45 protein-coding genes and 1 pseudogene are annotated in these 42,600 nt (G+C 66.5%); 22 read left to right on the plus strand and 24 right to left on the minus strand.

Annotated features, from left to right (window positions below):
* Positions 1-81: 81 nt before the first annotated feature.
* Both rplT and rpmI read right to left on the minus strand, forming a co-directional pair.
* A complete protein-coding gene (gene rplT, locus VHB27_RS00330; protein ID WP_325596503.1) occupies positions 82-435 on the minus strand; it encodes a 50S ribosomal protein L20 in 354 nt (117 codons plus the stop codon).
* A gap of 15 nt (positions 436-450) precedes the next feature.
* Positions 451-654, minus strand: a complete 204-nt coding sequence (gene rpmI, locus VHB27_RS00335; protein ID WP_325596505.1) for a 50S ribosomal protein L35 — start codon at positions 652-654, stop codon at positions 451-453.
* 856 nt (positions 655-1,510) lie between these two features.
* Here rpmI and VHB27_RS00340 point away from each other — a divergent pair.
* Together VHB27_RS00340 and VHB27_RS00345 are read left to right on the plus strand one after the other, a co-directional pair.
* Positions 1,511-1,870 carry a MarR family winged helix-turn-helix transcriptional regulator gene (locus tag VHB27_RS00340; RefSeq protein WP_325596508.1) on the plus strand — a complete coding sequence of 120 codons (360 nt, stop codon included), beginning with the start codon at positions 1,511-1,513 and terminating at the stop codon, positions 1,868-1,870.
* Positions 1,871-2,046: 176 nt separating this feature from the next.
* Positions 2,047-2,754 (plus strand): ribonuclease activity regulator RraA, encoded by a 708-nt coding sequence (locus tag VHB27_RS00345; RefSeq protein ID WP_325596510.1) that lies wholly within the window; start codon positions 2,047-2,049, stop codon positions 2,752-2,754.
* A 123-nt stretch (positions 2,755-2,877) separates the two neighbouring features.
* Here VHB27_RS00345 and VHB27_RS00350 read toward each other — a convergent pair whose 3' ends face one another.
* Positions 2,878-4,653: an aminopeptidase P family protein gene (locus VHB27_RS00350; RefSeq protein WP_325596512.1), complete on the minus strand. Its 1,776-nt coding sequence runs from the start codon at positions 4,651-4,653 to the stop codon at positions 2,878-2,880.
* A 197-nt stretch (positions 4,654-4,850) separates the two neighbouring features.
* On the opposite strand from VHB27_RS00350, the gene VHB27_RS00355 reads away from it, so the two are divergent.
* The gene (locus VHB27_RS00355; protein WP_325596514.1) at positions 4,851-5,162 is read left to right on the plus strand and encodes a DUF1127 domain-containing protein; all 312 of its coding nucleotides are present in this window, start codon (positions 4,851-4,853) and stop codon (positions 5,160-5,162) included.
* Positions 5,163-5,223: 61 nt separating this feature from the next.
* On the opposite strand, the gene VHB27_RS00360 is transcribed toward VHB27_RS00355, so the two are convergent.
* Positions 5,224-5,388, minus strand: coding sequence for a hypothetical protein (locus VHB27_RS00360; RefSeq protein ID WP_325596516.1), 165 nt, complete (start codon positions 5,386-5,388; stop codon positions 5,224-5,226).
* Between the two features lie 232 nt (positions 5,389-5,620).
* Here VHB27_RS00360 and VHB27_RS00365 point away from each other — a divergent pair, with 232 nt between their 5' ends.
* Positions 5,621-6,205, plus strand: a complete 585-nt coding sequence (locus VHB27_RS00365) for a DUF1194 domain-containing protein (protein WP_325596593.1) — start codon at positions 5,621-5,623, stop codon at positions 6,203-6,205.
* Between the two features lie 67 nt (positions 6,206-6,272).
* On the plus strand, positions 6,273-7,490 hold the full coding sequence (locus VHB27_RS00370; protein WP_325596518.1) for an AI-2E family transporter: 1,218 nt from the start codon (positions 6,273-6,275) through the stop codon (positions 7,488-7,490).
* Positions 7,491-7,559: 69 nt separating this feature from the next.
* Here VHB27_RS00370 and VHB27_RS00375 read toward each other — a convergent pair whose 3' ends face one another.
* From VHB27_RS00375 to VHB27_RS00385, 3 genes are all read right to left on the minus strand, one after another.
* Positions 7,560-7,826 (minus strand): acyl carrier protein, encoded by a 267-nt coding sequence (locus VHB27_RS00375; RefSeq protein ID WP_325596520.1) that lies wholly within the window; start codon positions 7,824-7,826, stop codon positions 7,560-7,562.
* A complete protein-coding gene (locus tag VHB27_RS00380; RefSeq protein ID WP_325596522.1) occupies positions 7,810-9,696 on the minus strand; it encodes an HAD-IIIC family phosphatase in 1,887 nt (628 codons plus the stop codon). Before VHB27_RS00380 ends, VHB27_RS00375 begins: the two co-directional genes overlap by 17 nt.
* 157 nt (positions 9,697-9,853) lie before the next feature.
* The gene (locus VHB27_RS00385; RefSeq protein WP_325596524.1) at positions 9,854-10,747 is read right to left on the minus strand and encodes a YihY/virulence factor BrkB family protein; all 894 of its coding nucleotides are present in this window, start codon (positions 10,745-10,747) and stop codon (positions 9,854-9,856) included.
* Between the two features lie 255 nt (positions 10,748-11,002).
* Here VHB27_RS00385 and VHB27_RS00390 point away from each other — a divergent pair, with 255 nt between their 5' ends.
* On the plus strand, positions 11,003-12,133 hold the full coding sequence (locus VHB27_RS00390; RefSeq protein ID WP_325596526.1) for a type III PLP-dependent enzyme: 1,131 nt from the start codon (positions 11,003-11,005) through the stop codon (positions 12,131-12,133).
* 196 nt (positions 12,134-12,329) lie between these two features.
* Here the strand turns inward: VHB27_RS00390 and VHB27_RS00395 are convergent, their stop codons facing one another.
* Both VHB27_RS00395 and thiS read right to left on the minus strand, forming a co-directional pair.
* On the minus strand, positions 12,330-13,133 hold the full coding sequence (locus VHB27_RS00395; RefSeq protein ID WP_325596528.1) for a thiazole synthase: 804 nt from the start codon (positions 13,131-13,133) through the stop codon (positions 12,330-12,332).
* 1 nt (position 13,134) lies between these two features.
* Positions 13,135-13,359 carry a sulfur carrier protein ThiS gene (gene thiS / locus VHB27_RS00400; RefSeq protein WP_325596531.1) on the minus strand — a complete coding sequence of 75 codons (225 nt, stop codon included), beginning with the start codon at positions 13,357-13,359 and terminating at the stop codon, positions 13,135-13,137.
* A gap of 140 nt (positions 13,360-13,499) precedes the next feature.
* Between thiS and accB the strand changes: the two genes are divergently transcribed.
* Genes accB through VHB27_RS00415 form a run of 3 tightly spaced genes read left to right on the plus strand, consistent with a single transcriptional unit; the run spans position 13,500 to position 15,863 of the window.
* Positions 13,500-13,970 carry an acetyl-CoA carboxylase biotin carboxyl carrier protein gene (gene accB / locus VHB27_RS00405; protein WP_325596533.1) on the plus strand — a complete coding sequence of 157 codons (471 nt, stop codon included), beginning with the start codon at positions 13,500-13,502 and terminating at the stop codon, positions 13,968-13,970.
* A gap of 4 nt (positions 13,971-13,974) precedes the next feature.
* Positions 13,975-15,327: an acetyl-CoA carboxylase biotin carboxylase subunit gene (accC, locus tag VHB27_RS00410; protein ID WP_325596535.1), complete on the plus strand. Its 1,353-nt coding sequence runs from the start codon at positions 13,975-13,977 to the stop codon at positions 15,325-15,327.
* Between the two features lie 17 nt (positions 15,328-15,344).
* The gene (locus VHB27_RS00415; protein ID WP_325596537.1) at positions 15,345-15,863 is read left to right on the plus strand and encodes a cupin domain-containing protein; all 519 of its coding nucleotides are present in this window, start codon (positions 15,345-15,347) and stop codon (positions 15,861-15,863) included.
* 54 nt (positions 15,864-15,917) lie between these two features.
* Here the strand turns inward: VHB27_RS00415 and VHB27_RS00420 are convergent, their stop codons facing one another.
* Together VHB27_RS00420 and VHB27_RS00425 are read right to left on the minus strand one after the other, a co-directional pair.
* Complete coding sequence (locus tag VHB27_RS00420) at positions 15,918-16,400, minus strand: DUF6362 family protein (protein ID WP_325596539.1); 483 nt, start codon at positions 16,398-16,400, stop codon at positions 15,918-15,920.
* Positions 16,401-16,419: 19 nt separating this feature from the next.
* The gene (locus VHB27_RS00425; RefSeq protein WP_325596541.1) at positions 16,420-16,713 is read right to left on the minus strand and encodes an AsnC family protein; all 294 of its coding nucleotides are present in this window, start codon (positions 16,711-16,713) and stop codon (positions 16,420-16,422) included.
* Between the two features lie 383 nt (positions 16,714-17,096).
* Between VHB27_RS00425 and VHB27_RS00430 the strand changes: the two genes are divergently transcribed.
* A complete protein-coding gene (locus tag VHB27_RS00430) occupies positions 17,097-17,429 on the plus strand; it encodes a helix-turn-helix domain-containing protein (RefSeq protein WP_325596543.1) in 333 nt (110 codons plus the stop codon).
* A 1-nt stretch (position 17,430) separates the two neighbouring features.
* On the opposite strand, the gene VHB27_RS00435 is transcribed toward VHB27_RS00430, so the two are convergent.
* Entirely contained in the window at positions 17,431-18,444 is a 1,014-nt protein-coding gene (locus tag VHB27_RS00435; RefSeq protein WP_325596595.1) for an L-threonylcarbamoyladenylate synthase, read from the minus strand.
* A gap of 213 nt (positions 18,445-18,657) precedes the next feature.
* On the opposite strand from VHB27_RS00435, the gene VHB27_RS00440 reads away from it, so the two are divergent.
* A complete protein-coding gene (locus VHB27_RS00440) occupies positions 18,658-20,145 on the plus strand; it encodes a leucyl aminopeptidase (RefSeq protein WP_325596545.1) in 1,488 nt (495 codons plus the stop codon).
* Positions 20,142-20,582 (plus strand): DNA polymerase III subunit chi, encoded by a 441-nt coding sequence (locus VHB27_RS00445; RefSeq protein WP_325596547.1) that lies wholly within the window; start codon positions 20,142-20,144, stop codon positions 20,580-20,582. The genes VHB27_RS00440 and VHB27_RS00445 overlap by 4 nt, the downstream gene beginning before the upstream one ends.
* A gap of 113 nt (positions 20,583-20,695) precedes the next feature.
* Here VHB27_RS00445 and VHB27_RS00450 read toward each other — a convergent pair whose 3' ends face one another.
* Entirely contained in the window at positions 20,696-21,472 is a 777-nt protein-coding gene (locus tag VHB27_RS00450) for a hypothetical protein (RefSeq protein ID WP_325596549.1), read from the minus strand.
* A gap of 479 nt (positions 21,473-21,951) precedes the next feature.
* Between VHB27_RS00450 and VHB27_RS00455 the strand changes: the two genes are divergently transcribed.
* Positions 21,952-22,326 carry a response regulator gene (locus VHB27_RS00455; RefSeq protein ID WP_325596551.1) on the plus strand — a complete coding sequence of 125 codons (375 nt, stop codon included), beginning with the start codon at positions 21,952-21,954 and terminating at the stop codon, positions 22,324-22,326.
* Between the two features lie 247 nt (positions 22,327-22,573).
* On the opposite strand, the gene VHB27_RS00460 is transcribed toward VHB27_RS00455, so the two are convergent.
* Positions 22,574-24,436, minus strand: coding sequence for an ABC-F family ATP-binding cassette domain-containing protein (locus tag VHB27_RS00460; RefSeq protein ID WP_325596553.1), 1,863 nt, complete (start codon positions 24,434-24,436; stop codon positions 22,574-22,576).
* A gap of 90 nt (positions 24,437-24,526) precedes the next feature.
* Here VHB27_RS00460 and VHB27_RS00465 point away from each other — a divergent pair, with 90 nt between their 5' ends.
* Positions 24,527-24,826 (plus strand): type II toxin-antitoxin system Phd/YefM family antitoxin, encoded by a 300-nt coding sequence (locus tag VHB27_RS00465; protein WP_325596555.1) that lies wholly within the window; start codon positions 24,527-24,529, stop codon positions 24,824-24,826.
* The gene (locus VHB27_RS00470; protein ID WP_325596557.1) at positions 24,826-25,260 is read left to right on the plus strand and encodes a type II toxin-antitoxin system VapC family toxin; all 435 of its coding nucleotides are present in this window, start codon (positions 24,826-24,828) and stop codon (positions 25,258-25,260) included. Before VHB27_RS00465 ends, VHB27_RS00470 begins: the two co-directional genes overlap by 1 nt.
* Positions 25,261-25,282: 22 nt before the next feature.
* Here the strand turns inward: VHB27_RS00470 and VHB27_RS00475 are convergent, their stop codons facing one another.
* Positions 25,283-26,500, minus strand: coding sequence for a polyhydroxyalkanoate depolymerase (locus VHB27_RS00475; protein ID WP_325596559.1), 1,218 nt, complete (start codon positions 26,498-26,500; stop codon positions 25,283-25,285).
* A gap of 303 nt (positions 26,501-26,803) precedes the next feature.
* On the opposite strand from VHB27_RS00475, the gene VHB27_RS00480 reads away from it, so the two are divergent.
* Complete coding sequence (locus VHB27_RS00480; RefSeq protein ID WP_325596561.1) at positions 26,804-27,460, plus strand: glutathione S-transferase family protein; 657 nt, start codon at positions 26,804-26,806, stop codon at positions 27,458-27,460.
* Positions 27,461-27,595: 135 nt separating this feature from the next.
* Here the strand turns inward: VHB27_RS00480 and VHB27_RS00485 are convergent, their stop codons facing one another.
* Entirely contained in the window at positions 27,596-28,645 is a 1,050-nt protein-coding gene (locus VHB27_RS00485; RefSeq protein WP_325596563.1) for an LLM class flavin-dependent oxidoreductase, read from the minus strand.
* A gap of 142 nt (positions 28,646-28,787) precedes the next feature.
* On the opposite strand from VHB27_RS00485, the gene VHB27_RS00490 reads away from it, so the two are divergent.
* On the plus strand, positions 28,788-30,284 hold the full coding sequence (locus VHB27_RS00490) for a CoA-acylating methylmalonate-semialdehyde dehydrogenase (protein WP_325596565.1): 1,497 nt from the start codon (positions 28,788-28,790) through the stop codon (positions 30,282-30,284).
* A gap of 120 nt (positions 30,285-30,404) precedes the next feature.
* On the opposite strand, the gene VHB27_RS00495 is transcribed toward VHB27_RS00490, so the two are convergent.
* The 6 genes from VHB27_RS00495 to VHB27_RS00520 form a co-directional block, all read right to left on the minus strand.
* A complete protein-coding gene (locus VHB27_RS00495) occupies positions 30,405-30,830 on the minus strand; it encodes a GFA family protein (RefSeq protein ID WP_325596567.1) in 426 nt (141 codons plus the stop codon).
* 71 nt (positions 30,831-30,901) lie between these two features.
* Positions 30,902-31,891: an ABC transporter ATP-binding protein gene (locus tag VHB27_RS00500; RefSeq protein ID WP_325596569.1), complete on the minus strand. Its 990-nt coding sequence runs from the start codon at positions 31,889-31,891 to the stop codon at positions 30,902-30,904.
* Positions 31,892-31,893: 2 nt separating this feature from the next.
* Complete coding sequence (locus tag VHB27_RS00505) at positions 31,894-32,730, minus strand: ABC transporter permease (RefSeq protein WP_325596571.1); 837 nt, start codon at positions 32,728-32,730, stop codon at positions 31,894-31,896.
* A 2-nt stretch (positions 32,731-32,732) separates the two neighbouring features.
* Positions 32,733-33,665, minus strand: coding sequence for an ABC transporter permease (locus tag VHB27_RS00510; RefSeq protein ID WP_325596573.1), 933 nt, complete (start codon positions 33,663-33,665; stop codon positions 32,733-32,735).
* The gene (gene rutA, locus VHB27_RS00515) at positions 33,662-34,744 is read right to left on the minus strand and encodes a pyrimidine utilization protein A (protein ID WP_325596577.1); all 1,083 of its coding nucleotides are present in this window, start codon (positions 34,742-34,744) and stop codon (positions 33,662-33,664) included. Before rutA ends, VHB27_RS00510 begins: the two co-directional genes overlap by 4 nt.
* A 22-nt stretch (positions 34,745-34,766) precedes the next feature.
* Positions 34,767-36,071 (minus strand): ABC transporter substrate-binding protein, encoded by a 1,305-nt coding sequence (locus tag VHB27_RS00520; RefSeq protein ID WP_325596579.1) that lies wholly within the window; start codon positions 36,069-36,071, stop codon positions 34,767-34,769.
* Positions 36,072-36,575: 504 nt separating this feature from the next.
* Between VHB27_RS00520 and VHB27_RS00525 the strand changes: the two genes are divergently transcribed.
* Positions 36,576-37,046 carry a hypothetical protein gene (locus VHB27_RS00525; protein ID WP_325596581.1) on the plus strand — a complete coding sequence of 157 codons (471 nt, stop codon included), beginning with the start codon at positions 36,576-36,578 and terminating at the stop codon, positions 37,044-37,046.
* Here the strand turns inward: VHB27_RS00525 and VHB27_RS00530 are convergent.
* Positions 36,994-37,881 (minus strand): NAD(P)-dependent oxidoreductase, encoded by an 888-nt coding sequence (locus VHB27_RS00530; RefSeq protein ID WP_325596583.1) that lies wholly within the window; start codon positions 37,879-37,881, stop codon positions 36,994-36,996. The two genes, VHB27_RS00525 and VHB27_RS00530, sit on opposite strands and share 53 nt — an antisense overlap.
* A gap of 99 nt (positions 37,882-37,980) precedes the next feature.
* Between VHB27_RS00530 and VHB27_RS00535 the strand changes: the two genes are divergently transcribed.
* Both VHB27_RS00535 and VHB27_RS00540 read left to right on the plus strand, forming a co-directional pair.
* Positions 37,981-38,886 (plus strand): SDR family NAD(P)-dependent oxidoreductase, encoded by a 906-nt coding sequence (locus VHB27_RS00535; protein ID WP_325596585.1) that lies wholly within the window; start codon positions 37,981-37,983, stop codon positions 38,884-38,886.
* Positions 38,887-39,150: 264 nt separating this feature from the next.
* Positions 39,151-40,776, plus strand: coding sequence for a thiamine pyrophosphate-binding protein (locus VHB27_RS00540; protein WP_325596587.1), 1,626 nt, complete (start codon positions 39,151-39,153; stop codon positions 40,774-40,776).
* A 32-nt stretch (positions 40,777-40,808) separates the two neighbouring features.
* On the opposite strand, the gene VHB27_RS00545 is transcribed toward VHB27_RS00540, so the two are convergent.
* A complete protein-coding gene (locus VHB27_RS00545; protein WP_325596589.1) occupies positions 40,809-41,372 on the minus strand; it encodes a hypothetical protein in 564 nt (187 codons plus the stop codon).
* 455 nt (positions 41,373-41,827) lie between these two features.
* Between VHB27_RS00545 and VHB27_RS00550 the strand changes: the two genes are divergently transcribed.
* Together VHB27_RS00550 and VHB27_RS00555 are read left to right on the plus strand one after the other, a co-directional pair.
* On the plus strand, positions 41,828-42,367 hold the full coding sequence (locus VHB27_RS00550) for an SspB family protein (protein ID WP_325596591.1): 540 nt from the start codon (positions 41,828-41,830) through the stop codon (positions 42,365-42,367).
* 12 nt (positions 42,368-42,379) lie between these two features.
* Positions 42,380-42,600, plus strand: a pseudogene (locus VHB27_RS00555) (fumarate hydratase); the annotation flags it as partial.

The raw sequence follows: 42,600 nt of genomic DNA on the forward strand, positions 1-42,600 counted from the left end.
GACTTGCTCGGGCATATACGGGAAGTCGTGGATGGCCGGAACGAGGCCGGCCATGACACATGGATAGAGGCCGGTCGCGCCTTAGAGCGCGGCCTGGACCTGCTTGACGATGGCCGCGAAGGTCTCGGCGTCGTCGTAGGCGATGGCGGCCAGGACCTTGCGGTCCATCTCGATCCCCGCCTTCTTCAGGCCGTCGATGAATCGGCTGTAGGTCAGCCCGTGCTCGCGGACCGCGGCGTTGATGCGCTGGATCCACAGGCCGCGGAACTCGCGCTTCTTCACCCGCCGGTCGCGGTAGGCGTATTGCAGCGACTTCTCCAGCCGCTCCCGCGCGATGCGGTAATTGGTGGAGGAACGGCCGACGAAACCCTTCGACTGCTCCAGTACCTTCTTATGACGGGCGTGGGTGGTGGTGCCCCGTTTGACGCGTGCCATGGTGCGCTTCCTTCCTTAATCCAGGCCGTAGGGGGCCCACTGCTTGACGGTCAGGCCGTCGGCGTGGGTCAGGGTCTGGCTGCCGCGGTTGGTGCGCTTCATCTTCTGGCTGCGGTTGATCAGGCCGTGGCGCTTGTTGCCGGGCCCCGCGAGCACCTTGCCGGTCGCGGTGATCTTGAACCGCTTCTTGACCGACGACTTGGTCTTCATTTTGGGCATTTCGATCTCCTTCGTATGATGCCTGGCCGAAAACGCACAGGCTGCCGCGGCCGGGCATGCCCTTCCAGGCCCGGCGCGCAAACAGGGGCGGGGATATAACGGCGCTTGGCCGGCTGTGCAAGCACCTTTCGGCGGGGGCCCCGTCCGGCAAAGGCCCCGTCCGGCAAAGGCATCGTCCGGCGAAGGCATCGCCCGGCGGAGGCACCGTCCGGCGAAGGCATAGTCCGGCGGGGGGATCGTCCGGCGGGGGCCGGAGGCAGCCTGCCCGATTCCTTGCACCGGTCGCGCCATGACGGATCGAAGCGGGCGAAAGCCGGTCCGATCCGGTGCATGCAAAAGCAGTTCCGGATGTGACCGGTTCGGTCAAGCGTCTTTGATACGGATGAAAGCACGCGGCACATTGCCGTCCGCGAAACAACGCACACCTAATGCCTGGACTCGAATGTCCTTGCGGTAGATCAATGACGCACCGCCCTCGGCTAGTTGAAGAAAAGAAATGTCCGGGCCTTGTTCCCGCGGACCACCCATCACGGGGACGAATCAGTAACTTTCCAGACGTGCCGCACGAAAAGATCATGTTTCGAGAGATTGCAACCAACTCACGGCGGAATCCGCACGAATATGCGCATACGTTAGCAAATGGCACCGAATTTATCTTGTTCTTCGAGCTAAACTGAGTGATAATGAGCAAAGTCAGACGAGGTCGTTGCACGTGAAAGAGCCCGTTACAATGGAAGGAAGCAACGAGAGCGATGCTTTCCGGCTAGAAGATTTCCTGCCGTATCGACTGTCGGTTGCAGCCGACACCGTGACACGGATCATCACGCGCCAGCATCTCGCCCAATCGGGACTTGGCATGTCCGAATGGCGACTGCTGGCCGCCGTGGGCCGCTTCGGCGTCCTTTCCCCGACCGCCGCCGGCGCTCGGACATCCATGGACAAGGTCAAGGTCAGCCGAGCGGCGGCCAGTCTCGTGGCGCGCGGCCTGCTGCGGCAAAGCCAGGATCCCAACGATGGCCGCGGCCGCCTGCTGCGGCTGACCCGCAAAGGCACCTCGGTCTACGCATCCATCGGGCCGACCTCGGAAAAAATCGAGGACATGCTCGCCGAAGGGTTGAACAAGACCGAGTGGTCTGCACTCAATCGCGCGCTCGGCAAACTCATGACCCATGCCAAGGCGATCCTGGGCGACGCCGAAGGCGAGGACGAGGACTGATTCCCGCCGATACGACCCTCGTCGGTCGTATCCGCTGACACGATACCCACGGACCTCCCCCGAAACGGCCCCGCACGGCGACCTCGCCCCGTGCCGGGCCGTAGGTGTATCCTCGCACGGCGCGTTCGCCTGTATATCAGGCTGACCATCAAGGGAGCGCGCCCAACGGAGGACCCATGACGATCGATCCCGCCATCCTCGAGGCACTCTCGGGTGTATCGACCGCAACTATTACAACCGTTCTGCTGAAGAAAGGCCTGCGCAACGTCTGGATGCGCGGCACCAAGCCGATCCGCGCAGGTCAGCCCCGGCTGATCGGACCCGCGTTCACGCTGCGCTTCGTGCCCTCGCGCGAAGACCTGGCCACGCCGGAATCCTGGTCTTCGCCGATCTCGACGCGGGCGGCGATCGAGGCGATGCCGGCGGGATGCATCACGGTGGTGGATGCGATGGGCGTCACCGATGCCGGCATCTTCGGCGACATCCTGTGCGCGCGCATGGCGAAGAAGGGCGTGGCCGGCCTGGTCACGGACGGCGTGGTCCGCGACGTCGCAGGCGTGCTGGGCACCGGATTGCCGGTGTGGTGCCAGGGTGCGGCGGCGCCGGCCTCGGTCGCCGGCCTGACCTTCGTCGCCTGGCAGGAACCGATCGGCTGCGGTGGCGTCGCGGTGTTTCCCGACGACATCGTCATGGTCGACGACGACGGCGCCGTGGTCATCCCGCAGAAACTGGCGGCGGACGTCGCCGCGGTGGCGGCGGAGCAGGAACGGCTGGAGGCCTGGATCATGCAGGAAATCGAAGGCGGCGCTTCCCTGCCCGGCCTGTATCCGCCGAATGCCGAGAACAAGGCGCGCTACGAGGCCGGGGCGAAAACCCAGCGGTAGCCGCGGCCCCTGCCGCGACGATCATCCGCGGCTTTTGCGCTCTCCGCACCGGCAGTCACGGATGGCCGGCATAAGGCCGATCATCCGTGACGGGGGCGAGGTCGCAGCCAAGTCTTCCCGGCATCACGCCAGCGGTGCGCACGCCGCCGTCAGCCACGCCCGTTCCGCGTCCCCCAGCGCCGGCCCGACCTCCGCCAGGACCCGCGCGTGGTAAGCGTCCAGCCAGGCGATTTCCGCGGATGACATCAAGGCCGGCTCCAGCAGGCGCCGATCGAACGGCGCGAGCGTCAGCGTCTCGAACCGCAGGAAGGGGCGCTTGGCATCGGGCAGTTCGGCCGGCTGCACCATCAACAGGTTTTCCAGGCGGATTCCGTAATGATCCGGCAGGTAGAAGCCCGGTTCGTTGGAAAGGATCATACCCGCCGCGATCGGCACCGGCCGAGCGAGGCGGGAGATGCTGACCGGGCCTTCATGAACCGAGAGGTAGCTGCCGACGCCGTGCCCCGTCCCATGATCGTAATCCAGCCCGACCTGCCACAGCGCGCGGCGGGCCAGCGCGTCGATATGCGCGCCGCCGACGCCCTGCGGGAAGATGGCCGTCGCGATGGCGATATGACCCTGCATCACCCGGGTCACGCGGTCGCGCAGTTGTCGCGGGGCCGGACCCGGACCGGTCCAGACGGTGCGGGTGATGTCGGTCGTGCCCTCGGGGAACTGCGCGCCGGAGTCGATCAGATAGACCTCGTCGGGTTTGAGCGGGCGGTTCGACTCTTCTGTCACTCTATAGTGGATGATCGCCCCGTGCTCGCCCGCGCCGGAGATCGCCGGGAAGCTCTCGCCGCGAAAGCCGGGCAGTGCCTGGCGGAACCCCAGCAGCGCCTCGGCCGCGGAGAGCTCCGTCTCCTGCCCTGTCGGCGCCCGCAGCGACAGCCAGTGCAGGAAGCGGCAGACAGCCGCCGCATCGCGCCGATGCGCCGCGCGGGCCCCGTCCTGCTCGACCGGGTTCTTGCACGCCTTCGGCAGCAGGCACGGATCGGCGGCGGCGGCCACGGTCGCCCCGGCGGCGCGCAGGCGCTGGGCGAACCAGACCGGGGAGCCGGCCGGATCGACCCGCACCGTCATCCCCGCGCACCGGCCCAACGCGGGCGCCAGCGCGCCGCGGTCGGCGACGGAAACGGTGTTGCCCAGCCAGCCCCGCGTCTCTGCCGACAGCTTGCCCGGATCGATGAACAGCTCCGTGGCGCCATCGGCATGCACCAGGGCGAAGGCCAGGGCGAAGGGGGTGAACGCCACGTCGCCGCCGCGGATGTTCAGCAGCCAGGCGATGGAGGCCGGATCGGTCAGCACCGCCGCGTCCTGTCCCGCGTCGCGCAGGACCTTGCCGATCTCGGCCCGTTTCTCCTCGGCGGACCGGCCGGCGAACGCCAGCGGATGGGGTTCGGCCGGGGTCCGGGGCGGCGCGGGGCGATCGGTCCAGACGGTGTCCAGCGGGTTCGGCTCCAGCGGCACCATGGTCAGCCCTGCCTCGGTGTAGCGCGCCAGGCCCTCCTCGCCGATCAGCAGCGGGTCGTAGCCGATGCGTGCGCCCTTGCCGGCCGTCGCGGCGATCCAGCCGGGGGGCGGCGTCTCGGTGACGTGCCGGCGCTGCCACAGGGACGGATCGGTCTGCTCCGCGAGCTGCAGGACATAGCGGCCGTCGGTGAACACGGCGGCCGTGCCGGGCAGCACGACGGCGAGGCCGGCACTGCCGGTGAACCCGGTCAGCCATGCCAGGCGCTCCGCCGAGGGGGGGACATATTCCCCGAGGTGTTCGTCCGCCCGGGGGACGATGAAGCCATCCAGGCCGAGGCGTGTCAGTTCCTGGCGTAAAGATTCCAATCGGTTAGCCATCACGGACATTCAACGTGCTCCTCGGGTCGCGGAACCCGGATCATGGCGGTTAGCGATACCATGCGCTTGATGCATGGCTTGCCTTGATATTTCACGGGTTAAAAACGGACTGATCAGGTTTATGTTGCAGTGCATCAAATCCGCGGGGCACCCCCACGGGACGCGACATCATTCGGACGCCGCGTCGTTCCAGATGGACGAATGCCATGAGCGCGCATCTTGCCAACTCCGAGTTCAACAACCGGCTTCCCAGCTTGAGCTACATCGACGCGAAATGGGAAGAGCCGGAACTGCGCCAGCCGGCGCAAGCTGCCCCCCGCCGCCGCGGCTTCGCGGACTGGCTTGCCACCCGCATGACCGGCCTGCGGACCTGGTTCCGTGAAAACGAAGCCGCGTCCGAGCTGTATGCCATGTCGGACCGGGAGCTTCACGATATCGGCCTGACCCGGTCCGATGTCGACCGCGTCTTCGATCCCGAGCTGAACCAGGATCTGCGCCAGCGCGGCGACCGGTTCTGAAAACGGAAGGGCGGCTCGAAAGGCCGCCCTTTTTGCTTCCCCGGCTGGCGGCCCCGGATGGTCAGCCGGAAATCGGCCAGTGCACGGCGGCGAACGCGGAATCGATCATCCGCGGCAGGTCTTCCCACCGCGCCAGCACCACGTAGCTGGCTATCAGCGCGACGATCGTCAGCAACGGTTTGGCGAAAGACCCAACGCCTCCGGCTTCCCGTCGTGACAGCGGCACGCCAACCTCCTGCATGTACATAGTCTGTTGACCGGCTTTCCACCGGCCTTTGTCCACAAGTAACGCTGATCGGTGAATAAGGCGGATTTTAGAAGGATTTCCCGCCGGAACGCGATACGGAAGATACCAGGGTTACGCCACGCGCATAGGTGACCCCCCGATTTCGTGCCGCATAGTGATCGGGCACGAGGAAGGAGCGGCGATACTGGGCGAGGATGCCGTCAAATTGGCGATGGTCCTGGCGGTCGACGGGTCCGCCAGCGTCACCTATGGGGAATTTGGCCTGATCGCCACGGGGATGGCCACCGCCCTGCGCGACGACTCAGTGGTCGAGGCGCTCGCCGCCGGCAGCTACCTGTCGCTGCTGCTGTGGTCCGGTTCCGGCCAGCAGGCGGTGCTGGAACCCTGGACGCGCATCAACTCCAAAACCGCCGCGCTGGCCTTCGCCGACCGGGTCGACAACATGTCGCGCGTGGTCAGGCCCGGCACGACGGCCATCGGCGAAGCGCTGGTCGCCGCCCTGGCCCTGCTGACCCATTTGCCGGCGGTGACGCAGCATGCGATCGTAAACGTGATCGGCGACGGACGGTCGAATGACGGCATCGCGCCGGGGCCGGTGCGCGACCGGATGGCGAACGCGGACATCACCATCAACGGGCTGTGCATCCTGCATGAGGAGCCGGACCTGCTGTCCTCCTACACCAACGACGTCATTGGCGGTCCGGGCGCCTTCGCGGTAACCTGCAGGACATACGCGGATTTCACCGAGGCGATGCGCCAGAAACTGTTGCGGGAAACCAAGGTCCCGATCGTCTAGGACGGCGGAACCGGATGCCGGCGCCTTCGTTTCATTCGCGCATGGACGGCGATGGGAACTGGCGGGGATGGCGATGACGGACGCGAACGGGTCAGGTTCACACGACTCACCCGCCGCCGGCGATCGGATCGCGACCACCGAGACCCATAGCGAGGTGTTCATCGCCGCCGGGCAGACCGCCGCGGCGGTGACCGAGAAAACCACGTTCCATCCGCCGCCCGCTTCGGACAACGACATGCCGCTGCCGACCGATGTGCGCACGGTATTCCTGGGCGGGCTGTTCTTCTTCGCCGTGCTGGCGATATTTTATGTCGCAGCCGAGCTGATATTGCCGATCGTGATGGCGATCGTGCTCAAGCTGCTGCTGCAGCCGCTGGTGCGCGTGCTGGAAAACCTGAGGGTGCCCAAGCCGCTTGGCGCGCTTCTGGCGATCCTGCTGGTGCTGGCCGTCTTCGGCGGCGCCATCAGCGTGCTGGCCGGGCCGGCGGCGGCCTGGGCGTCCAAGCTGCCCGACGCGATCCCGAAGCTGCGCGACAGCTTGAGCGTGCTGCACCAGCCGATCGACGCCGTCACCCATGTCATGCGCCAGATCGAGCAGTTCAGCGGCGGCGAGTCCACGGGCGGCTCGCAGATCCCCGCCGTCAAGCCCGCGATGCTGCTGGGCGCGGTGTTCAGCGGCACCGCCAACACGACCGCGGGGCTGCTGACCACGCTGCTGGTGCTGTTCTACCTTCTGGTTTCCGGTGAAACCTTCCTGCGCCGCGCGGTGGAGATCCTGCCGCGGTTCAACGACAAGCGCGCGGCGGTGGAGCTGTCGATGCACATAGAGCGGGACGTGTCCGCCTATCTGCTGACCGTCGCCACGATCAACCTCGTGGTGGGCATGGCCACCTGGGCCGACATGTGGCTTTGCGGCGTCGACAGTCCCGTCCTGTGGGGGGCGGTCGCGTTCATGCTCAATTTCGTGCCGATCCTGGGACCGATGGTGGGCATGGTCATCTTCCTGATGGCCAGCGTGCTGTCCCTGGGGGTCCAGTGGGGCGCCCTGCTGCCGGTCGGCCTCTATTTCGGCATCCACATCATCGAGGGCGAGCTGGCCACGCCGATGGTGCTGGCTCGGCGGTTCACGATCAACCCGGTCGCGGTGATCCTGTCGCTGATCTTCTGGTACTGGATGTGGGGGGTGGCAGGCGCCGTGCTGGCGGTGCCGATGCTGACGATCATCAAGATCATCTGCGACGACCTGCGTCCGCTACGGGCGCTGGGGCACCTGCTGGAGGGGTAGCGGGATATTCCCACCTTCCCCTGTCATGGCCGTGCTTGTCCCGGCCACGACGGACAGGCAACGGTCGCGTCAGCCGATCTTCGTCGCGACCATCTTCGCCAGGTCGCCGACGCAGCGCAGGCTGTCGAGTTCACGCGTGTTGAACTTGATGCCCCACTTCTCCTCGCTGGCCATGATGATTTCAATTTGTTTGAAACTATCCCAGCCTTGAACCTGCTTGGCGGTCAGGTCCGGGGTCAGGACGATGTCGTCGCGCATGAAGACATCATGAAAGATTTCGGTCAGAGCTGGATAAACGTCAGCTTCAGTGGCCATAGGCTCAGCCCTCGACAACATGGATAAAGGTTTCGGCGGGGGTGAACGATCCCAGGTCCAGGATGTTCACGTTCCCGCCCGACGGGTCCGTTTCCATAACCGTAAAGCCGAGGCGCGCATAGTGTTCCTTCACCATGCCGTTCTTCTTGGTCGGGATGTATTCGCCGACGACCCGGCGGGCGCCGAGCTTCTTCGCTTCCTGGCAGATCAGGTTCAGCGTGGTCGGTTCGACCTGCCGGCCCAGCACGCGGCACGACATCAGCCAGGTATCGACGTACAGGTCCTTGTTCTCCCGCAGCCGGCCGATGATGATCGCGATGATGCCGTTATCGCCAAAACGATCGGTCAGCCGAAGCTGCAGGCCGAACGCGTCCGGATCGGCCATCACCGCGATGATGTCTTCCTCGGTGTACCGCTTGGTCGTCAGGTTGAACTGGTTGGACTTGTTGATCAGTTGCACCGTGCGCTGCAGGCCGATCTTGTCGAAGCGCTTCCAGATCAGCTCCATCTCCAGCCCGCGAAGATAGGACGGCAGGTCGGTGACCGAGGCCTTCAGCGCTTCCCGCGCCTTGTTCCCCTGGTATTGGGCGGTGCGCTCGCGGTCTTCGTCGGTGATCGACAGCCCTTCGAAATAACCGGCGTCGGCAAGGGCGATCGGATAGTCCGTGGGATCGTCGGTGACTTCCGGCACTGCGACCATCGGCAGTTCCTGGCGCACCAGGTTCCGCTCGAACGGGTTGTCGTCGATGAACACCAGGGAATCGATCCCGATGTTCAACTCCCTGGCGATCGCGCGGATATTGTCGGCCTTGTTGTCCCAATTGGCGACGAAGCAGGCGATGTCGCCGCGCTTCAGCACCATGTCCGGATGCTTCTCGAACGGCTCCAGCGCGTTCGCCTCGTCGTTCTTGGAGCAGACCGCGAGGATGACGCCGCGGCGGCTGAGTTCGCGGGCATAGTCCTGGAACGCCGTATAGGCCTCACCCAGCGGGCTGCCCTGTCCGACGACGATGCCTTCCAGCCCGTCATCGCCGACGACGCCGCCCCAGACGGTGTTGTCGAGGTCCAGCACCAGGCATTTGAACGACCGTCCCTGCTTCGCCGCCACCCAGCGGCCGACCAGGTCGCCGTACAGCGGCGCGACGGGCGGCGAAACCTCCTGCTTCGACCGGTGCCACAGCCCGGCGTCGTGCCACTTCGCCACCCCGTCCATCGCGGCACGGTCGTCGACGGCGAGGATGTCGACACCATCCTGCTCCGCCATCGTGCGGAGGGCATGGTTGAGGCGGGACACGAACCAGGCGCGCGAGCCGGGCAGCCGATGCTCGTTGTTGCCCATCGCCGGCCGATGCACCGGCAAGGCCGCCTGCTGCAGGATCGGGCATTTGAACGCCTCGCGCGCCAGGCGCCAGACTTCCCGCACCCGGTCCTGCATCTCCGCCAGCGCGGCGTCGGCGGCACCGGCATCCATCGCCGCGGTGACGCCCGCCGCCAGGTGATACGCGTCCAGCGCCACCAGCACCGCCGTCGGCTTGAACGCGTGCAGTTCGGACTCCGGGTCGGTCAATTCCTGTAGATACTGTCCGTAATCGTTTTCGTACGTGTCGATCCAGATGCCGCGCCGCAGGCCGGCCACGCGGATCGCGGGCAGCAGGTGCGTCAGGGTCGAGGACCCGAGGACGGCAAGCCGCACCGTCTTGGTCGGCAGGTTGTCCGGAGCTTCGGCGAATATTGTGTGAATTGTTTCGTCCAGTGCGTTTGTCAGGACGAAATTGAGCCGGGAATTCGCCAGGGCCACGGCTTTGTCCCAGGCATTGACGGGATCGTCGGGCAGCGCTCGCAGGCGCTGGCGCCAGTCGGTGTGTGTTGGCAGCCAGTGAAGTTCTGTCATGGGCACCGTCACGAGATGGCGACACGTCGTATCATTCCAGCGTGGAAAATCCAAACGGAAATGGTTGTATCGGTTCGACGTCCGGCAATCCGAAGGCGATAGACGGACGCGCCCCTACCCCCTGCGCGTCATGACGCGCGTATGAAGGCGCCTCGGCTTACGGCGCGTCCATCATCACTATGCGGTGATCGATCGAACCCGGTCGCGCGGCTTCCAATTGCGCGTTCAGTTCGGCGCCCAGCAGCGTGGCATAGGCCGAGACATAGAACCACAGCATGATCCCCACCGCCGCGACCAGCGGACCATAGGTCGCGCCGAAACTTCCGATCCGAGCGACGTACCAGGACAGGGCCTCGGACGCGGCCAGCCAGAGCGCGGTGGCCAGCAGCGCGCCGGGCTTGATCCGCTGGAAGGCCGGACGCGGGCGCGACGGCCCGTAGCGGTACAGCAGGACGAGCGCGGCGAAGAAGAAACCGATCAGCATGGTCATGCTGGCGGCCCGGATCAGCGCCACGCCGTGACGCGACAGCCCCAGGAACCCGATCACCGCCGGCAGGCCCAACAGGACAGCCAGGCCGCTGATCCCGCACAGGACCGCGACCAGCGTCATCCCCAGCCCTACCGCCTGGAACCGCAGGAATCGCCGCCGTGCCGTCACGTTGTAGGCGATGTTGATCGCCGACAGCACCGACTTGCTGCCGATCGCGCTGCTCCAGAACGCCAGCAGCAGGCTGACCGCCAGGTTCAGGCTCAGCGTCCGGCTGGTCTGGTGGACCAGGTGGTGGACCCGCGCCTCGATGAGCATGAAGGCGGGGAAGGGCAGGATTTCGGAGAGGAAGGCAAGCTGCCGCTCCACCGTGACCGGCCGCAGGATCAGGCCGTAGATCGAGATCAGCACGCTGATCGCCGGAAACAGGGCCAGCGTCGCATAGAACGCGCAGCCCGCCGCCGTCATCGAGATCCGGTCGGTCCCGGCCGCGCGGAACGTGTTGCCCAGCACGGCCCGCCAGCGGGCCCAGGCACTCGTCGCGATCAGGTCGTCCGTCCGCACGGCAGCGCTCCCCAGCGGCGGTCTTCTGCCGCATTGCGGTCGAAAATTGAAGCAGGGCAAGTTTCCGCTTGCATAGGGGGGGTGGGGGTCTTATGTGGCCCCCTACGCAGCAACGCACGTGCCTCTGGCCCTCCGTGGTTACGCAACGACGTCAAGCGTTCTGGCAATCGTTTGGTCGCTGGTTCGTTCGACCGTTTCGTTAACTCCGCTCATCGCCTGGATAGATGAGCGCCTGATTGAGGGAGGCTCGGCGCGATGACACCGAAAATCGCCCGTTTCCTTGCGCAACATCAACCGGCTACGCCGTGCCTTGTGCTCGACGTCGACCGTGTCGAGGAGAACTTCCGTACCCTGCGGAAGACCCTGCCGCTTGCGCGCATCTATTACGCCGTGAAGGCCAATCCCGCGCCGCAGGTGCTGGAGCGGCTGGTCGGCCTGTCGAGCTACTTCGACGCCGCGAGCATCGAGGAAGTCACGTTCTGCCTCGACGCCGGCGCCCGGCCCGAGGCGATCAGCTTCGGCAACACGATCAAGAAGGTCGGCGCGATCCGCGAAGCCTATCGGCGCGGCGTGCGCATGTTCGCCTTCGACTCCCGCGAGGAGTTGGAGAAGCTGGCCGAACACGCCCCCGGCGCACGGGTCTATTGCCGTATCCTGGTGGAGAACGAAGGCGCCGACTGGCCGCTGTCGCGCAAGTTCGGCACGACGATCGAGAACGCCCGCGAACTGATGCTGGAAGCGGGTGAGATGGGCCTCGATCCCTATGGCCTGTCCTTCCACGTCGGCAGCCAGCAGACCACGACCCGCGCCTATGAAGCGGCGATCGGCAAGGTGGCGATGCTGTTCACCGACCTGTCCGACGCGGGCGTGAACCTGCGCATGATCAACCTGGGCGGCGGCTTCCCGACCCGCTATCGCGACGACGTGCCCGAGATCGACCAGTTCGGCTCCGCGATCATGTCGGCGATGACGGAGCATTTCGGCAACAACCTGCCCGAGATGGTGATCGAGCCGGGCCGCTTCATCGTCGGCGACGCAGGCCTGGTATCGGCCGAGGTGGTGCTGGTCAGCCAGCGCAACCGCGCCGACCCGGTGCGCTGGGTGTACCTCGATATCGGCCGCTTCGGCGGACTTGCCGAGACCGAGGGTGAATCGATCAAGTATCGCATCGCCACGCCGCATGACGGGTCCGCGACCGGACCGGTCGCGATCGCCGGTCCGACCTGCGACGGCGCCGACATCCTGTATGAGAAGTCGAACTATCGCCTGCCCACCGCCCTCCGCTCGGGCGACCGGGTGGAGCTGCTGTCGACCGGTGCATATGTAACGACTTACGCGAGCACCCGGTTCAACGGGTTCGCACCGCTGTCGGAATATTATCTTTAGAGACGAAACCGGTTGGCAGGGGTGACGGACGATCGGCCGCGCCGGCGTTCGTTGCACCCGCAACCGTCATTCGGGATCCAGGGAAGGCGAAGCGTGCCGTCGAAGGCGAAGCGCCCCCTCATGACCCGGCTTGACCGGGCCATCTTCCTCCTCCGAACCATGGGCCGTGACGCGGTCGGGAAGCGCGGTGCAGACGCTACCGGATCAGCCCCGTCAGCGGACTGGACGGATCGGCCCCCATCCGGCGCGGCATCCGCCCGGCGCGGAATGCCAGCCGCCCCGCCTCCACCGCGGCCTTCATCGCCTTGGCCATCAGCACCGGGTCCTTGGCATGCGCCAGCGCCGAGTTCAGCAGCACCGCGTCGCATCCCAACTCCATCGCGATCGCCGCGTCCGACGCCGTGCCGATGCCGGCGTCGACGACGAACGGGACCGTCACCTGCTCCATCATCATCGACAGGATCGCCGGGTTCTGCAGCCCCAGGCCCGACCCGATCGGCGCGCCCAGGGGCATGATGGCGACGCAGCCCAGGTCCTGCAGCCGCTTCGCCGCCAGCGGGTCGTCGGCGCAATAGACCATCACCTCGAACCCGTCCTTGATCAGCGCCTCCGCCGCCTCGAACGTGCCCTGCATGTCCGGATACAAAAGCGGCGGCGGCCCCAGGACTTCCAGCTTCACCAGGTTCCAGCCCCCCGCCTCGCGCGCCAGGCGCAGCGTGCGGACGGCATCCTTGGCGGTGAAGCAGCCCGCCGTGTTGGGCAGGTAGGTATAGCGCTTCGGGTCGACGTAATCCTGCAGCATCGGCGCGCCGGAATCCGACAGGTTCACCCGGCGGACGGCGACCGTCACGATCTCGGCCCCGCTCGCCTCGATCGCGCGTCCCGTCTCCTCCAGGTCCTTGTAGCGCCCGGTGCCGACGATCAGGCGGGAGCGGAACGTCCGTCCCGCCACCGTCCAGGTGTCGGCGGCGGCCGCTTCCGGCGCGTTCGATCCGTCCATTCTAGCCTCCACCGATGAAATGTACGATCTCCAGCGCATCGCCGCTGGACAGCCAGGTTTCCGCGTAGCGCGACCTGGGGACGATTTCCTCATTGCGCTCCACCGCGACCTTGCGGGTATCCAGGCCGAGGGTCGCAAGGAGCGCGGCGACCGACAGGGGGCCGTCGGCAGGTCCTGCGAAAACCCGGCTTTCGCCGTTCAGGGTCAGGGTGACGGAGCCATGCATCCCATCAATATGGGACGACCCGCGAGGGCGGGCAAGCAAGGCGGCCGGACGCCGTCCGACCCCCGCAACATTGCACCCTCACGATCCGCCATGCTACGCGCGACCCCCAATGCCGGCTGTTCCAGGCAGGGAGGCCATGAGTGACCCGTATTCCCATAGATCCCGATACGATTCGCGCCCTCGCCGCGGTATTGGCCGAGACCGGTCTGTCCGAGATCGAAATCGCCGACAAGGACAGCCGGATCCGCGTCGTTCGCAACGTTTCGACGACCACGACGATGGTGGTTCCCGCTGCAGCGCCTGCTGCCTTGGCCGCTACCGCCGCCCAAGGGGCCGCCCAAGGGACCGCTCCGCCGGCGGCTGATCCGGCCGCGCATCCCGGCGCCGTGACCAGCCCCATGGTCGGCGTCGCCTACCTGTCGCCCGAACCCGGTGCCCCCGCCTTCGTCGCCGTCGGCCAGCAGGTGACCGCCGGGCAGACCCTGATGCTGATCGAGGCGATGAAGACCTTCAACCAGATCAAGGCGCCCAAGGCCGGCACCGTGACCGCGATCCTGGTGCAGAACGGTGCGCCGGTGGAATATGGCGAAGTGCTGATGGTGCTGGAATAGACCCTTGTTCCAGAAGATCCTGATCGCCAACCGCGGCGAGATCGCGCTTCGCGTGCAGCGCGCCTGCCGCGAACTGGGCATCGCCACCGTCGCGGTCCACTCGACCGCCGACGCCGAGGCGATGCATGTGCGCCTGGCCGATGAAAGCGTCTGCATCGGACCGCCGGCAGCGAAGGACAGCTACCTGAACATCCCCGCGATCCTGTCGGCCGCCGCCATCACCGGCGCCGACGCGATCCATCCCGGCTACGGCTTCCTGTCGGAAAACGCCGGCTTCGCCGACATGGTGGACGCGCACGGCCTGACCTTCATCGGCCCCACCGCGCAGCACATCGCGATGATGGGCGACAAGATCGCCGCCAAGGCGGCGATGAAGGAGGTCGGGGTGCCGCTGGTGCCCGGCTCCGACGGCGCGGTCCCGGACCTGGAGACCGCGTCCAGCGTCGCCGAACGCATCGGCTATCCCGTGCTGATCAAGGCCGCCGCAGGCGGCGGCGGACGCGGCATGAAGGTCGCGCAGGACAAGGAGGGGCTGGAGGAAGCCTATCGCCTCGCCCGCACCGAGGCGCGCGCCGCCTTCGGCAACGACGCGGTCTACATGGAGAAATACCTCGACCGGCCCCGGCATATCGAGCTGCAGGTCATGGCCGACAATCACGGCAACGTGGTGCATTTCGGCGAGCGCGACTGCAGCCTGCAGCGCCGGCACCAGAAGCTGCTGGAGGAAGCCGGCTCGCCCGCGATCTCGCCCGCCCAGCGCGACGCGCTGGGGGAGACCGCGACCACGGCGCTGCGGCGCCTGGGCTACCGCAACGCCGGGACGCTGGAGTTCCTGTACCAGGACGGGCATTTCGCCTTCATCGAAATGAACACCCGCCTGCAGGTCGAGCATCCGGTGACCGAGATGCTGTGCGACGTCGACCTGGTGCGCGAGCAGATCCGCCTCGCGGCGGGGGCGGAGCTGGGATACGGGCAGCGCGACGTCACGTTCAGCGGGCACGCGATCGAATGCCGGATCACGGCCGAGGATCCGCACAGCTTCACGCCGACGCCGGGACGGGTGACGATGTTCCATGCGCCGGGGGGATTGGGGGTGCGGATCGACTCGGCCCTTTACGCCGGCTATTTCGTCCCACCTTACTATGACAGCCTGGTGGCCAAATTGATCGTGCACGCGCCGACGCGGCAGGACGCGATCAACCGGATGCGCCGAGCGCTGGACGAGTTCGCCGTCAGCGGAATCCAGACGACCATCCCGCTGCATCGAGAGATCATGGATGACCCGTCCTTCCAGGCAGGCGACTACACCATCCACTGGCTGGAAAACTTCGTCGCCGGACGACGTGCGGCGACCTGATCCGAACGAGGCATGACATGAGCCACGACCATCCGCACGACCACGACCATCACCATGACGGCCCCCCTGCTCCGGGTTCCGTGGACTGGAAGCATAACGGCGTCCGGGTGATCAAGGGCGACCAGCTCGACGCCAACACCGCGCAGACCCCCGGCATGAACCGCGCCGCCGCGATCAACAAGGCGCGCGTCGGCGCACAGAAGATCTGGGCCGGCACGGTGCATATCCACGCCAACGCCAAGACCGGGGCGCATCACCACGGCGCGCTGGAAAGCGTGATCTATGTCGTGAAGGGCAAGGCCCGGATGCGCTGGGGCGAGCACCTGGAATTCGTCGCCGAAGCCGAGGCCGGCGACTTCATCTTCGTCCCGCCCTATGTCCCCCACCAGGAGATCAACGCCAGCTCCGACGAGACGCTGGAATGCGTCCTGGTGCGCAGCGACAACGAAGCCGTGGTCGTCAACCTGGATATCGAGCCGGCCGAGAAGCCGGAAGCGGTCTACTGGGTCGATCCGATCCACAAGCATCCGGGCTGAAGCCGTTCGGGCGCCCGCCTCGATCGGGCACCCGAACCGGCATCGGCAGGCGGATCAGGCGATCGCCTTCAACGCCTGGACGATCAGGGCGATCCCCTGGCCATGCCAGCGCTGGATGGCCTTGTGGTCCGCGCCCAGCGCCTTGCCCAGCCGCCGCCACGGATACAGGTGCCGGTCGGTGACCGGGTGAACCAGGCTGCGCGCCCCGACCACCCGGCGCAGCACATAGCGATCGACCGGGATCAGGGGAATCCAGCCAAGCGCCTCGTCCATCCGGCTGATCTTCTCGGCCGAGGGCACCGCGGGCCGTACGACGGTCTCCGACCAGCCGTAGGATTCGAGCGCCGATCGGACCATCTCCAGCGACGAGCTCCGCAGCCTGGTCGACCAGCCGGTGCCGGGCAGGGCCAGCAACGTCGCGCCCGCTTCCTCCAGCCGATAGATGACGAAATCGGCGTCGATCCCATAGCCTTCGTCGCGGACAGGCTTGACCGCGGGAATCATGGGGGCCTGCTGGGGGACGCGTTGGTGGGTCATGGTACGGACTCCTGTTGGGTCAGCGGATCTGGCCGGGCGCCCTGAAGGGCACGGCTTCCAGGATGGTGCCGCGGTTGATGAGATCCCAGCTTTCGGGATGCCCCGCCGGAAGCGGTGGACGGTCGGAGATGACGGGCTCCGCCGGCATGTCCGCGACCGGCCTGCGGGTGATGCCGAGGCGGCGTCCACGCTCGATCACCGCCCAGCGCGTCATGCCAAGCGTCCGGGCGACGACGTCCCATTCGACGCCTTCGGCGCGGAGGCGGCGCAGTCGGGAATCCTGTCCCTCGGACCAGACGAACTTGCTTGGCATGGGGCGGCGTCCTTGAACGATCAGTGAACACGGTATAGTTAGAATTACTGACGTTCGTCGTCAAGGAAAATAACCTTAACGGGATGACTTTGATCCGACCGGCACCTCCGCGAGCGCAGATTCGATCGGCGATGAGGCAGGTGGCCGAGCATCACCGTCGCCTCCTTCGTCATGGCGGGCGACGGCCCGCCACCCCCACGCCATTCCCACCACCAACACCGCCAGACATGGATGGCGGGCCGTCCCGTCACCCGCCATGACGGGGGTGCGCACGGCGTCTTCCCTCATCGCCGATCGGACCCGCGCAGCGCCTGGCGGGAAGACATCCGCCTCACCCCAAAAATCCCATAGCGCTCCACCCGGATGTCATATATACTAACGACATGAGCACACCCCATGACATCGGCATCCGCATCAAGGCCCTGCGCCGGGAAAAGGGCATCAGCCAGGACGAGCTCGCCCAGCGGGTCGGGGTCACCCGCAGCGCCGTCGCGCAGTGGGAAACGGGGCGGACCGGGCAGGTGACCGGCAATCTCTCCCGCATCGCCGGCGCCCTCGACGCCAGCGTCGAATTCCTGGTCTACGGCGACGACAAGCGCACGCCCGGCATCGCCACGCAGGGCGACGAGCTGGCGCTGTTGCGCCTCTATCGGGACTGCGACCCCGAGGACCGGCAGATGCTGCTGCGCACCGCCCGCCGCCTCGCGCGCCGGTAGGTCACTCGGCCTTCCCGCGCGGCGCCGCCGCACGAATGAGCCGGTCGTTGATCGCCAGCCCCAGCCCTTCCGCCGGCACCGTCATCACGGCGATCCCCCGTGCGCCCTGCCGCAGCCCGACGCCGTCGAGCCAACGCAACCCCTCGAACAACCGAGCGGCCGCCTGCCGCAGGTCGCCGGTCTCGCTGAGCTGGTAGACGGTCAGAGCGCCATCCAGCGGAGGCCCAAACGCCAGCAGCATCTCGTTCGGCGCGACTTCGGTCACATTGACGCGCACCGGCAGCGTCGGCGCGTAGTGCGACAGCAGCAGGCCCGGCGAGCGCAGGCCCGGATGCTGCCCCGGTCCCGTGGGTATGCCGGCGGCCGAAATCCGGCCGACCGGCCCGATCAGCCGCTCCAGCTCCTCCAGCGCCACGCCGCCGGGACGCAGCAGCACCGGCGTCTCGCTGGACAGGTCCAGCACCGTCGATTCCAGGCCGACCGCACTCCGCCCGCTGTCCAGCACGGCGGCGATCCGGCCCTCCAGCTCTGCCATCACATGCGCCGCCGTCGTCGGGCTGATCCCGCCGGACCGATTGGCCGACGGCGCCACGACCGCGATCCCGGCCTCTGCCAGCAAGGCCCGCGCGACGGGGTGGGACGGGACGCGGACCGCGAGCGTCTCCAGCCCGGCGCTCGCCAGCAGCGAGACCGGACAGGCGGCGGCCCGACGCAGCACCAGGGTCAGCGGTCCCGGCCAGAACGCCTCGGCGAGCTTGCGCGCCAGCTCGCCGGCCCGCACGTCGCGGAACGCGGCCTCGGCCGTCGGATAGTGGCTGATCAGCGGATTGAACCGGGGACGGCCCTTGGCCTCGTAGATCCCCGCCACCGCCTCGGGGTTCGTGGCGTCGCCGCCCAGGCCATAGACCGTCTCGGTCCCGAACGCGACCAGCCGGCCGGCTCGCAGCAGCGCCGCAGCGCGCGCCAACCCCATCCCGTCGGGCCGCAGCATTTCCGTGGGGCCGGCGCCGGACATCGTGCCCATCGGCCTCGCACCTCCATCAATGATTCGCGCGAAAGGACGTATCGCGCGTAAGCAAGTCGCGATAGTAGTTATCGTGTCGAACGGGGTGTGGTTGCATTCATGGCCGCGCCCGATCACAAAATCGAGGGATGACCCAGTCCGGCCCACGTCGCCGCGCCCGCCGTACGAACGCCGTTTCGGCCCTGAACGAGAGAAAGACCAGGAATGCTCGATATCGCCTTCGCCAAGCCAGCCCTGCCGAAATCCGGGGCCCTCGCGCTGCTGATTCACGAAGGAGAGAAACCGTCAGGCCTGTGGGAGCAGCTCGACGCGGCAACCGCCGGCGCCATTTCCCGCGCCCTGGAGGTCGCCGAGTTCAAAGGCGCAAAGGGCAAGACCTGCACGATCCTGTCGCCGACGCCGACCATCGCGCGCGTGCTCGCCATCGGCCTCGGCAAACCGGCGGAGCTGACCGGACGGATCGTCGAGGAAGCCGGCGGCGCCATCGCCGCCTCACTCTCCCGGGAACCTGCCGTCGCCGTCGCCGGCGCCGCCCTTTCCGCCCAGCAGGCCGCCGAGGTCGCGCTCGGCGCCACCCTGCGGGCCTATCGTTTCGATCGGTACCGTACCAAGGAAAAGCCCGAGGACAAGCCGAAATTGGCCAAGCTGACCGTGCTGACGGCGGAGAACACCAAGGCCAAGACGGCGTGGGAGCCGCTGGCCGCCACCGCCCGCGGCGTCTTCCTGTCGCGCGACCTTGTCAGCGAGCCGCCCAACGTCCTGAACCCGGCCGAGATGGCGGAGCGGTGCCGGAAACTGACCGAACTCGGCCTCAAGGTCGACATCTTCGGCCTCAAGGACCTCACCAAGCTCGGCTTCGGCGCCATGCTGGGCGTGTCGCAGGGCAGCGCGAACGAACCGCGCATGGTGGTGATGCAGTGGAACGGTGCCGGCGGCAACGGCCGGGGGAAATCGAAGGACAAGCCGGTCGCCTTCATCGGCAAGGGCGTGACCTTCGACACCGGCGGCATCAGCATCAAGCCGGCCGGCGGCATGGAGGACATGAAGTGGGACATGGCCGGCGCCGGCACGGTGATCGGCCTGATGGCCACGCTGGCAGGACGCAAGGCCAAGGTCGACGCGATCGGCCTGGTCGGACTGGTCGAGAACATGCCCTCCGGCACCGCGCAGCGGCCGGGCGACGTGGTGACCAGCTACTCCGGCCAGACGATCGAGGTGATCAACACCGACGCCGAGGGCCGCCTGGTGCTGGCCGACGTCATCTGGTACGCGCAGCAGAAATACGACCCGAAATTCATGGTCGACCTGGCGACGCTGACCGGGGCGATCATCATCGGCCTCGGGCACGAATATGCCGGCATGTTCAGCAATGACGACGCATTGGCGCAGAAGCTCAGCGCCGCCGGCCAGGCGACCGGCGAGCGCGTGTGGCGGATGCCGCTCGACGAGGCCTATGACAAGCAGCTGAAGTCGGAGATCGCCGACATGAAGAACGTCGGCGGCCGGCCGGGCGGTTCGATCACCGCGGCGCAGTTCATCCAGCGCTTCGTCAACGGCAAGCCCTGGGCGCATCTCGATATCGCCGGCATGGCCTGGAGCACCAAGGACGCACCCGCCGTCCCCAAGGGCGCGACGGCGTTCGGCGTTCGCCTGCTGGACCGGCTGGTGGCGGATCATTACGAGACGCCATGACCGAAGTCGGGTTCTACCACCTGACCCGAACGACACTGACCGACGCCCTGCCCCGCCTGCTCGGCCGCACGCTCGATGCCGGCCAGCGCGCCCTGGTGGTCGGTTCGGACCAGAAGGGGCTGGACGCGATCAGCACCGCGCTGTGGGCGCAGGAGGCCTGGCTGCCGCATGGCGGCGCGGCGGACGGAGACGCCGACCTGCAGCCGATCTGGCTGAGCCTGACGGCCGACCCGGTCAACGCGGCGCGCTACCTGTTCCTGGTGCAGGGCGCGCAGGGCGAGGGGATCGAGCGGTTCGAACGGGTCTTCGACCTGTTCGACGGAACGTCCGAACCGGCGGTGGCTGCCGCGCGCGACCGCTGGCGGGCGCTGAAGGAGGCGGGGCACGCCTTGGCCTATTGGCAGCAGACCTCGTCGGGCTGGCAAAAGAAGGTGTAATAGCCGTTCGCGCCTCAACCGGAGGAATACTTCCGCGACGCGTCATATAACATTGAAGTAATAAATTACACGCGGACGCCTTTTTCCTGTGGGAGTCCCCTCTTCTGGCCGGGTCAGCGGCGCTTGCCGGTCGTCGGCGTATTGAGCCACCACTTCACCGGTTCGGGTTCGGCCGCGCCCGCCCGCCGAGGCTGTTCCGCCGCGAACAGGTCATCGTTCGTCCGGCCCGAAGCGCGCTTGGGACGAGCCCGTTTCGCGGGCGCCGCGACAACGGTTTCGGTCTCGGACAGCTCCCGCACCAGACGCTCCGCGTCCTCACGGGCGGTGTCGGCGGCCTTGTAGGCTTTTTCCGCGGCCTTGCGCGCACGGCGTTCCTCGTCCAGCGCGTCCTGCGCTTCCTGGAAGGCCTTGAGCGCCTGGTCGAGTTCTTCGCGCAATGCCCGGATCTGCGATTTCAGGGTCTCGCATTCCGCGCGGATCTCGCCATTGGAGTCCCGTTCGCGCCGCAGCGTTTCGATTGCTTCGTTCTTCGCCAGTTCGGCATGGCCGATCTTGGTCTGGAGATCGCGCACCGCGCCGTTTGCTTCATTGAGCGCCCGTTCCGCTTTCTCCCGCGCGGCGGTTTCGACGGCCAGCGCCGCCTCGGCACGCTGCAGGCGGTTGGTGGTCGGCGTAGCGCCGGATGGTGCGGCGCGGTGCGTGATCGGATCATGGCCCTGGTCACGCCGCAGCACGGTGACGGGCACGTCGCCGTCCTGCACGAAGCGGCGCCGGTGCAACCCGCCGCCGAAAGCGCCCAGCCCTCCGCCGGACCGGCTTGGCAGATCGGTTCGTTCCGGCTCCGGCCGGTGTCGAGGGATATCGCCAAGCAGGCCCAAGGCCCTGCGCATCTGCGATTCCGCTTCATCAATGGGAGCAGCATCGGCTTCGGGTGCCCCCGGGCCACGCCCCTGTCGCTCCGGTTGGTTGTCGATAGTCCCCAGATCGAGACGGAGCTTTACATTTTCAGACAATTGTATCACCCAACGAAGTGTTCTTACTTAAAGTCATGGCATCTGACGTGAAGACGACTGATTCGCCTAGCCGTTGGCGCGCGCATGGACCCGCTTTGAATTTGGGCCTGCAATGAGACGCTTATCAACAAAATACGGTCTTGGCTTGGCTGACGAACACCGCTCCCGATACCACCACGAAACAGGTAAATTTTTCTTTAACCTGGACCGATTCCAATCGAGATCGCCGACCACGCTATCGGTAGTTACTATAAATAGCAAGTGATGCCGGCGGGTTTCATCTTATTCACCCGAAGCGTGGCGGCTACGATCACGGTGGAATTGGCGACGCGCCTCTCCCGCCACAAGGGAATCAGATGATGGAAAAGGATAATTCAAACATCGTTGCTGTCGTCGACGATGATGACGATGTCGGCGACGTTTTAGGCGGATTGCTGGAAGCCATGGGCTATCAGGTTGAAACTTATAGGTCTGGCACGGCTTTTCTCGCCGACGCGAGGCTCGATCGCCTCGCCTGCGTCGTCGTCGATCAGAACATGCCTCGCATGACCGGGTTGCAGATGATCGAGAGCCTGGTGCAGCGCGGCATCCACATACCCGCTTTGCTGATAACAGGTATTCACGATGCGGAGGTCTCCCGCAAGGCCGCGAGCCTCGGCGTGATGACCGTGCTGGAAAAGCCGATGTCACATCACGAGCTACTTCGGTTCATTTCCGTCTCGGTCGGTTAACCCATCCCAATCGTATCGCGGCGCACATAATGACGTGTGCGTCGCGCCAGGAACATTTGAAACGGTGGATTTGCGGGTTGTTAAAACATACGCAGTAACGAAATTATGAGAGCGCCCTCGCACCTGTGACTTCGGTTCGATGCAGATCGCTGCATGCAACTTGCCTTGCGACAATGCAGTAAAATGTTCGATTGTAACGATCGTCGGCACGAATGTATCCGATCGTCGTTTGACTGCAACCGCCTTCTCAGGAAGCGGCTTCGAGTTCTTCTTCCGCCAGCAGCCACTCGGTCTCAGCCGCCTCCACATCACGGGCGATCGCCGCGAGCCGAGCGTTCGCGGCAGTGATCTCGGCGGTGCGGCCGGCCGCGTAGAGGGACGGGTCGGCGAGCTTGACTTCGATCCGCCTGCGTTCCTCGGCCAGCGCGGCGAGGCGTTTTTCCGCCGCCTGGGCCTTGCGGCGCAGCGGCGCCAGCGCGGCGCGGGCCTCGGCCCGTTCCCGGCGATCGTCCCTGCGGGTACCGGATGCGGCCTTGGCAGCCGGGCGCGCCCGCTCCGCCAGCAAGGTCCGGTAGTCGTCCAGGTCGCCGTCATAAGGACGCACCGTGCCGTCCGCGACCAGCCAGAGCCGATCGGCGACCAGCTCGACAAGGTGGGGGTCGTGGGTGATCAGCAGAACGGCGCCCTGGAAGTCGGCCAGCGCCTTCACCAGCGCATCACGCGCGTCGATGTCCAGATGATTGGTCGGTTCGTCCAGGATCAGCAGTTGCGGCGCATCGCGCGTGGCCAGCGCCAGCAACAGCCGCGCCTTTTCACCACCGGACAGGTTGCCGACCGGCGTGTCGGCCCGATCGGCGTCCAAGCCGAACCGCGCCAACTGCGCCCTGACCTTCGTCACCGGCGCGGCCGGCAGCGCGCGGCTCATGTGATCGACCGGCGTTTCCGACAGGACCAGCTCATCGGTCTGGTGCTGGGCGAAATAGCCGACTTTCAGCTTGGGGCCGCGGCGCACCTCGCCGGACATCGGGTCGAGCCGTTCCGCCAGCAGCTTGGCCAGCGTCGACTTGCCGTTGCCGTTCGCGCCCAGCAGCGCGATGCGGTCGTCCATGTCGACGGTCAGCGAGACGTTGCGGAGGATCCGCGTCGCGCCATAGCCGATGTCCACCCGGTCCAGCGCCAGGATCGGCGGGGCGATGCGCGGCGGGTCGGGAAAGGCGAAGCGGGTCGGCGCGTCCTCGATGACCGTTTCGATCTGCGGCAGGCGCTCCAGCGCCTTGATCCGTGCCTGGGCCTGCCGAGCCTTGGAGGCCTTGTAGCGGAAGCGGTCGATGAAGGATTGGATGTGCGCGCGTTCGGCCGCCACCTTCTCGGCCGCGCGCGCCTGCTGCATGGCGCGTTCGGTGCGGATGCGGACGAACTCGTCGAAGCCGCCGGGGGTCAGCGACAGCTTGCCCTTGTCCAGGTGCGCGATCGCCTCGACGGCACGATCCAGCAGGCCGCGGTCGTGGGAGACGACCAGCGCGGCGCCGGGAAAGCGGGCCAGCCAGGATTCCAGCCAGAGCGTGGCTTCCAGGTCCAGGTGGTTGGTCGGCTCGTCCAGCAGCAGCAGGTCGGGGTTGGCGAACAGCGCGGTCGCCAGCGCCACGCGCATGCGCCAGCCGCCGGAAAACTCCGCGACGGGCCGCGCCTGCGCCGCTTCGTCGAAACCGAGGCCGGCCAGGATGGTCGCGGCGCGCGCCGGGGCGGACTCGGCGCCGATGGCGATCAGGCGTTCGTGGATCTCCGCCATGCGGTGCGGGTCGGCGGTTTCAAGCTCCGCCAGCAGCGCCAGGCGTTCGGGATCGCCCTGCAGCACGGTGTCCAGCAGCGACGACGGGCCTTCCGGCGCCTCCTGCCGCACGGTGGCCATGCGCGCGCGGGCGTTCAGCCGGATTTCACCCCCGTCGACGGCGAGGTCGCCGGCGATGGCACGCAACAGGGTGGACTTGCCCGCGCCGTTGCGGCCGACAAGCCCGATGCGCCGGCCGGGGTCGATCGTCAGGTCGGCACCGTTCAGCAGCGTGCGGCCGCCGACACGGATCACGACGCCGGAGATGACGAGGAGGGACATGGCGGGGATTTAGCGCCGGCTTGGATCAAGGGGAAGCGATGTTGAACTCCGGATTGTAGCAACGTATCTACATGGCGTGGGAGATGGGGCATGACGATCACGACACTGACCAGCCGCGAATTCAACCAAGACACCGCCAAGGCGAAGCGCGCCGCGGCGGACGGGCCGGTCTACATCACGGACCGGGGCAAGCCCGCCCATGTGCTGCTGAGTTTCGATACATATCAGCGATTGGCCGCGCAAGGAGCGCCTCCGGACAAGACGGCTCAGGGAAAAACGATTTTGGATTTACTGGCGATGCCATCGGCATATGCGCGCATCGCCGACATTGATGTAGACTTCGACAGCGTGCGTTCCAAGGAGCCAGGCCGAATCGCTGAATTCGACTGATGTATTTGCTCGATACGAACGTCATATCCGAATTGCGGAAAGCCAATACGTCGCGCATCGATCCCAATGTCGCCCGGTGGGCCGTGCGCATAGACCCGTCTGCCATGTTCCTGTCGGCGATCGTCGTGGAGGAGCTGGAGGTCGGCGTGCTTCGCCTCCAGCGGCGCGATCCTGCCTCCGCGAGGATCCTGCGCATCTGGCTTGAGACTCGCGTCCTGCCGATTTTCCGCGACCGCGTTCTCCCGGTCGACACGGCCGTGGCCCTGACGACCGCCGCCCTTCGGGCGCCTGTCAACCGACCGTATCGCGACAGCCTGATCGCCGCGACCGCGGCGGTTCACGGACTGACGGTCGCGACCCGCAACAGCGCCGACTTCGTGCATAACGGCGTGCCGGTCATCAATCCTTGGGACGTCCCGCCGGATTCCCCCTAAAGACGACCGACCCCGACGACGCTCAGTTCGTCACCTCGATCATCTGCCGCACCTTCGGATACACCTCCCGCGCCCAGCGCGACCCGCTGAACACGCCGTAGTGCCCGACGCCCGACTGCAAATGGTGCCGCTTCTGGCTGATGCGGACGCCGGTGCACAGGTCCAGCGCCGCCATCGTCTGGCCGATGGCGCAGATGTCGTCGCGCTCCCCCTCCACCGTCAGTAGCGCGGTACGGCGGATCGCCTCGGGCTTCACCTTCTGGCCGTGCCAGGTCAGCTTGCCCAGCGGCAGGTCGTGCGTCTGGAAGACCCGGTTGACGGTTTCCAGATAAAACTCCGCCGGCAGGTCCATGACGGCATTGTACTCGCCATAGAACCGCCGATGCGCGTCGGCCGCGGGCATGTCGCCGCAAGCCAGCGCGCGAAACTGCGCCAGGTGCGCGTTGATGTGCCGGTCCAGGTTCATCGACATGAACGCGGTCAGCTGCAGGAAGCCCGGATAGACCCGCCGCGCGGCGCCCTTGTAGCGCCAGGGTACGGCGGTGATCAGGTTCTTCTCGAACCATTCGATCGAGCGGGACTTCGCCAGCTCGTTCACCCTGGTCGGGTTCTGCCGCGTGTCGATCGGGCCGGCCATCAGCGTCAGGCTGCGCGGCTGGGCGCGGTTGCCCTGCTCCGCCATCACCGCCGCGGCCGCGAGCGCGGCGACCGCCGGCTGGCAGACGGCGATCAGGTGGCTGCCCTCCCCCATGATCTCCAGGAACCGGATGACGTGGTCGACATATTCGTCGAAGCCGAACCGGCCTTCCGACAGCGGGATGTCGCGGGCGTTCTTCCAGTCGGTGATGTAGACGTCGTTGTCCGGCAGTAGCACCGCCACGGTGCCGCGCAGCAGCGTGGCGAAGTGTCCCGACATCGGCGCCACGACCAGGACGCGCGGCTGCTTGACGTCGGTGTCCTTGCGGAAACGCAGCAGGTTGCCGAACGGGGTGGAGAAGCGGATCTCCTCGGTCACCGCGACCGTGTCGTTCCCCATGCCGGTCGTGCGAAACCCGTAATCCGGACGGCGGTGGGTCAGGCCGCTTTCGGCCACCAGGGTCAGCGCCGCGCCGATGGCCCGCAGCGGCGCGGGGGTCGCTGCCCCCCAATCCACGATGCGGCACAGGCCAGCGCCCAACTTGGCGGCCTGGCGTACGGGGTAGAGCAGATCCGCCTGGGCCTGGTAGAAGCTATACATCATCGGGCTGAACAGCGGCCTTTCATGGCGACCTGCCCTCGGGGAAACCTGTCCCCGCGCACCCTCGCCAGGCAGCTCGGAAAGGGCCGGAAATACGGCGTCTCGGATGGAAAATGCAGGATCGGGTCTGGGCTACGCACGGTCTTTGTCCAATGGTCCTGCCGGTCCCACGCCGCCGCCGGTGAGGAGGAAGCTATCGATACCACACAGTAACCTGTCGCAGGTCTATCACAAAGCCTCGCCATGGTGTTGGCGCCGTTGTTATGATGCGCCGCAGCATGCCAGGATGCTTGGGGGTTTGTCACTATGTCTGGGGCCACGCTTCTCATCAGCAGCAAGAACTACTCCTCGTGGTCGCTGCGCGGCTTCCTGCTGGCGCGCCTCTCCGGGTTGAAATTCGAGGAAAAGGTCGTCGACCCCGAGGACCCGGCGAACCGCAAGGAACTGCTGATGCAAGCCTCTTCGATCCGCGTCCCGGCGCTGATGCACGACGACGTGGTGGTCTGGGATACGCTGGCGATCGCCGAATACCTCAACGAAACCTTCCCCGACGCCGCCATGCTCCCCGCCGACAAGGCTGCTCGGGCACGCTGCCGCTCGATCTCGGGGGAGATGCATTCGGGGTTCACCGCGCTGCGCGAATCCCTGCCGATGAACCTGCGGCTGTACCGGCCGGGGTTCACCCTGTGGTCGCAGGTGGAAGCCGATATCGACCATATCTGCGGCATCTGGCGGGAATGCCTGACGACCTGGAAAGGTCCGTGGCTGTTCGGGCTGAAGCCCACCATCGCCGACTGCATGTACGCCCCGGTCGTCACCCGGTTCCGCAGCTACGACGTCAAGATGGAAGGCCTGTGCGAACGCTATTGCCAGACCGTCATGGCCTGGCCCGACATGCGCGAATGGTTCGCCGCCGCACAGCAGGAGCCGGAGCAGATCGACGAGCTGGACGTCGAGTTCTGACGCCGGGCGGCGTCATTTTGGGATCCTGGCGCCGGGCGGCGTCATTTTGGGATTTTGACGCCGGGCGGCGTTATTTTGGGATTCTGACGCCGGGCGGCGTCATTTTGGGATTCTGACGCCGGGCGGCGTCGGGGCTCACCGGAACCGCGGCATCACCTCCCGGCACAGCAGCCGCAGCGCCGCCTTCTCCTTCTCGTGCGCGATCAGGCCGCCGGTGTTCATCTCGATCATGATGCCGTCCAGGCCGATATCGCGCTCCAGGGCTTTCAACCGATCGGTGACCTCGTCCGGCGTGCCGAACAGGATCGAGCCGCGCTGCGCCTCCTCGAACGTCATGGCATTCAGTCGTTCGGCGGCCGCGCGCTTGCGGTCGGCGCCGTCGACGCCGGGCCGGCGGGCGGAGTCCATCTGCAGCGCCGCCTGTGCCCTGTAATAGTGCAGCAGGCTCGCTTCGGCGTCCGCGCGCGCCGCGGCGGCGGTGCTGGCCAGGTAACCGGGCGTGCGCATCGTGACATGGCCCTGGCCGGGATGCCCGGCCGCTTTCCACGCATCGCGATAGGCCTGGATCAGCGGGGCGAGTTCACGGGCGTCTTCGAACTTCACGCCCATCAGGATCGGTTTGCCGCGCCGGCCGATCGCCGCATAGGTATCCGGGCTGGTGGCGGCGATATAGATCGGCGGCCCGCCGGCCTGGAACGGACGCGGCGTGACGGCGATGTCGGCGAAGCGGAAATAGTCGCCCTCGAACGACACGACCGGCGCGTCCCATGCTTTCTGGATGATGGCCAGCGTCTCGCCGAACCGTCCGCGGCTTTCGGCATAGGGGATGTTGTACGCCTCATAGGTGCGGGCGACGCCGCTGCGGCCGACGCCCAGGACCAGGCGGCCGCGGCTGATCTGGTCGACGGTCGCGACGTCCTCGGCGATGCGCAGCGGGTTGCCCAGCGGCAGCACCTGCACGCCGATGCCGATCCGGATCCGCTTGGTCCGAGCGGCGGCGGCCGAGGCGACGCAGAGCGGGGAAGAGAGGACGGAGCGTTCGGGATCGAAGTGCAGTTCGGCGAGCCACATGATGTCCAGGCCCCAATCGTCCGCCGCTTCGACCAGGTCGAAGGCGTCTTCGAAGGCAGCGGTGTCAGGCCGGCCGGCGAGCGAGGGAAACTCGTGATAGACGCCGAACTCCATGGAGGCCCCCTGGTCTTGGTTCCCGCGATAGTCCGTGCGGAACGGATAGCGGTCAATCCAGCGACGTTTCAGGACCGCCCTCTGGACCCTTGGCGCAACCTGTTCTACGCCACCGCCAATCATCCACCCGGAGGGTCCACCCATGCGCGAAATCGGCCATTTCATCGGCGGCAAACTGGTGGCCGGCACCAGCGGTTCGTTTGGCGACGTGTTCAACCCGGCTTCGGGCGAGATCACGGGCAAGGTCGCGATGGCCAACGCCTCCGAGGTGGACAAGGCGGTCGCGGCTGCCACGGCCGCGTGGCCGGCCTGGGCCAATACCCCGCCGCTGCGCCGCGCGCGCGTGATATTCAAGCTTAAGGACCTGCTGGAGCGCGACCGCAAGGAGATGTCGGCGATCATCACCGCCGAACACGGCAAGGTGCTGTCGGACGCGGACGGCGAAGTGCAGCGCGGCCTGGAGGTCGTCGAATTCGCCTGCGGCATCCCGCACCTGCTGAAGGGCGAATACACCGACCAGGTCGGCACCGGGATCGATGCGTGGTCGATCCGTCAGCCCTTGGGTGTCGTTGCCGGCATCACGCCGTTCAACTTCCCGATCATGGTACCGCTGTGGATGATCCCCGTCGCGCTGGCCTGCGGCAACTGCTTCATTTTGAAACCATCCGAGAAGGACCCGTCCGTTTCGCTGAAGCTGGCGGCCTTGCTGCAGGAAGCCGGCCTGCCGGACGGCGTGTTCAGCGTGGTGCAGGGCGGGCGTGAGGCGGTGGAGACGATCATCGCCCATCCCGGTATCGCGGCGATCAGCTTCGTCGGCTCGACCGCCATTGCCGAAACGATCTATCGCGGCGGCACCTCCCACGGGAAGCGCGTGCAGGCGCTGGGCGGGGCAAAGAACCACCTGGTGGTGATGCCGGACGCGAATATCGACGACGCGGTCGACGCCTTGATGGGATCGGCCTATGGCGCGGCGGGCGAGCGCTGCATGGCAGTGTCGGTCGCGGTCACCGTCGGATCGGCGGGCGATGCGCTGATGGACAAGCTGGCGCCGCGGGTCCGCGCGCTGAAGGTCGCGCCGGGCGTCGATCCGGAAGCCGAGATGGGGCCGCTGGTGACGCGCGAGCACATGATGAAGGTGCGCGGCTATGTCGATCACGGCGTGAAGGAAGGCGCCGACCTGGTGGTCGACGGGCGCGGGCTGAAGCTGCAGGGCTATGAGAACGGCTTCTTCCTGGGCGGCTGCCTGTTCGACAACGTGACGCCGGACATGAAGATCTACAAGGACGAGATCTTCGGCCCGGTGCTGTCGGTAATCCGAGCGCCGGATGTTGCAACCGCAACTAGGATGATCAACGCGCATGAATATGGGAACGGCGTCGCACTGTTCACCAACGATGGGGGTGTAGCCAGGGATTTTACCCAGGCCATCCAGATCGGCATGGTCGGCATCAACGTGCCGATCCCGGTGCCGATGGCGTTCCATTCGTTCGGCGGATGGAAGCATTCGCTGTTCGGCGACCACCACATCTACGGGCCGGAAGGCGTGCGGTTCTACACGCGCTACAAGGCGGTGACGCAGCGCTGGGCGGCGGGATCTCGGCGCGGGCCGGAGTTCACGATGCCGACGCTGGGGCGGTAGGCATTCCCGTCCGCGTTGGTCCTTCCCGTCATGGCCGGGCTTGTCCCGGCCATCCGTGCCATTCGGTGTCAGCGACCAAGCCGCGGATGACCGGCGCAAGGCCGGCCATGACGGGAAAGGTTAAGCCATCTCCCCCGATCCGCCGAATTCTGCTGGAAAATCCTTGAACTTCGGCAACCCGTCCTGCATCGGCGGCAGCACCGTTTCCTGATAGTTGACATGGACCCCCGGCTCGAATTTCAGGTCCGGAATGGTTGCCGAGAAGACATCGATCATCCCCAGCGGCGGGTGCCGGGTCAGCAGGTGGCCGCCGCAGAGCTTGCAGAACTGCCGGTAGCTGACCTCGGTCTTGTGGTATTCGCCGATCTGGTCTGCGCCCTTGGTGACCTTCACGGCCTCGGGTTTCCATAACGTGAACGCATTGACCGGACCGCCGGACCAGGACCGGCAGGACCGGCAATGGCAGTAGCCCATGCCCTCCGGCGCGCCCGTGACCTCGATTTCGACCGCGCCGCAGAAACAGGCGCCGTGATAGCTGTCGGCCATGACCGTTCTCTCCTTGCCGTTATGGCGGCAAGCTAGCGGCTATGGCGCTCCGATGACAATTCCCTCGGAGGTCAAGACTCCACCAGGGCGTGGGTGTCTTCCGGGGCCCAGACCAGCGTCGCCGGATCGCCCGGTTCCGCCGGCTTGCGATAGAAGGCCTGGTCGGGGACCAGCGCCGAGACCTCGTCCCCTGCTTCCGTCATCACCGCGACGCGGACCATGGCGCCCTGGTATTCGACCGCGACGACCTGGCCGTTCACATGCGGCCCCTCTCCCGCCGCGCCCAGGCGGCAGCGGTCGGCGCGCACCGCGATCGGGCCGGTATCGAAACGCAAGACGTTGTGGCTGCCGATGAACCGGGCGATGAACGGGCTGACGGGACGTTCGAAGATCTCGCGCGGCTGCGCGGCCTGGCGGATATGGCCGGCCTCCATCACCACCATCAGGTCGGCCAGCGCCATCGCCTCGTCCTGGCTGTGGGTGACATGGATGAACGTGATGCCCAGTTCGCGCTGCAGGCGCTTCAGCTCTTCGCGGACCTTGGTGCGCAGGAACGGGTCCAGCGCCGACAGCGGTTCATCCAGCAGCAGCACGCGCGGGCGGTTGATCAGCGCGCGCGCCAGGGCGATGCGCTGCTGCTGCCCGCCCGATAGTTGCGCCGGCAACCGTTCCGCATAGCTGCCCATATGCACCAGCTCCAGGAACTCGCGCGCCTTGGCATGGCGTTCCTTCTTGGCGACGCCGCGCATCTTCAGGCTGAAGGCGACATTGTCCAGGCAGTTCATGTGGGGGAACAGCGCATAGGACTGGAACATCATCGCCGTGCCGCGCTTGACCGGCGGCAGGTCGGAGACGTTCTCCCCATGGATCAGGATATCGCCCTCGGTCACCGCCTCGTGCCCCGCGATCATGCGCAGCGTGGTGGTCTTGCCGCAGCCGGACGGTCCCAGCAGGCAGCAATAGGTGCCGCGCGGGATACGCAACGAAATGTCGTCCACGGCCAGCGTGGTGCCATAGCGCTTGGTGACCGACACCAGTTCCACATCGAATCGATTATCCATTCTCAAGCCCTCAAAGCCGCTCGGCGTCGCTGCATGCGGGTGACGATGATCAGCGTGGCGATGATCGCGGTGAAGGACACCGCCGTGGTCAGCGTGCCGATCGCGAACAGGGTGGGCGAGGACGCCGAGGAGATCAACGCATAGATCTCCAGCGGCAGCGTGTTCTTTGGCCCGATGGTCAGCGTGGTGCGGGCGTATTCGTCATAGGACAGGGTGAAGGCGCCCATGGCGACGCCGAAGATGCCGGGCGCCAGGATCGGCAGCGTCACGTAGCGCAGGCGCTGCCAGGCGCTGGCGCCCAGGTCCGTCGCCGCTTCCTCCCACGACCGGTTGAAGCGGTTGACCACCGCGAACATCGCGAACAGGCCGAACGGCAGCGTCCAGGTCAGTTGCGCCCCGAGGGCGGAGGTGAACAGGGAGGTCTGCCAGCCGAGGAACTGGAAGCCCAGGCCGATGCCGAAGCCCACCAGCAGGCTGGGCATCACCAGGCTGGCGACGGCGATGTAGAACAGCACCCCCGATCCGGGAAACCGCCGGCGGAAGCCCAGGCCGGCGGCGACCGAGAAGACCACCGTCAGGATGCAGACCACCGTCGCCAGTTCGACGGACCGGACGAAGGCCACCGGCAGGTTGGCCATCTGCTCCTTCTGGAAGACCTCATGGAACCAGGTGAGGGAGACGCCGACCATCGGGAACGTCACGCCGCCGTTCGGCCCCTGGAACGACAGGATGTAGATGACGAACATCGGGCCGTAGAGGAACAGCAGGAAGGCGACGAACAACGTCGCGAGGGCGTAGAAGGTCCAGGGACGTTTCTCGCTGGCTCTGATCGCGGCCATGTCTACTTCACCAGTTCCTTGCGGACATCGACGACCTTCATCATCGCGGCGACCAGCAGGGCGACGAACACGACCAGCACCATCGCGTTGGCCGCCGCGGGCGGGTATTGCATCGCCTGGATCTCGGTCGAGAGCATGGAGACGATGGAGGCGCTCTGCCCGCCGCTCATTTGCTTGACGACGAAGTAATCGCCCATCACCTGGGTGAACACCAGGATGGAGCCCAGGACGATCCCGGTCTTCGACAGCGGGATCACCACGTCGACCATCACCCGCCAGCGGCTGGCGCCGGCGTCGATCGCCGCCTCCAGCAGCGCCTTGTCGATCTTGGCCATGGAGTTGGCGATCGGCCCGACCATCAGCAGGGTGAACAGGTGGACATAGGTGATGATGACGGCGAAGTCGGAGAACAGCAGGAACTCCAGCGGCTTCGACGTGATCCCTGCCATCATCAGCATGGTGTTGAAGGCGCCGTTGCGGCCCAGGAACGGGATCCAGGCGATGGTGCGGATGATGCCCGACGTCCAGAACGGGATCGCGCAGAGCAGGAACAGCACGGTGCGGGTGATCTTGCTGCGCACGTGGAAGATCAGGAAGTAGGCGATGTTGAAGCCCAGGAACAGCGTGACGGCCCAGACGATCGCCGCGAAGCGCAGGCTGCTGACATAGACGCGCCACGTCGCCGGCGTGGTCAGCAGGTCGCGGTAGTTGTCCAGGATGAAGGCCGGATAGATGCCGACCCGGTCCCAGTCATAGAAGCTGACGACCAGGAACAGGATGGTCGGCAGCGCGAACAGCACCACCAGGACCAGCGCCATGGGGGCGACCTGGGCCCAGGACACCATCCATGGCGGCAGCCGGCCCCGCCGCGTCCGGCGCTCACCCGAGGCCAGCAGCCGGGACGGCAGGATCGACGTGACGGCGTCGCTGATCATGCGGCCATCTTGACCTTGTTCCGGCAGCGCATCAGCGGCAGGATCCGCGTGCCGAACTGCTCCATGCCGATGACGAAGTCGTCGAACGTCATCATCACGCCGCGCACGCCGGGCACTTCCGACAGCTCATCCAGCATGCGCGCGACCTTGGCATACGAGCCGACCAGGACGCCCTGGTTGGTCGGCAGCTCCTCGATGCCCAGCGTCCGGCGCTTGTTGGCCTGGGAGTACGGGTCCTTGTTCGGGTCGTCCGACGCCTGGTCGTCGCGATAGGCCAGCGCCACCCTGTCGGTCCCGGCGACGTAATGCGCCCATTTCGCCTCGGCGGCCTCATCGGTCTCGTCGGCGATGATCATCTGCAGCACCAGCGCACCGCAGTCGCGGCCGGTCTCCTCGGTCGCCTTCACCAGGCTGGCGACGCTGGGGGCGAGCTTGGTCGGCTCGTTGATGCCGCCGCTGCCGCAGAAATTGTAGTCGGCGTATTGCGCCGCGAACTTCATGCCGGCCTGCGACTGCGCCGCGCAGATGATGGGGATCTTCTTCTCCGGCTTCGGCAGGAGCTGGCAGTGATCCATCTGGAAGAAGTCGCCCTTGAAATCGCTGTGCCCGGTCTCCCACAGCTCTTTCATGATGGAGACGTATTCGGCGCAGTATTCGTAGCGGCGCTTGTAGTGCTCGCTGCCGGGCCAGATGCCCATCTGGGTGTATTCCCGGCGCTGCCAGCCGGAGATGATGTTCACACCGAAACGGCCGTGGGAGATGCTGTCGATCGTCACCGCCATGCGGGCGGTCAGCGGCGGCGGCATGGTCAGCACGGCGCAGGTGGCGAAGAGCTGGATGCGCTTGGTGACGGCGGCCAGGCCGGCCATCAGCGTAAAGGACTCCAGGTTGTAGTCCCAGAACTGCGACGGCCCGCCGAACCCGTGCAGCTTGATCATCGACAGGGCGAAGTCGAAGCCGAACGCCTCGGCCTTCTGCACGATCGTATTGTTGAGATCGAAACTGGGCTTGTACTGCGGCGAGGTGGTGGAGATCAGCCACCCGTTGTTGCCGATGGGGATGAAAACACCAAGTTGCATGATGGAACCTCGGAAAATCGGATTACGACGTGATGAATTCGTTCCAGCGGCGGGTGAGGTAGCGGTCCTCATCCATCACCGAGTTCCACACGGCGATGTTGCTCAGGCGCTGCCAGATGGAGCCGCCGTCGCGGACGTTCCCGGCCTTTTCCATCAGCTTGCCGAACGGGCTCATGATATCGGCTTCCGCGGGCTTGCCGTCGAACCAGTAAGCCGCCTCGGCGGGGGTGAGGAACTTGCGGGCGTTGTCGGGCTGCGCCGAGTAATAGCCTTCGCGGGCGATGAAGGACCCCTCGAAGCCCGAGGCATACCAGTTCATGTACTCATGGAAGGCGTCCAGCTTCATGCCGGTGACGTGCTTCATGACGCCCAGCGTGTAGGCCCAGCCGCGGTATCCTTCCTTCAGCGGCTGGAAGGTGCAGGGGATGCCGCGGGACCGCACGGCGGCGACGGCGGGCGACCACATGGACTGGATCACCACCTCGCCCGAGGCCATCAGGTTCACCGACTGGTCGAAGGAGGACCAGAAGCTGCGGAACTGGCCGGAGGATTTGACCTTCAGCATGGTGTCGATCGTCTTGTCGATCTCCGCCTTGGTCATGTTGCCCTTGTTGCCGTACTTGACGTCGCCGCGGGCCTCCATCGCCATCGCCACGTCGATGATGCCGATGGTCGGGTTGTCCTGCAGCGCGGCCTTGCCCTTGAAGTCGGGGCTGAGCAGGTCGGCCCAGCTATCGACCTTGCGGTGCACGAGGTCGGGACGGATGCCCAGCGTGTCGCCGTTGATGACGGTCGGGATGCCGGTGACGAAGTCCGACGGCGTGCCGCCGGTCGCCTTCTGGCCGGTGGCGTCGGTCGCGTACAGCACCATGGTCGGCGTGATGCCCTGCTGCGGCAGCTTGCGGCCGTCCGGATACTCACCCTTGGTGAATATCGGCATCGTCTCGTTCCAGTATTTGAACTTGGCCAACGGGATGCCCTGCAGGGTGCCGCGGCCGGTCAGGTAGCGCAGGTTGGTCAGGGCCACGTCGGCGCAGTCCATGGAGTCCGGCGCCGAGAGGAAGCGGTTCAGCAGGTCCGCGTTCTCGCTGGCCTGCATCTGGACCTTGAAGCCCAGGTCCTTGGTGGCCTGTTCGGCGATCGCGGGGATGGCGGTCACGGGCGGGCCGGAATGGCGCAGGACGATGTCCTTGATGGTCTGGGCCCAGATCGTCGGGAACCCGGTGATCGCGCCGGAGCCTGCGGCGGCCCCCGCAACGGCGGCGGCGCCTTTCAGGACGCGGCGCCGGGACAGTCCGGGGGGCGGGAGGTTGCTCGTCGGGGCCATGAAGCCAAAGTCCTTCGCATGGGGCTGGGATCGGGTGGCGAGGACATTAGCGACGGGCTCCGGGCGCTGCAATGCAGCATGGCTAATTTTAGTTCATAAATTGCGGGGTGGCCTTTGTATTTGCACCACTATTAGTCATATCGATGATCGATCATGCATCTTCAGATCAATAAATAACCAGATCTAGCCCCCATGGACAGGACGCCCAGCCATCAAACCAGGCGTCAGGCGACCCAACCCTCCCAGGACAAACCTGGAATGTCCCGGACATCAGCACGGCCCCGACAGCCAGTGCATGCGCCCCGATCACGCGGTCGAAGTCACGCCCCCTGCTCCAGCCGCCTGCGCGATGATCTGCTCACAGGCCCCGATGGCCATCTTCGGTAGCCATCTTCGGCGGCCATCTTCTGATCGGACGGCAGGACCGACGTACTCCGCAACAGCACGTTCGATGTTGGCAAGGCACCTCGCAACCGCACCAGCGGGCGCTCGTTCACCACCGCAATGCAGCATCCCAGCCTCCCCCTGGTCGCCCTCTCCCTCACCCTGGCCGCCTGCTCGGTCCAGGACTCCCACACCGCCCGCCACGCGGAGACCCGGCTGGTCGGGCTGTCGGCCGTGGACCTCGAAAGCTGCCTCGGCGTTCCCAACCGGCGGGACACGTTCGGGCAGACCGCCATCCTGTCCTATGACGGCAGCTCCACCAGCTCGGGCGGCTTGAGCCTGGCGCTGCCGATCGTCGGCGACCTGAGCTTCTCGGGCGGCGGGGACTGCCACATGACCGTGCGCCTGGACGAAGGCCGCGTCTCCCAGGTCCGCTACAGCGGCGAGACCGACGCGACCTTCGCCCCCGACGCCTATTGCGCCCCCCTGGTGCGCACCTGCCTGAAAGACCTCCCCCCGCAGAGCAGGCCCCAACCGGTCACTTCGGCCGGCTCCGCACCTGCACCCCGGTCCAGCCCTCCAGCACCTTGATCAGCGTGGTGAAATCCTCCCGGCCCAGCCCCTGCTGCTCGCCGAAGCGCCAAAGCTGGCCGACCTGTTCGTGGACCCACATCGGCACGCCCCGCGCCTTCGCCTCCGCCAGGCCCAGGGTCACGTCCTTCACCATGATCGACAGCGCGGCGCCGAAGTCGAACGTGCCGGGCAGCACGGCCTTCGGCAGCTTGGTCAGCGTCGCGTTGTTCTGCCCGGTCGAGACGTTCAGCACCGCGACCATCTGGTCCGGGTCCAGCCCGCCCTTCGCGCCCAGCACCAGGCCCTCATACGCCGTGGCCATGTTGGCGGCGTTGATCAGGTTGTTGACCAGCTTCATCAACTGCGCCTGGCCGGGCGTGTCCCCGACCTCGAACACCCGGCCGCCGATGCGCTGCAGCCAGGGCATCACCTTGGCCCTCACCTCGGGCGGGCCGGCGCAGATCACCGTCAGCGTGCCGGCCCGAGCGCCTTTGGGCCCGCCGCTGATGGGGCAGTCGAGCAGGGCGATGCCGCGCGGTTCCACTGCCGCCTGGACCTTCGACAGGGCTTCGCCGCCGATCGTGGACATCTCGACATAGATCCGCACGGCGCCGCCGGCCGCGACTTCGGACGCCACCGCCTCGCTGACCGCGCCGCTGGGCAGGCAGGCGAACACGATCCCGGCCGTCTCGGCCACGGCCCGCGCCGACCCTTGGGCGATCGCGCCCCGCTCCACGAACGGGGCCATCGCCGCCGGGTTCGGATCGTAGACGTGCAGCCTGGCGCCGTGCTGTTCCAGCCGTTCGGCAATGGCCGCGCCCATCTGGCCCAGGCCCAGAAATCCCAACTCCATGACGAATCCCCTACCGATCAGTAGCCCCGGATGATGACACGGATCGCATCCTGACGCATTGTGCCGCCGCCCAGTTTTGATGGAGGAAACCCAATGGGAATGCTTGACGGGAAAGTCGCGGTCGTGACCGGCGCCGGCAACGGCATCGGCAAGGCCACGGCGCTGACGATCGCGGCCAATGGCGGCATGGTGGTCGTCAACGATATCGGCGCCACGGTGACCGGTGAGGGCCAGGACGCCGGTCCCGCTCAGCGCGTGGTCCAGGAGATCGAGCAGAAATACGGCAAGGGCAAAGCCGTCGCCAACTCCGGCAGCGTCGCCTCCTGGGAGGACGCGCAGAAGATGGTGCAGGACGCCATCGACAACTTCGGCAAGATCGACATGGTCGTGAACAACGCCGGCATCCTGCGCGACCGCATGTTCCACTACATGTCGATCGAGGAATGGGACGCGGTCATCAAGGTCCACCTCTATGGCGCCTTCTACGTCTCCCGCGCCGCGATCCCGCATTTCCGCAAGCAGGAGAGCGGGTGCTACGTCCACATGACCTCGACCTCGGGCCTGATCGGCTCCGTCGGCCAGGTCAACTACGGCGCCGCCAAGCTGGGGATCGCCGGCCTGTCGCGCAACATCGCCATGGACATGCAGCGCTATAACGTCCGGTCGAACTGCATCGGCCCGCACGCCTTCAGCCGCATGATCGAGACGATCCCCGGCCAGACCGAGGAGCAGATGCAGGCCCGCGCCGAGAAGACCAAGCCGGACCACATCGCGCAGTTGATCGCCTTCCTGGGCACCGACGCGGCGTCCGGCGTGTCCGGCCAGATCTTCGGCGTCCGCGGCAACGAGGTCTACCTGTACAACCAGCCCCGCCCGATCCGCATCATGGCGCGGCCGGATGGCTGGAACCTGGAAAAGCTGGCGGAGATGTGGCTGCCGGCGGTGAAGAACAGCTTCACCCCGCTGGAGCGTACCCGCGACGTGTACCTGTGGGATCCGGTCTGAGCCGCCACAGCCGCTTATTCGGCACACCGTGTCATGGCCGGGCTTGTCCCGGCCATCCACGACTGTGCTTCGACACAGGACAGCCGCGGACGGCTGCCTCAACGCCTTCCCCGGGGGCTTCCCCAAGGGCCCCTCCAGGGGCTCCTTCAGGGATTTCCCCAGGGATTTCCCCAGGGATTTCCCCGGGGATTTCCCCGGGGATTTCCCCAGGGAATTCATGACATGGCCCCCGAGGACAGCGCGTCCCCATAGGAATCCCAGGACATGCCCAAGCTCCGCGGCGCCGACATCGTCGTGCGCACCCTCGAAAACGCCGGTCTGACCGACATCTTCACCCTGTCGGGCAACCACATCATGTCGCTGTTCGACGCCGCGATCGACTCCAAGCTGACGCTGTTCCACGTCCGGCACGAGGCCGCGACGGTCCACATGGCCGACTCCTACGGACGCCTGACCGGGCGCCCCGGCATCGCCTGGGTCACCGGCGGCCCCGGCCATGCCAACGCCGTCGGCGCGCTGTTCACCGCGCTCGGCCAGGAAACCCCCATGATCCTGATGTCCGGCCACACCGAAACCGACCAGCTCGGCCGCGGCGGGTTCCAGGAACTGCGGCAGGTCGACATGGCCGCGCCCGTCTGCAAGGCCGCCTGGATGGCGACCGACACCGCGACCGTCGGGATGGACGTGGCGAAGGCGGTGCGCATCGCGACCGCCGGCCGGCCCGGCCCGGTGGCGCTCAGCCTGCCGTCCGACGTGCTGGACGCCACGGTCGACGAAGCCGACATCGCCTGGCCCACCGCAGCCGACTTCACCGCCGAACCGGTGCCGCTGTCCGACGCCGCGGCCGACGCCATCCTCTCGCTGCTGGCCGACGCGAAGCACCCGCTGGTGATCGCCGCCCCGGTGCTGGCCACCGCCGCCGGCCGCACCCTGCTGCGCCGGATCGAGAGCACGCTGCACATCCCCGCCTGCATCAGCGAAGGCCCCCGATCCTTCAACGACGCTTCGCTCGGCGCCTATCTGGAGGTCGCGAAGAAAGCCGACCTCGTGCTGCTGCTGGGCAAGGCGATGGATTTCACCGTGAAGTTCGGCGGCGCCCCGTTCGCGCCGGATTGCCGGTTCATCGCCATCGACCCGGACGGCGCGATCCTGAACCGGGCGGTGGAGAACAAGGGAAAATTGCTGGCATTCGGCTGCGTGGCGGATACGGTCCCGGCGGCCCGGACGCTGATCGCGCGCGGCACCGGCCGCGGCCCGAGCAACGAAGCCTGGCTGCGGGAGGCGCATGCCTGCTTCTATGATCGCCCGGCGGACTGGAAGGACTTGCGGTCCGCCACGCCGGACAAGCTGCATCCGGCCCAGGTGTTCCAGACGCTGCAACGCTTCCTGACGCCGGACAGCATCCTGATCGCCGACGGCGGCGAGTTCTCGCAATGGGGACAAAGTATCCTGCGAAACGAACGGCGGATGATCAACGGCGTCACCGGTTCCATCGGCTCGTCGCTGCCGATGGCCGCGGGCGCGCGGGTGGTGGACCCGAAGAACCCCGTGTTCGCGGTGCTGGGGGACGGCACGTTCGGCTTCCACATGGCCGAGGTCGAGACCGCCGTCCGCTGCAACCTGCCGTTCGTCGCGATCGTCGGCACCGACTGCCGCTGGAACGCGGAGTACAACCTGCAGGTCCGCGATTACGGACCGAACCGCACCTTCGGCTGCGAGCTGAACGCGACCCGATACGACCTCGTGGCCGAAGCGCTGGGAGGCCATGGGGAGCTGGTCACCAAGATCGAGGACCTGGGACCGGCAATCGAGCGCTCATTGGCCAGCGAGAAGCCGGCGGTGATCAACGTGATGATCGAAAGCATCCCCTCGCCGGTCATCAGGCGATAAGGGACCAGGCGGTAAAGATCAGGCGGCAACGATCAAGCGGGGACGGCCGCCTGGGCGTCGGCCAGGGCCTGCTGGACCTTCTTGCGTTCCCGGTCGGCGATGCGCTTGTCGCGCTGGCGGCGCTGGAGAGCCTCGGTGAAGCTGATCCCGTGCGCCTTGGCATAGGCGGCGACGGTGATGTTTTCCTCGATCAGCGCGCCGACCCTTTCGATCGAGGGCGCCACCGGTTCGGGCTCAGGCTGGACTGGCTCCGGCTGGCCTTGCGCGCGGGCGGTGTGCAGCTTCTCCAATCCCCGTTCCGCCTTGGTGGCCTCGCGGGTCAAGGCGACGGCGCCGCTGCGCAGCCGTATCACGCGGTTCAGCGGCATGTCCGGCTGGACCGCCTGCGCGAGCGCTTCGCCGGCCTGCAAGCTGAGCGTCAGGCTTCGGACGATCAGGCGGAGTTCGGTCACGGTCTGCGGGCTGTGCCCCATGACGAGCGTCTTCGCAGCTTCCCACGCTTCATCCCGATTGCCGCCTGCACCTTGCAGCAGGAGGGCGGCGAGCTGGCTAAGGATGACGTAGAGGAAGGCGGTGGGGAGTTCGGTGACGCTCATGGGATGCTGTCCTTAAATGCGCATCCCACTATAGGTATATTTGCCGTTATTGCAAGAATTTTCTGAAAACCATCTGGCAGTGCGCCGCGTGGCGCACCAAGGGGCGCACCAAGGGGCACACCAAGGGCGGACCAAGGGGCGCACCAAGGGCGGACCAAGGGGTGCATCGGCGGCGCGGCCTGTTCCCGGGCTAGCTGGGTTGTTTTCACATGGAGAAGCGCCCTGCGGGCTTTTGGAGGGCACGGTGTTCGCCGCGTGGCATCAATCAGTACCGGCTGTAGCCGCTCGAGCGCCGAGTGGGAGGCAACGAGACCGAAACATCGACGCCGTGCCCACCATGCCCTCCAAAAGCCCGCAGGGCGTTTCTCCGTGCGGGAACGACCACCCCCCAACCACCCCCTTTGCCCATGTCCCCCGTTCGCGCTAATTTTCCCGTCTAACCCACGGGGACAATCATGGACGACGACCAGAAGCGGCCGGAAAGCCTGCTTCCCTATGAGAAATGGATCGAACAGGCCCTGCGCCACGTCGTCGCGCAAGCCATCGAGCATGTCGGTGAGCATGGCCTGCCCGGCGGCCACCACTTCTACATCACCTTCCGGACCAGCCACCCCGGCGTCGACATGCCCGCCCGCATCCGGGCGCAATATCCGCGGGAAATGACCATCGTCCTGCAGCACCAGTTCTGGGACCTGGGTTTCGACCGCGAGACCGAGACGATCCATGTCGGCCTGTCCTTTGGCGGCGTGCCGGCCAAGCTGACGATCCCCCTCGGCGCGATCGTCGAGTTCGCCGACCCGCATATCCGTTACGGCCTTCGCTTCCAGCCGGAGGAGCAGACCGAGGCGGAGCCATCCAAGGTGGAGCAGCCTGGAGAATCCGAACCGGAAAAACCCGCCGGCCTTCTTGGCTCCCCTGCGAAAGAGCCGGAGGAGCAGCCGGAACAGGGCCAGGTCGTCAGCCTGGACGCCTTCCGCCGCCGCTCCCCGCAATAAAGGACCATCCGCATGGACAAACAACGGCCGGCGAATTTCCTGTATTCGCCGATGTTTCCCCTGTCCGATACCGGCACGCCCTGGCGCAGGCTGCCGATCGAAGGCGTCAGGACGATCAAGGTCGAAGGCAAGACCGTGCTGCGCATCAAGCCCGAGGCGCTGTCGGAACTGGCGGTGCGCGCCTTCCATGACGTGTCGCACCTGCTGCGGCCGGCGCACCTGGCATCGCTGCG

This window comes from Rhodopila sp., from assembly GCF_035548235.1.
Classification (GTDB): Bacteria; Pseudomonadota; Alphaproteobacteria; order Acetobacterales; family Acetobacteraceae; genus Rhodopila.

Coding starts and splice junctions, on each gene's coding strand:
- rplT (WP_325596503.1), bottom strand. CDS start 435: ATGGCACGCGTCAAACGGGGCACCACCACCCACGCCCGTCATAAGAAG.
- rpmI (WP_325596505.1), bottom strand. CDS start 654: ATGCCCAAAATGAAGACCAAGTCGTCGGTCAAGAAGCGGTTCAAGATC.
- VHB27_RS00340 (WP_325596508.1), top strand. CDS start 1,511: ATGTCCGAATGGCGACTGCTGGCCGCCGTGGGCCGCTTCGGCGTCCTT.
- VHB27_RS00345 (WP_325596510.1), top strand. CDS start 2,047: ATGACGATCGATCCCGCCATCCTCGAGGCACTCTCGGGTGTATCGACC.
- VHB27_RS00350 (WP_325596512.1), bottom strand. CDS start 4,653: ATGTCCGTGATGGCTAACCGATTGGAATCTTTACGCCAGGAACTGACA.
- VHB27_RS00355 (WP_325596514.1), top strand. CDS start 4,851: ATGAGCGCGCATCTTGCCAACTCCGAGTTCAACAACCGGCTTCCCAGC.
- VHB27_RS00365 (WP_325596593.1), top strand. CDS start 5,621: ATGGTCCTGGCGGTCGACGGGTCCGCCAGCGTCACCTATGGGGAATTT.
- VHB27_RS00370 (WP_325596518.1), top strand. CDS start 6,273: ATGGCGATGACGGACGCGAACGGGTCAGGTTCACACGACTCACCCGCC.
- VHB27_RS00375 (WP_325596520.1), bottom strand. CDS start 7,826: ATGTTGTCGAGGGCTGAGCCTATGGCCACTGAAGCTGACGTTTATCCA.
- VHB27_RS00380 (WP_325596522.1), bottom strand. CDS start 9,696: ATGACAGAACTTCACTGGCTGCCAACACACACCGACTGGCGCCAGCGC.
- VHB27_RS00390 (WP_325596526.1), top strand. CDS start 11,003: ATGACACCGAAAATCGCCCGTTTCCTTGCGCAACATCAACCGGCTACG.
- VHB27_RS00395 (WP_325596528.1), bottom strand. CDS start 13,133: ATGGACGGATCGAACGCGCCGGAAGCGGCCGCCGCCGACACCTGGACG.
- thiS (WP_325596531.1), bottom strand. CDS start 13,359: ATGCATGGCTCCGTCACCCTGACCCTGAACGGCGAAAGCCGGGTTTTC.
- VHB27_RS00415 (WP_325596537.1), top strand. CDS start 15,345: ATGAGCCACGACCATCCGCACGACCACGACCATCACCATGACGGCCCC.
- VHB27_RS00420 (WP_325596539.1), bottom strand. CDS start 16,400: ATGACCCACCAACGCGTCCCCCAGCAGGCCCCCATGATTCCCGCGGTC.
- VHB27_RS00425 (WP_325596541.1), bottom strand. CDS start 16,713: ATGCCAAGCAAGTTCGTCTGGTCCGAGGGACAGGATTCCCGACTGCGC.
- VHB27_RS00430 (WP_325596543.1), top strand. CDS start 17,097: ATGAGCACACCCCATGACATCGGCATCCGCATCAAGGCCCTGCGCCGG.
- VHB27_RS00435 (WP_325596595.1), bottom strand. CDS start 18,444: ATGTCCGGCGCCGGCCCCACGGAAATGCTGCGGCCCGACGGGATGGGG.
- VHB27_RS00440 (WP_325596545.1), top strand. CDS start 18,658: ATGCTCGATATCGCCTTCGCCAAGCCAGCCCTGCCGAAATCCGGGGCC.
- VHB27_RS00445 (WP_325596547.1), top strand. CDS start 20,142: ATGACCGAAGTCGGGTTCTACCACCTGACCCGAACGACACTGACCGAC.
- VHB27_RS00450 (WP_325596549.1), bottom strand. CDS start 21,472: ATGCGCAGGGCCTTGGGCCTGCTTGGCGATATCCCTCGACACCGGCCG.
- VHB27_RS00455 (WP_325596551.1), top strand. CDS start 21,952: ATGATGGAAAAGGATAATTCAAACATCGTTGCTGTCGTCGACGATGAT.
- VHB27_RS00460 (WP_325596553.1), bottom strand. CDS start 24,436: ATGTCCCTCCTCGTCATCTCCGGCGTCGTGATCCGTGTCGGCGGCCGC.
- VHB27_RS00465 (WP_325596555.1), top strand. CDS start 24,527: ATGACGATCACGACACTGACCAGCCGCGAATTCAACCAAGACACCGCC.
- VHB27_RS00470 (WP_325596557.1), top strand. CDS start 24,826: ATGTATTTGCTCGATACGAACGTCATATCCGAATTGCGGAAAGCCAAT.
- VHB27_RS00475 (WP_325596559.1), bottom strand. CDS start 26,500: ATGATGTATAGCTTCTACCAGGCCCAGGCGGATCTGCTCTACCCCGTA.
- VHB27_RS00480 (WP_325596561.1), top strand. CDS start 26,804: ATGTCTGGGGCCACGCTTCTCATCAGCAGCAAGAACTACTCCTCGTGG.
- VHB27_RS00485 (WP_325596563.1), bottom strand. CDS start 28,645: ATGGAGTTCGGCGTCTATCACGAGTTTCCCTCGCTCGCCGGCCGGCCT.
- VHB27_RS00490 (WP_325596565.1), top strand. CDS start 28,788: ATGCGCGAAATCGGCCATTTCATCGGCGGCAAACTGGTGGCCGGCACC.
- VHB27_RS00495 (WP_325596567.1), bottom strand. CDS start 30,830: ATGGCCGACAGCTATCACGGCGCCTGTTTCTGCGGCGCGGTCGAAATC.
- VHB27_RS00500 (WP_325596569.1), bottom strand. CDS start 31,891: ATGGATAATCGATTCGATGTGGAACTGGTGTCGGTCACCAAGCGCTAT.
- VHB27_RS00505 (WP_325596571.1), bottom strand. CDS start 32,730: ATGGCCGCGATCAGAGCCAGCGAGAAACGTCCCTGGACCTTCTACGCC.
- VHB27_RS00510 (WP_325596573.1), bottom strand. CDS start 33,665: ATGATCAGCGACGCCGTCACGTCGATCCTGCCGTCCCGGCTGCTGGCC.
- rutA (WP_325596577.1), bottom strand. CDS start 34,744: ATGCAACTTGGTGTTTTCATCCCCATCGGCAACAACGGGTGGCTGATC.
- VHB27_RS00520 (WP_325596579.1), bottom strand. CDS start 36,071: ATGGCCCCGACGAGCAACCTCCCGCCCCCCGGACTGTCCCGGCGCCGC.
- VHB27_RS00525 (WP_325596581.1), top strand. CDS start 36,576: ATGCAGCATCCCAGCCTCCCCCTGGTCGCCCTCTCCCTCACCCTGGCC.
- VHB27_RS00530 (WP_325596583.1), bottom strand. CDS start 37,881: ATGGAGTTGGGATTTCTGGGCCTGGGCCAGATGGGCGCGGCCATTGCC.
- VHB27_RS00535 (WP_325596585.1), top strand. CDS start 37,981: ATGCTTGACGGGAAAGTCGCGGTCGTGACCGGCGCCGGCAACGGCATC.
- VHB27_RS00540 (WP_325596587.1), top strand. CDS start 39,151: ATGCCCAAGCTCCGCGGCGCCGACATCGTCGTGCGCACCCTCGAAAAC.
- VHB27_RS00545 (WP_325596589.1), bottom strand. CDS start 41,372: ATGAGCGTCACCGAACTCCCCACCGCCTTCCTCTACGTCATCCTTAGC.
- VHB27_RS00550 (WP_325596591.1), top strand. CDS start 41,828: ATGGACGACGACCAGAAGCGGCCGGAAAGCCTGCTTCCCTATGAGAAA.